Consider the following 55,944-nt stretch of genomic DNA (forward strand, 5'->3'; position numbering starts at 1 on the left):
TTGGAGCAGGCTAAATCTTTGGTTGAGTATTTAGAAACGGATCAGCAAGAAAAAGCTGATGCGTTGATTGCTGAAATTCAAAACCCAATCAATTCTGAGTTGTTTGCTGAAATAGGTAAGTTAACGCGTCAACTTCATGACTCATTAACTAACTTCCAGTTAGATTCCCGTTTAAATGATTTAGCGACGGCAGATATCCCTGATGCTAAAGAACGATTAAATTATGTCATTACTCGTACTGAAGAAGCCGCAAACAAAACGATGGATGCGGTTGAGTCTATTTTCCCTGTTGTTGATAATATTGCTGATCAAGTTCGTGCAGTTAACCCCGCTTGGACTAAACTGATGAATAATGAAATAGACTTAAAAGAATTTAAGAGTCTATGCGGTGATATTGATACACTGTTGGTCACAACGGGTAAAGAAACAGCCCATATACATAGTTTAATGACTGATGTTTTGATGGCACAGGACTTTCAAGACTTAACAGGGCAAGTTATTCGTAAGGTAATCGACTTAGTACGTGAAGTAGAAGACAGCCTTATCAATATGTTAACAGCCTTTGGTATTTCTGCGGAACAAGCAAAAGCAGAATCAACACCTAAGATGGGCGACAACCTTGTTGAAGGGCCAATTGTTAATTCAGAAAGTAGAGATGATGTTGTTGAAGATCAGGACGATGTAGACGATCTTTTATCAAGTCTAGGTTTTTAATAGGAGTTACGGATGTCTTTTGAAGCAGATGAAGAAATTCTACAAGACTTTTTAGTTGAAGCGGGTGAGATACTTGAATTGCTTTCAGAGCAATTAGTTGAACTTGAAAATGATGTTGATAATGCTGATTTACTTAATGCAATTTTTCGTGGTTTTCACACAGTAAAAGGTGGTGCAGGCTTTCTTTCGTTAACTGAATTGGTTGACGTGTGTCATTTTGCTGAAAATATATTTGATTTACTTCGAAATGGTCAACGCTCTGTAACAGCTGAGTTGATGGATACTATTTTATCTGCGCTTGATACCGTTAATGACATGTTTGCCTTAGTGCAAAATAGAGAGCCATTAGTGGCAGCAGAGCCTGAGCTTTTAGCTGAACTTCATCGTTTGAGTGTTCCGCAAGGTGAGGAAATTGAAGACTTACCAGAGCAATTAACTGCTGAACCGGCTCCTGAACCTGAAGTGCAAGTTGAAGAACCAGTTAATGAAGAGTCTAGCTCAACTGATGAAATGAGTGAAGATGAGTTTGAACGTTTGCTTGATGAGCTACACGGTAGCGGCACTCCAAGTGCTGTTGAAACGCCAATTACTACTGAAACCCCACAAGTTGAAGAATCAACAAATAGTGATGAAATATCAGATGATGAATTTGAATCTTTACTTGATGAACTTCATGGGCAAGGAGCTTTTTCTTCAGACACAGGAAATGCTTCCCCAGCATTAAATACTGCTTCAGATGAAATTAATGATGATGAATTTGAAAGTCTGTTAGATGAATTACATGGTAAGGGTCAAGCACCAAAAGCAGCAGATACAACGCCTGCTGAACCTGAAACACCAGTAGCGTCAACGCCTAAAGCTAAACCTACACCTGCTAAAGCTCCCGCTGCAAAAGCAAAACCCGCAGCTAAAGCAGCTAGTAAGCCAGCTAAAGCATCAGCAAAAGCGGCTCAACCTTCAACGCCACAAGGTGAAACCACGGTAAGGGTTGATACTAAACGCCTTGATAAAATCATGAATATGGTTGGGGAGTTAGTATTAGTTCGAAATCGATTAACTAGCTTAGGGCTTACTTCTGATGATGAAGATTTAAATAAGGCTGTTTCTAATTTAGATGCGGTAACTACCGATTTACAAGGTGCTGTGATGAAAACTCGCATGCAACCTATTAAGAAAGTTTTTGGTCGATTTCCTCGTGTAGTACGTGATTTAGCGCGTAGTTTAAACAAAGATATTAAATTAGTACTGGAAGGTGAAGATACCGATTTAGATAAAAACCTTGTAGAAGCGTTGGCTGATCCACTTGTGCATTTAGTGCGTAACTCAGTTGACCATGGTGTTGAAGAGCCTGATAAACGTGAAGCAATGGGAAAACCGCGTCAAGGTACAGTTATACTATCTGCTTCACAAGAGGGTGACCATATCCTGTTAACCATTAAAGATGATGGCGCGGGTATGGATGCAGAAAAGCTTAAGAATATTGCCATAGAACGTGGTGTTCTTGATGCTGATGCTGCGGCAAAAATGCCTGATAAAGAAGCCTTTAGCCTAATCTTTGCGCCAGGTTTTTCTACTAAAACTGAAATATCTGAAGTGTCAGGCCGTGGTGTTGGTATGGATGTGGTGAAAACTAAAATCACCCAACTAAATGGTACTGTTAATATCGACTCTGAAATGGGTATAGGTACGGTATTAGAAATTAAAGTGCCGTTAACTCTCGCAATTTTACCTACACTTATGGTAGTAGTAGGAGAGCAAACCTTTGCATTACCGCTTGCTTCAGTAAATGAAATTTTCCATCTTGATTTAACCAATACTAATAGCGTTGATGGTCAGCTAACGATTATTGTTCGTGAAAAAGCGATACCATTATTTTATTTAGATCAGTGGTTGGTAAGAGATTATGAAGATAAACCTCGTGACAAAGGACACGTGGTCATTGTCCAGTTAGGAAATCAACAAATAGCCTTTGTAGTTGATCGATTAATTGGCCAAGAAGAAGTAGTTATCAAACCACTCGATCGGCTCTTACACGGTACGCCTGGTATGGCTGGTGCAACTATTACCAGTGATGGTGGTATCGCGCTGATTTTAGATATTGCGAATTTATTAAAATTTTATGCAAAAAAATCACCGATAAATAAAAAATTGCGCTCATAGCTGAAATTGATTAAGTAGAGGATATAAATGGCCTATAAGGTGCTTGTTGTTGATGATTCAAGTTTTTTTAGACGACGAGTCACGGATATTTTAAATAAAGATCCACAGCTAGAAGTGATTGATGTAGCAGTAAATGGGCAAGAAGCTATAGAAAAAGTGCTTTCCTTAAAGCCTGACGTGGTTACCATGGATATTGAAATGCCAGTATTAAATGGTATTGCAGCGGTAAAAAAAATCATGGCTCAATCACCTACCGCAATTTTAATGTTTTCTTCTTTAACCCACCAAGGTGCTACTTCAACTATAGAAGCTCTCGAAGCAGGTGCTTTAGACTTTTTACCTAAAAAGTTTAGTGAAATTGCACAAAATAGTGATGAAGCTGGTAGCTTGTTGCGTCAACGTGTTGTTCAACTTGCTAGAAAGCGCACGTTTAGCAAAAGTAGCTTGTCAACAAGTCGAATTTCAAGCACAAGAGCTTCAACAGCGCAAACTCCCCTTACTACACGTAAATCTCAAGCTTCTCTGTCAAAGACAGTTAAAGAGTCTAGTGACAATAAACAGCAAGCTAGTTTTAAAAAAGCTTCGGGTAAAAGTTATAAATTATTGGCGATTGGCACCTCAACTGGAGGGCCTGTTGCACTACAGAAAATTTTAACTCAATTTCCTGCAAATTTTCCTTTGCCTATTATTATGATTCAACATATGCCTGCTACCTTTACGCAAGCATTTGCAAATCGTTTGAACACGTTGTGCAAAATTAACGTTAAGGAAGCAAATGATGGTGATGTGCTAAAACCTGGTTGTGCTTATTTAGCGCCTGGTGGTCGTCAAATGATTATTAGTGGTACAGAAAATGCAGCTAAAATCAAAATAATTGATGATAATTCAGCAAAAATAACCTTTAAACCTAGTGTTGATGTAAGTTTTGGCTCGGCAGCAAAAATTTATAGTGGCTCTGTTCTAGGTGTTATCTTAACCGGTATGGGTGCTGATGGTAGAGAGGGATCACGAATGTTAAAAACAAAAGGTGCAACAATTTGGGCTCAAGATGAGCAAACTAGTGTCGTTTACGGTATGCCTCAGGCAGTGCATGCAGCGGGTATTTCTCAGTTATCATTACCACTAGAAGATATTGCTACGGCTATTTTAAAGGAAGTTCAACATGGATAAGCTGAGTATTGCAGGCTTATTTGTTGCAATACTAGCTATCTATTTAGGGTTTATTTTAGATGGCGGCTCAGTTGCTAGCTTATTTGAGTTACCTGCCTTTGTTATTGTCTTTGGTGGCACGATTGGAGCTGTTATGTTGCAGTCTTCAAGTGTTCAATTCTTTCATGCTTTATCTTTATTAAAATGGGTGTTCTCACCGCCAAATTATGATATCGACCAAGGAATTGATAATATCGTTTCATGGGCTGAAAAGGCGCGTGAGTCGGGCTATCTAGTATTAGAAGATATTGCTTTAGATGAAGAAGAGCCTTTTACTCAAAAGGGCCTGAACTTATTAGTTGATGGTGTTGAAGTTGAGAACTTAAGGGTTTCTCTAGAGCTAGATCTTGATATTTTCCGAGAACACAACTTACGTTCAGCGAGTATTTTTGAATCAATGGGAGGCTATAGTCCGACCATTGGTATTTTAGGTGCTGTGCTTGGATTGATTCATGCAATGAATAACCTTACTGAGCCATCACTACTTGGGCAAGGAATTGCCACTGCCTTTATTGCCACAATTTATGGTGTTGGTTTTGCTAACCTAATATATATTCCGGTAGCGAATAAAATTAGAGCCATTATTCATCAACAAACCATGTATCGTGAAATGATTTCTGAAGGCTTAAATTCAATTGCTCAAGGAGAAAACCCACACGCCATTGAAAATAAGTTATCTGCTTTTAGGCTCACACAATGAATCGATACCGCAAAGAGCGCCATCAAGTAGAGCAAGATAATGTCCATCGTTGGCTTATTTCATATGCTGACTATATGACTTTGCTTTTTGCTTTATTTGTTGTGCTTTATGCTATGGCAATGGTGAATGAAGAACCTTTTGAAACCATTACTGAATCAGTAGGTCGTGTTTTTCAAGCCAATGATGAATTGCCGAAAAATCGCGGTCATGGTGACGATATCCTAAACGTAAATTCTAGCAAAACAAATAAAAAGCTTTATGGTAATGGTATTTTAGAGGTTGCAGGACCCCAACCCTTGGAAGGTGAGAAAACCTTATCAAATATTTCAGATTCGCAAGTAGGTACTAATTTAACGTCTTTAGAAGATGAGCTTCATACCGCATTGTATGAATTAGTTGAGTCAGGCTACGCACAATTGCAAATAGATGGTGATTGGCTAGAAATAGAATTAAATAGCGGTTTATTATTTCCCAGCGGCTCTTCTTCTGCAACCAAGGCCGCAAATGATATCTTAGCAGTTATTTACGATGTTCTTGGTGATGTCACTAACTTTGTACGTGTCAGAGGCTATACTGATAATCAGGCGATTAATACTGAAATTTTTTCCTCTAATTGGGAGTTGTCTGTTTATAGAGCAACATCAATACTTCGAATATTGGAAGAGCAAGGGATGAACCCTGCTAGAATGGCGATAGAAGGATATGGCGAATATTATCCTAGTGCCGATAACGCTACCGCTAGTGGCCGAGCTAAAAATAGAAAGGTAGTAGTTGCTATTTCTAAATATGGTTTAGAAAAATCTAACTTACTTAACGCACCTACGATCAGCGTAAAAGATGTTGAAAAGATAACAGAAGTAGCAGGTACAGATGAGCAAAATGGTGAAGTTAAAATTATTCGTTTACCTAATGGTGGTATTCGGATAACAACACGTAATGAAGCTGAATCATCAGAACAAGGGAATAGCGCTGTTGACGATAATGAAAATAATTAACAAAATTAATATCTTGCCTATATAATATTATAAAGCAACGAGTTAGTTTTATTTTAAATAATAGGAATGTGTCTTGGAAGTTTGGACGGTAGCAAATCAAAAAGGTGGTGTTGGTAAAACAACCACAACTATTGCTTTAGCGGGCTTGTTAGCTGAATGTGGCAAAAAAGTGCTGCTGGTTGATACCGACCCTCATGCTTCTTTGAGTTATTATTTTGGCATTGAGTCTGAAGATTTAGAGCTCAGTGTTTATGATCTGTTTGTACAGGTTTCATCAAAAGAGCAAATATTACAAAGCTTGTGTCCGACAAAATATGAAAATATTGATATTTTGCCAGCAACCATGGGGCTTGCAACGCTTGATCGTTCGCTAGGCGCTAAGGGCGGTATGGGGCTAGTATTAAAAAAAGCCATGCAAAAACTTGCTGAGAATTATGATTACGCCTTAATGGATTGTCCTCCGGTGTTAGGTGTGTTGATGGTGAATGCCTTAGCAGCTTCTAACCGAATTATTGTACCAGTTCAAACTGAGTTTTTAGCGTTAAAAGGCTTGGACAGAATGATTAAAACTATGGATATAATGCAAGGTGAGCAAGAAGAGCCTTTCGAATATACTATAGTTCCTACTATGTTTGATAAACGAACAAAAGCGTCACTTTCAGCATATCAGCAATTACAAGATGCCTATAAAGAGAGGGTATGGCCAGGTGTTATTCCCATCGATACTAATTTTAGGAATGCGAGTATTGCTCAAAAAGTGCCTTCGCACTTTGCTTCAAACTCGCGAGGCGTTTTTGCTTATAAAAGTTTATTAGATTATTTAATGAAATTACCCAATAGAAGTAGCAGATAAATGGCAAAATCACTGGCTGCAAGCAACAAAGTTATGAAAAGTTATCTGTCAGAGTTACTGACAGAGGAAAGTGCTGAGCAAGAAAAAGAAGCGATTAGCTTACCTAATAAAAAAACTGAAGTGGTTGAAAACAGCCGCCTAGAAGCGTTACTACAAAATGTAAATGCAGAACTTGATATTGCGCCATCAGAAGTAGAAGTTAAACGAGAGGTTACTACTCCTAATATTGTAGAGCCTATTACAGAGGATCTTAACCAAGAAGAAACAGCCTTAATTACACAAAAAAGTAGCGGCGATGATTTTATTGCTAAAACACCTAAAAGTTATCGGCAAGGTGATTTTCAAGCACTTTTTTTTGATGTGGCTGGGTTAATTATTGCTGTACCGTTAATTGAACTTGGTGGTATTCATAAAGTGTCTAAAACAACCCCTTTAATGGGGAAACCAGACTGGTTCAAAGGTGTTATGCTTTATCGTGAAGATAAAATCAATGTAGTTGATACTGCAATGTGGGTAATGCCTGAAAAATGTAACGATACTTTAAAAAATTCGCTAAACTATCAATATATTATCATGCTAAGTGATAGTGGCTGGGGCTTGATGGCAGAAAACTTAGTTGATACGGTAGTCTTAAAACAAGATGAAGTGAAATGGTTAGACAATTCAACCAAGCGACCTTGGTTGGCCGGCTTAGTAAAAGATAAAATGTGTGCCTTATTGGATGTAAATGCATTAACAGTATTACTCAATGAAGGTAGCGGAATTAATCAACTTGATTAATACTATGATTAGATAAACAATTAATTGATAAAATTAAATATAAGAGGCAAGTGGTATGTCTGAAGAAAGACGCAGTACTAGTGAGAAGATAGATGCAAATGATGAAGTGCTTCAATGGGTAACATTTAAGTTAGAAAATGAAGTATACGGCATTAACGTTATGCAAGTTCAAGAAGTCTTGAGATATAGTGAAATTGCACCTGTGCCTGGAGCGCCACTTTATGTTTTAGGTATTATTAATTTACGTGGTAATGTGGTAACTGTTATTGATACTCGCTCTCGCTTTGGTCTAGAGCCATGTGATGTTACAGATAATACTCGCGTTGTGGTTATTGAATCAGAAAAACAAGTCATTGGCATATTAGTTGATAGTGTCGCTGAAGTTGTGTACTTAAAAGCTTCTGAAATTGATGATGCACCGAACGTAGGTAATGAAGAAAGTGCACAATTTATTCAAGGTGTTTCTAACCGCGATGGTGAATTACTGATTTTAGTCGATTTAGATAAGTTATTATCTGACGACGAATGGGATGAATTGAAGCAATTCTAAACCTATAGCATAACCATTGAGTTACTAATTTCTATGTCTATTTTGGCTGTACCTGTTATTGCTGTGCTTGCGTTAGTGTTAAGTTTACTATGTTGTATACTTATTTGGCTTTTATCAACTCGATATAAAATGAAAGTTGCCGTCGTAGAAACTCAATCTCAGGCAACTGAATTATTGCTTGCTCGCCTTCAATCTGCCAATGAACAATTAATGCATGAAACACATAATGCTTTAGCTAAACATGAGGAAACAGCGCTAGAAAATGCTCAAGTTTCTAAACAGCTGGAGCATAGAATTAAAACCCTCCAATCTCAACTGACAGAGCAGCAAACTACAATAGAACAATTACAGGTTGCACAAGGTGAAGATAAGTTCTATGCCCGTGCCATTAAGTTAGCCAAAAAAGGCGCTAACCTTGATGAAATTGTTAGTGAGTGTGAATTGCCTTATGCTGAAGCTGAAATGTTATTGTCTGTTTATCAACGAAAAAGTTAGTTAAGTAAAACTGATAAGCTAGAGCGTTAATAGATTCATTTTATTTCGCTTTAAGTAGCTTAATAATCTCAGAAACCAATTTCAGGTTAAGTTAATTATATGTTAAACTGCGCTGCTTAGTTTTCACTATCAAATCAAGTTTTTATTTATCGCTTATGGCAAGGACTTAGGCCTGTGAACTTTTCAGTATCTCTTATTTCTCGTTTTTTTATACTCATCTCGTTTGTTGTGTTAAGTGGTTGCTCTTCAACTCCTACGACTGATGAAGGTGTTAGTGACCCTCGAGATCCACTGGAAGCGATTAACCGTCCTTTTTGGACTTTTACATGGGATTACGCAGATAAGTACGTCGCTAAACCTGCCTCTGAACTTTACACTACTTATACGCCGCCATTTTTACGTACAGGCCTTTATAATATGGCGCTTAACTTAAATGAACCATCCAGTGTTATCAATAATTTGTTACAGCTTAAATTTACTGCCGCTGCTAAAGGAACGGGTCGTTTCGTCTTGAATTCAACCATAGGTTTATTTGGTTTTTATGATCCTGCCAGTGATTTTGATTGGTCAGGTGAACAAGAAGAATTTGGTGAAGTGTTAGGTAGTTATGGTGTGGGTGATGGCCCATATATTGTGATACCAGGGCTTGGACCAAGCTCTGTTAGAGAAGAAGTAGGGGATTATATTGATGGTTTGTATTGGCCACTTGCCGTCATTGATTTTTGGCCAAATATTGCCCGTTTAAGTGTACTTGCGTTAGAAAAAAGAGCTGCTATTCGTGATCAAGAGCAACTTGTGCTTGAATCTGAAGATCCTTATGAATTTATCAAAAATGCTTATTTTCAAAATATGAACTATCGTTTATACGATGGTAACCCTCCTATTGTCATTGACGAAGACGAAGAAGATGAAATTGATGCATTACTCGATGAATTTGATGATCTGGATGAATGATTGCAATAAAACCCTACACATAAAACATAAACGAGTACCTATATTGAATACAATTTGTTAGAATTGCGTCAATTTTTTATTCAACCCACTATATTGGAAATTATTAGATGAATATCATTGAAGGTTCATTTGAAGCTAAAGGCAAAAAATTTGCTGTTGTTGTATCACGTTTTAACCACTTTATAGTTGATAGCTTATTAGAAGGTGCTATTGATGCCTTAAAACGTCATGGTAGTGTTGCTGATGAAGATATTACTGTAGTTCGTGTTCCTGGTGCTTATGAATTGCCATTAGCGGCAAAAAAATTAGCGGCTAAAGGTAATTTTGATGCCATTATTGCTATCGGTGCTGTTATCCGTGGTGGTACACCACATTTCGATTTCGTAGCTGGTGAGTGTAACAAAGGTTTAGCACAAGTATGTTTAGAATCTGAGATTCCTGTTTCTTTTGGTGTTATTACTACTGATTCTATTGAACAAGCTATCGAACGTGCAGGTACTAAAGCAGGTAATAAAGGCGCAGAAGCAGCTCTTGGTGCGCTAGAAATGGTTAACGTTCTTAGTCAAATTTAGGAAATATATTTTGAAGCCTTCACCAAGAAGAAAAGCACGTGAATTAGCTGTTCAAGCGGTTTATTCATGGCAAATTAGCCAAAATTCAGTAGCAGATGTTGAAGTTAACTTTATTACTGATAATGCTAAACGTCGTTTTGATATTGAATATTTTCAGTTATTACTACGTGGTGTTACTGACAATGTTAATGAATTAGATTTAGCTATAGCGCCACATGTTGCTCGACCTATCGACGAAATAGATCAAGTTGAAAAGGCTATTTTGCGCGTTGCTGTTTTTGAGTTAAGTGACTGTCAAGATGTGCCATACAAAGTTGTTATCAATGAAGCAATAGAGCTAGCAAAGTCATTTGCAGCTGATGATAGCCATAAATTTGTTAACGGTGTTTTAGACAAAGTTGTTAAATTAGTGCGTTCAGAAAGTTAAATTGCTTCTAGTTATTGTTTAGCTAACTGTTGATAAGAATTAAGTCCCTACTATGAAAGAGTTCGAGTTAATAAAGCATTTCTTTACTGAACAAGCAGTGAAACGTAAAGATGTTGTGCTTGGTATTGGTGATGACTGCGCTGTAATTGCCAGTACCGAAAATCAAAATATTGTTGTGACAACAGACACCTTAGTGGCAGGGGTACATTTTCCATTAGACACACCCGCTCATGCTATAGGGCATAAAGCGGTGGCAGTTAATTTATCGGATATTGCAGCAATGGGAGCTAAGCCCAGTTGGTTATCTTTGGCTATTACAATGCCGAAAGTTGACGATGCATGGTTAAGTGATTTTTGTGCTGGTGTATTCGAGTTATGTGAATATTATAACGTTCAGCTTATTGGTGGTGATACAACCCAAGGCCCGCTAAGTATCACTATTACCGCTCAAGGCTTAACACCTGAAGGTAGTTACTTATCTAGAGCAGGCGCTAAAGCTGGGGATTGGATATATGTTACTGGTGAAATTGGTGATGCAGCTTTAGCATTGCAACAAATTAATCAGCAGGTAACCTTAGAGCCTGAGTTTATTAAACCAATCAGAGACAAGCTTGATTACCCTAAACCTCGTGTGTTAGCAGGTCAAGTCATTAGAGAATATGCTTCGGCAGCTATTGATATTTCTGATGGTCTAATTGCTGATTTAGGACATATTTGTCAAGCATCTAATGTTGGCGCTAACATAGTGCTTGATGCAATTCCGCTTTCAACAATATTGCGTGATTCTTTATTATTTGATGATGCAGTAAATATTGCTTTAACGGGTGGGGATGACTATGAGTTATTGTTTACCGTTTCTGAAGATAACAAAGTAGGTGTTGAAACAGCGTTATCTCAAGCAAATACACCCGTAGTTTGTATTGGGCAAGTTAATGCTTCTCAAACCATTTCAACGACATTAAACAATGAGCCCGTGCCGATTCAAAGTGCTGGTTTTGAGCATTTTTCTGCTACATAGCTATGAATAAAAACACCGCGAATGTCAATTTCACTTTAAGTAATCCAGTACAGTTTCTAGCGTTAGGCTTTGGCAGCGGTTTAGCACCTAAAGCGCCAGGTACTTTTGGTACATTAGCTGCTATACCCGTTTATTTACTGCTTGCTATGTTAGCACCATTAACATACTTATTAGCGGTTATTTTAATGACTATTATTGGTTTTTACTTATGTGAAAAAACCGCAGAAGATGTTGGTGTTCATGATCATCCTGCAATCGTTTGGGATGAGTTTGTTGGCTTTTTTATTACCATGTTTATGGTACCAGTAAGTTGGCAGTCGGTTTTAGTCGGTTTTATCCTGTTTCGAGTATTTGATATTTTGAAGCCTTGGCCTATTTCTTTTATCGATAAAAAAGTTAAAGGCGGTGTTGGTATAATGATCGATGATGTTTTAGCTGGACTCTTTGCTTTAGTTATCATGCAGTTAATTTTTTAATTACAACTTCTCACCATTTATTGACTTCAATCAATAGCATTTCTCATACTTTTAGGCTAATTTAAAACTGAGCTGTAGAAAAAGTTTTGCTTAACAGCTTGTTTTTTTATTTTTCTGCCCTCAGCTCTACTATAGGCTATGAAAATAGTTGAGCTAAAAGTTATTAGCACCCCTTGTTAATAATTCGTTAGAAAAAATAGTTAAAAGGAATCCTTATGAAAATAAATCTTTCTGGTCATCATGTCGAAATCACAGATTCAATTAGAGAACATATAGAGGAAAAATTTTCTAAAATTGCTAATCACTTCCCAACCTTAATATCGTTAGACATTATTATTTCTAAAGAACACAACCAACACCAGGTTGAATTAACAACTAATTATGAAGGCTCAAGAGTTTCAGCAAAAGCGTCTGATACTGTAATGTACCCAGCAATAGCTGGTGCAGCGAAAAAGTTAGATTCTGCGTTAAAGCATCGTAAAGGGCAATTAAAAGCGAACCTACATAGTAAGCCAGTTAGTAGTGCACCAGAAATAGCGCATGAAAAGATTCAAGAGATGAATTTGGCTTAACCAGTAACCAATATCCAATTTTTATCAAAAAGCTATGAATACTCTTCATAGCTTTTTTTTGCGTTTTAGAACAAATAAATACACTTTTGAATGCTTGCTGTGCAATAATTTAAAAAAGATTTGAATCTTATAAAAAGGAAGCTTTAATGACCAAGCGTAGAACTCAATTGGATAAAATTTTACATATTACTTTTTTGGGAGTATTTTCGTTACTTCTTTCGGCTTGTAGTGAACCAGAACAAGCAAAGCAGGCACCTGCTCCTGCTGTTTCAGTCTATAAAATTGCCACTGATGAAATTGGCAGACATAGAGAGTTTGTTGCCAGAACTGAAGCATATAAAGAAGCTAATTTACGCGCTCGTGTTGAAGGTGAACTTATTGAAAGGCACTTTAAAGAAGGTAGTGTTGTTAAGCAAGGACAGGTATTACTAAAAATAGATCCAGCAGCTTACGAAGCTTCTCTCGCTCAAGCTAAAGCAGATTTAGCCAGTAAACAATCTGGTGAAGAAAATGCAGAGCGCAATTTAAAACGAGCTAAAAACCTAATTAAAGATGGTTATATTTCCCAGTCAGATTTTGATCGATTAACCACGGAAGAGTCACAAGCAAAAGCGGCAGTAAAAGCTGCTGAAGCTGCATTAAAAAAAGCGGAATTAGATTTAAGCTATACAACCATTGAAGCGCCTTTTACCGGTAGCATAGGTAAAGTGAATTATAATATTGGCAATATTGTTGGCCCAACGAGTGATGCTTTAGCGACATTAACACTGACTGATCCTATATATGTGAGTTTTCAAGTTGAAGAAAATCTTTACCTAGATTATTTACAAACTGATCGACATGCTCAAAACCCTGGTGAGGTAAAAATCGATTTGTCGCTTCGTTTACCGAATAACAGTGATTATAGCGAAAAAGGTCAACTTGATTTTGCTGATACCAAGATTGAGCAAGGTATGGGAACGGTTGAGTTAAGAGCTATATTTCCGAACCCCAATGGCATTATTTTACCAGGCTTATTTGTTACCATAATTATAGAGAGTCAACAAAAAGAAGAGATGGCGCTTATTCCTCAAGCGGCTGTTCAAGCAAATCAACAAGGTAAGTTTGTGCTTGTAGTTGATGAAAACAATACCGTTAAACAACGCCATATCGTTTTAGGACGTAGAATAAATGCCATGTGGGTTGTCACTGAAGGTTTACAAGCAGGTGAGCAGGTAATTATTGAGGGTTTACAAAAGGTTAGACCAGGTGCAACAGTGAATCCTGTGCAAAAATCAGTTGATTCTTTAACTGGTGTTATTACTGCTTTAGGTCAAGCTGTACAGCCTAATTTGACTGAGAATAAATAATAAAGGACTTTTTATGATCAGTAAAACGTTTATACACCGCCCTAAATTTGCATTTGTTATTTCAATTGTAATTTCATTAGCAGGGCTTATTGCAATGGGCTTGTTGCCAGTCAACATGTACCCTGAAATCACTCCACCTCAGGTTAAAATTTCTGCTGTTTACCCAGGAGCTAGCGCACAAGTTGTTGAAGAGTCGGTAATTCGACCTATTGAAGAACAGGTTAATGGCGTTGAAGATATGATGTACATAGACTCTTCAGCCTCCAATAACGGTAGTGCTACGATTACTGTTTATTTTAAAGTCGGCACTGATGGAGATATTGCGCAAGTTAATGTGCAAAACCGAGTTTCTTTAGCAACAAGCTCACTTCCATCAGAAGTCACTCGACAAGGGGTGAATGTTAAGAAGCAATCCAGCTCAATGCTATTAGGGATTAACCTATACTCTGAGCAAGAAGGTATAGACCAATTATTCTTAAGTAACTACGCATCAAATTATTTAATAGAGCCATTGGGACGTATTAAAGGTGTCGCTTCAGCAGAAGTGATGGGCGAAATGACATATAGCATGCGTGTATGGTTAAACCCTGATCGTATGACCTCACTTAATGTAACGATTAGTGAAGTAGAGCAAGCCTTAAACGAACAAAATATGATTGTTGCTGCGGGTAAGTTAGGTGCCAGCCCAACGTTACCTAATCAGCAGTTTGAATATTCAATACAAGCTCAAGGACGATTAAAAACGCCTAAAGAATTTGGTGAAACCATTATTCGTGCTAACGAAAGAGGAAATTTTGTTCGTTTAAATGATATAGCTCGTATTGAGTTAGGTGCAGAAGATTATTCAACTCAAGCCAAATTAAATGGTGATGACACAGCTTTTGTTGTGATTTATCAATTACCTGATGCTAATGCGACTGAAGTAGCTGATTTAGTTAAGGCTGAGATGGAACAACTTGCAGAACGATTCCCCGATGGTTTGGAATATGTTGTGCCTTACGATACTACTAAATTTATTGACCGTTCAATTGAAGAAGTAAGAGTTACATTAATACAAGCCGTAGCACTTGTTATTTTAGTGGTGTTTTTATTCTTACAAAATTGGCGAGCGACCATCATACCAACATTGGCAATTCCAGTGTCACTCATCGGAACCTTTGCGTTTATGTTATTAATGGGATATTCCATTAATACTATAACTATGTTTGGTTTAGTACTTGCTATTGGTATTGTAGTTGATGATGCCATCATTGTTATTGAAAACGTAGAACGTATTTTAAAAGAAGAAAAATTACCCATTAAAGAAGCTGTAGAAAAAGCTATGAGCCAAGTGTCTGGGCCAATTGTTGCTACAACACTCGTGCTATTAGCAGTATTTGTACCCGTTGGCTTTATGCCGGGTATTACAGGTGAATTGTATAAACAGTTTTCCATGACAATCTCATTCGCGGTAATCATTTCATCCATTAATGCGTTAACGTTAAGCCCAGCTTTGTGTAGTGTTTTATTGTCTGAAAAAAATATGAAGCCCATTAAGTGGTTGATTCCTATCGAGACACTTATCATTAAATTGACAGGCGGCTATACGTCGGTTGTTCAATTTATAATGAAGCGTTTAGTTAGGGTCGGCATATTTGCGCTTATTTTATTTGCTGGTGCGGGTATGTTAACGACTTCAGTACCTACCGCTTTTTTACCGGATGAAGATCAAGGTTACCTTTTTGTTGATATGCAATTACCTGATGCAGCATCAGTTAATAGAACTGCAGAAGTGATGGAAAAATTAGTGCCTATTATTATTAACGATCCCGCTGTTGATGATTTCATTTCTGTAGGAGGATATTCATTATTAGGTGGTCCTGGTTCAAACAATGGTTTAGGCATTATTATCTTAAAAGATTGGGATGATAGGAAAACACCTGAACTTGGATTAAGGCAAGTTATTCCTCGCTTAATGGGGCAATTATGGTCTATGCCTGAAGCGCAAATTATGGTCTTTAATCCGCCGCCAATACCTGGTTTAGGTACAAGCTCAGGCTTTGAGTTTCAATTACAAGATAGTGAAGGGCGAGATCCTGCTTTATTGGCACAAGTACTTAATGGTTTTATTTATGATGCTAATCAGCGTGCAGAATTAAGCCGGGTATTTAGTACCTATAGAGCGAATGTTCCACAGTACTTTTTAGAAGTTGATAGGAATAAAGCAAAAGCACAAGGGGTTGCTTTGTCTGATATATTTATGACACTGCAAGCCCAACTTGGCTCTTTATATATTAATGATTTTAGCCAGTTTGGTCGAATTTATAAGGTAACCATTCAAGCACAAACTGAGTTTAGGAAAGACCCTTCTGATTTAAGTCATTATTATGTGCGCAATAAAGATAATGAAATGGTGCCACTAACCACTCTCGCTAAACTTACTCCAATCTTAGGGCCTACGACTATAAATCATTTCAACCTATACCGAAGTGCAAAAATTACGGGTCAAGCGGATGCGGGTTATTCTTCAGGGCAAGCCATTTCGGTAATGCAAGAGTTAGCAAGTAACTTACCACAAGGCTTTATTTACGAGTGGTCTGGTCAATCAAAACAAGAAATTGAAGCGGGTAATTTAGCACCTATTTTATTTGGCTTAGCAATTATATTTGTTTACCTGTTTTTGGTTGCTCAGTATGAAAGCTGGAGTATACCATTTTCAGTTATTGCTGCGGTTCCATTAGCTATTTTTGGAGCAATGTTGACGTTATACACTGTCGGTATGGCTAATAATATCTATGCGCAAGTTGGTCTTATATTACTCATAGGTATGTCCACTAAAACAGCCATTTTGATAGTGGAGTTTGCGATGGAAGAAAGAGCTTCTGGAAGCAGTATTTTTGACGCGGCAATTAACGCTGCAAAAATGCGTTTTAGAGCGGTATTAATGACAGCTCTTTCATTTGTCTTGGGTGTTTTACCTCTAGTGTTTGCTACTGGGGCAGGGGCAGGAAGTCGTGTATCTTTAGGTCTTACTGTGCTATCAGGAATGTTGGCAGCTACCATTTTTGGTACCTTATTAGTGCCTTATTTCTATTTGTTGGTGCAGCGCATGCGTGAGAAGCTAAAAGGGAACACAGAAACATCATAAAAGTTGTTTAGGGTTATCACAACTGATGTGAAAAAGGGCGATTTCTATCGCCCTTTTTTATTCATCGTATTCTGTTTTTATTGTGAGTTTTGTTTCTGAATTTTCGTTATTTTCTGCGGCTTGTTTTGCTCGTTCAGCTTTAGATACATATCTTGGTTTATTACTTTTATGTAACTTTGCATTGGCTTTTTTTTGTTTCTTTTTAAGTGTTTCGTTTATTTTCTTTTTTCTATTCATAATAGCGCTCTCAAGTTAGCAACATACAGTAAGTATTATTAATGGCAGATAAGGATAAATTACCGTTGGGCGTAAAGCGCTTTTAATATACTCAGCAATTAAACCAGTTAATGAAGGGCGATTGTTAGACCACTGACTATAATATTGAAAGGCAGATACTTCACGGCTTTCATTCTCGATTATCGCTTGTTCAATTACTTCAATATGATGACTTGCTCTGCTTTGAAAGGTTTTCCATATTCCTTCTTGTAGCCATAAAATAGTTAGTAAAGCTAAAGTAAAAAATGTTGAAATACTCAAAGCAATGGCCACTAAAGTTAAGGCTACAGCTAAGAGCTTTATCATTAACGCGAAGTGTTCGTATTTTTCATGGCTGTTATGCAGAACTTGCCATTCTTGGGCTAAGTGAGTGTCTATTTTTGAGGTCATATTACGTTAATATTAGGGATGAAGTGCATTTGCTGTTATTATGCGCGCAATTACTTTCCCATGAAAGTTTTTAATTTAATGGCTTTTCATCTTTAGGGGCAACCACCTTGCAATCATCTACTGATACAAAACACACTAACCTTGATTTTTCATCATTAACTTTACCTCAAGAGCTTTTGAAAAACTTAACTTCACTTGGCTATGAGCAAATGACGCCAATTCAAGCACAAAGTTTACCGCCAATGCTTGCGGGCAATGATGTTATTGCTCAAGGAAAAACAGGCTCAGGTAAAACGGCAGCCTTTGGTTTAGCTATGTTGGAAAAACTGCAAGTTAAACGTTTTCGTATTCAGTCTATGGTGTTATGTCCTACCAGAGAATTGGCTGATCAAGTCGCCAAAGAAATTAGAAAACTCGCCCGTGCCATTCATAACATTAAAGTTTTAACCTTATGTGGTGGCACACCGTTTGGCCCTCAAATTGGTTCATTGGAGCATGGTGCGCATATAATAGTTGGTACACCAGGGCGTATTGAAGAGCATGTTATTAAAGGTACATTAAAGCTTGATGACTTAAATTTATTAGTGCTTGATGAAGCCGATCGTATGCTAGAAATGGGCTTTGAAGCAGCCCTTGATAATATTATTGAGCGTACACCGTTAGATCGTCAAACCTTGCTTTTTAGCGCAACATTTCCAAAACAGATCAAGGTGATCAGCGAAAGTATTATGACAGATCCTGTCTTGGTAAAAGTGAGTACAAGCGAAGATAAAAGTAATATTAATCAACACTTTTATCACGTTGATGACAATGAAGAGCGCTTTGAGGCAACCCGTTTGTTATTGATGGCTAATCCGGCTGAATCAACAGTGATTTTTTGTAATACTAAAAAAGAGACACAAGCTGTATGCCAAGGTCTGCACAATGATGGATTTAGCGTTTTAGCATTACATGGTGATTTAGAGCAGCGTGACAGAGATCAAACCTTGCTAAGGTTTGCCAATAAAAGTGTCGCTATTTTAGTGGCTACAGATGTGGCTGCACGTGGTTTAGACATAGATGCCCTTGATGTCGTGATTAATTATCATATAGCGCACGACAGTGAAGTACACATTCACCGTATAGGCAGAACAGGTCGCGCAGGTAGTTCAGGGAAAGCTTTATCGCTTTTTAGTGATAAAGAAAGCTATAAAGTTGGCTTACTGGAAGATGAACTTGAACAAACTATTCAAGCTGAATTATTACCAGCAAGTGAAATACTTACTAAGCCAAGGCTACAAGCAAAAATGTCAACAATTCAAATTGATGGTGGTAAAAAGCAAAAAGTGCGCCCAGGAGATATTTTAGGTGCCTTAACCGCAAAAGGTAGCGCAGATATAAAGGGAGCTGACGTTGGCAAAATTAATGTGCTTGATAATAAAGCCTATGTTGCAGTTAATAAAAAAATACTTAAATTGGCATTGAAAAAACTCACCAATGGTAAAATGAAGGGTCGAAGTTTTAAAGTACGTCATTTGGCGGTTTAAAAATCCCAGACTTAAAAATAAAACACTACTATTTGGTTAATTTTACCAAAAAGTGACTTTAGTTTATTTTGATTACGGCGAGTGTTTTTTATCTTATTGAAATATATGGTAAATATAATTGGCATCGCTTTTGTAATACTTGTAGTTATTAACATGATTTATTAATGACTATTTCAATACAAGGGAAGCATCATGAACACAAAGCTAAATAAAAACACTTTTAAAAAATCACTTATAATGGCAACGTTAGCTGTTGGTTTATCGTCAGCAAGTGCTTTAGCACATAACTCATGCAATGTTGAGTTAGAAGCAGGAATGACGATAAATGAGACTACTATTGAGTTCTTCAATGAGAAAAATAAAGATACCCTCTATAAAATTTCTAATGATGAGCATTTAATCATTGACGGTGAGTCAATTGACTTAAATGCCGAGCAACAAGTTATAGTAACAAAATACTCTAAGCGTATTAAAGCCATGGTGCCTGAAGTAAGAAGTGTGGCTGTTGAAGGGGTTGACTTAGCTTTAGAAGGAGTGAATTTAGCGTTTAATGAGTTACTCGGTGAAGGCAACAGTGTTGGTGAAAATTTAACTCAAGAGCTATCGAGCATTCGAGATGAAGTGGAAGCTCGCTTCACCCTCGCTAATGGCTTTACCATTGGCGAAGATGGTTTAGAAGGTGAAGAACTCTTGGGTAAAGAGTTTGAGCAACGTATTGAATCAGCGGTAGAAAATGCAGTGATGAGCTCTTTAGGCAGTATCATGGTAGCCGTTGGACAAGAAATGATGTTCTCTGGTGGAGATTCAAACGCATTTGAAACACGCATGGAAAACTTTGGCGAAAGTATTGAAAAGGAAATGGAGTTTAGAAGTAAAGAAATTGAGCAAAAAGCGGAACAACTTTGTTTATCTGCAGTGAGTATCAATCAACTTGAAGAGCAGCTAAAATCAAACATTGAGCCTCTGAGCCATATTGATGTTATTTCAGCAAGCTATGATGAACACCGTGAGCAAGGTAGTGATAAAACGGCTATGTAACGGCCGCTACTGAGAATAAAACTTTAGGTAAAAATGTATCAACAGGCTGGAGAATGCTATCATTCGCTAGCCTTTTTAGTTTCTTGATTTCTATTTCATGCATGCTGTTCATAAACTCCACCAATTTCGCAAAAGTTTAAGTACCACCACTTATAAAGCACGTGGTCAGCGGGTGATACGTTGCCCGTTGTGTCAATTAGCAAAGCAGTTTTGTATCTGTGATATGGCGCCCAAAAAAGGAGATGTAAACACTAAAGCAGGATTTTTACTTTTAATGTACGACACTGAGGTGTTAAAACCCAGTAATACCGGTAAATTGATTGCGGATTTAATTCCTGATACTTTTGCGTTTTTATGGTCTAGAACGACGCCAAATAATGAGTTGCAGGCGGTGCTTGATGATGAACAATGGCAACCTTATGTTGTTTTTCCCAAAGAATATGCACAAGAAGGTCGCCAAGTAGAAACGGGAACGATTTCATGTCAAACAGGCAAGCGTCCTTTATTTATCATGCTCGATGGTAGTTGGCGTGAAGCAAAAAAAATGTTTCGCAAAAGCCCATATTTAGACAAGTTTCCCGTTGTAGCTTTCGATCCTAAGGTTTTTCCTGAGCAAGGTGATGATACAGTCACGTTTGATACTATCAGTGAACAAACACCAATAGGGGATAACTCGCGATATACCGTAAGAAAAACAACCTTAGCACATCAATTTTCAACGGCGGAGGTTGCGGCTAGGGTACTCGCTATGTCAGGTGAGCCAAACAATGCACATTTGTTAGATTTGTGGTTCGATGTTTTTAATTTTCAATATCAAAAAAGTGTATGCCAGCGCAGTAAAGGAAACCCTGATGCGATTGAAAATTATCAAAATTTTATTTGCAGAGTCAAATGAGTGACTTTAAGGAAAGGTAAAGTTTTATAAGCGCGACTAACTGATATCTAAGCTATTTAGCTAGTCGCACCTTATTAATTATTTCATAGTGATGGTTGTATGAATATCGGTACCATCAATATGATCAGGCTCAAACCAACGAGCTGTTACTGATTTAGTATAAGTCCAAAAACTAACAACCTGTTTTCCATTGGGTCCTAAATCTCCTAATTTTGAACCACGAGATCCCGTAAAGCTAAAGAAAGCAACGGGAACAGGAATAGGTACATTGATACCCACCTGACCGACATCAACTTCATTCTCAAATTTACGGGCATGCCAGCCTGATGAAGTGAAAATTGAGGTACCATTACCATTGGGGTTAGCATTTATAATCTCGATGGCATCATCTAAGGTTTCAGCTTCTAATACACATAATGCAGGGCCAAATATTTCTTGGGTGTATATGTCCATATCTGTTGTGACATTGGAGAATAAGGTGGGCCCAACAAAATTACCCTTTGGAAAACCCTCAACCTGACAATTTCTGCCATCAACTAATAATGTTGCTCCTTGTTCAACACCTGAGTCAAGTATGCTTAATATTCTTGCTTTAGCCTGCGGAGATACAACTGGCCCTAAATCAGCATCAAGCTGAGTACCTGGGCCAACTTTCATTTGTTTGGCGCGCTCAACTATTTCTGGCAACCATTGGCGAGTTTCACCGACTAAAATTGTGACGGGGTTTGCCATACAGCGCTGACCCGCAGCGCCAAATGCGGAGCCAAGTAAATCATTAATTGCTCTATCTTTATTGGCATCAGGCATAATAACCATGTGGTTTTTTGCCCCCATCATAGCTTGAGCACGTTTACCATGTTTACTTGCATGGTTGTATACATGGGTACCAACAGGAGTTGAGCCAATAAATGAAACAGCTTTTACAGTATCACTTTCTATCAATTGGTTAACAACGTCAGGGCCGCCATGGACAACATTTAACACTCCAGGTGGAATACCGGCTTTTAGCGCTAATTCAACTAAAAAAATAGTTGAAGAAGGATCTTGCTCTGAAGGCTTTAAAACAAAGGTATTGCCACAAGCTATTGCAGGTGGAAACATAAATGACGGTAGCATGAGCGGAAAGTTAAAAGCGGTAATACCCACACCAACCCCTAAAGGCTTGTTCAAGGTATAAGTATCTACGCCAGTAGCGGCATTATTAGCCATATCACCTAATTGTAAGCGGGTAATTGAGCAAGCATTTTCAATGGCTTCTAAAGCTCTTCCCACTTCACCGGTTGCATCGGGAAGAGTTTTTCCATGCTCTAAAGTCACTAACTCAGCAAGGGCTTGAGTGTGCTCCCTAACTAGTTGTTGGAAATTTAACATGATACGCATACGTTCGGTGAGTGAAACCTTCGACCATGTTTTAAACGCTTCTGAGGCATTAGCAACAGCAGCTTCAACTTCTGCTTTTGTTGCTATAGGTACACGAGCGACAACTTCCTGCGTTGCAGGATTTAAGACATCCAACCAAGTATCTGTGCTTGAACGAACCTTTTCACCATTGATGATCAATGGTACTTCTTTGATAGACATAGCGTGCCTTAACTAATATAGGAAATCTAATGACTATTAAAATAGACCTTAACGTATTGTTGAACAATAAGCATAAGTGCAACTCACTTTGCGTTTTTGCAATAAGTGTTGTGTATTGTTATAGTGGTGAGATGAATTGGGATGATATAAAAGTGTTTTTAGAAGTTGCACGTAGTATCCGTTTATCGACGGCTGCAAAGCGTTTAACTATGGACGCTTCAACACTATCAAGACGACTTCATAAACTTGAAGAAAGCCTGAAAACTAAACTTTTTGATCGTACTGTAGAAGGCCACGTGTTAACGGCTGATGGCAAGCAACTTCTGCAATATGCAAGAAAGATGGAACAGGAAGCATTTCAAGCCTTTAGCCATATCAAAGAGCAGAAAAAGCCAAATACGGGCCGAGTAAGAATAGGGGTTACTGAAGCTTTTGGTAGTTTCTTTATTGCACCTCATTTAGCCCAGCTCAAACAAAGCTACCCAGATATTCATATTGAATTAGTACACTTTGCTCGCGACGTTAAAATAAGCCGCAATGAAGCAGATATAGCTATTGCGGTTGAAAAACCTAAAAACACCTCAACAATCATACATAAGCTTTGCGACTATCAATTACAGCTCTATGGGCATGAATTGTATTTAAAAACCTTGGAACATAACGTTACTTTTGAGCGATTACCTGAATATCAATGGGTAAGTTATGTGGATAATCTTTTATTTACTGAGCAACTTTCTTATGTAAAAGACCTTAGTAAAGATATTTCGCCGAGTTTTCAAAGTACAAGCATTACCAGCCAATATAGTGCAATAAAAAGTGGTTTAGGGATTGGTATTTTACCTTGCTTTTTAGCTGAGCAAGATGCTAGCTTAGTAAGGTTGTGTGACGATGTAAAAATAGTACGTAGCTTCTATTTAATCGCTCACCCTGAATCTAAGCGATTGTCGCAAGTAGATACAGTTTGGCAATATTTGAAACAATTGACACAACAAAAAGCACATATTTTGATGCCATAATGATAATAAGAACAATAAAATTGATTATTATAAAATAAAGCATAGGTGAACATGGACAACTCAAATTCTACAAATCAATATGATCAAACAGAACAAGGTGCTCAAAAGTCAGTGCCTTGGTCTGTGATCGCTTTTATTATTTTCATAGTTGTTGCAATAGGTTTTGCATGGCAGTTTACAGGCACACAAGAAGAGCCCATGCCAGTTAAACAGCCTGAGTCTATAGTTGAACCTGTCATTGAAGAAGAGCCAGAAGTTATTGTTGAGCCTGTGATTGAAGAGCCTGTAGTAGAAGTTGTTGAGGTTGACGTTGAGGCTATAAAAGAGCCATTACCAGCGCTTGATGAAAGCGATGAATGGTTAAAAATAAAATTGCCTGAAATTACTTGGCGCAAAGAACTACTCAATTTAGTGATTGATGAAGATATGATCAGACGCTTTGTTGTTTTTACTGATAATTTTGCTCAAGGAACCGTTGCTTATGAGCATAGTCCTTTTATTCAGCCTAAGGATAAGTTTTCTCCTGATCAATCCACCATCAATATTGAAAACAATCAAGAAACTTGGCAATGGAACGAAGATGCCACCAAACGCTTTAGTTTATATATTGACTTAATACGCTCAATAGAAAGTGAAAGTTTAGTACAGTGGTATTTTGAAATTAAACCTTTGATTGATGAAGCCTATGCAGAGCTTGGCTATGGCGAAGAGAATTTTACTAATACTTTACAAGATGCAATTACACGCGTGTTAGACATGGAACTGCCCGAGAAAAGCTCAATGGCACTTACGAGACCTAGCGTTATGTATCATTTTGAAAACTCTAAATTAGAAGCTTTACCAGAAAGTGATAAGCTGTTGTTAAGATTAGGAAAAGATAATCTGCTAGTATTGAAGTCCCTTTTATTAGAATTACATGAAAAACTAGCACAACAAGAAAATGGTGTTAATTAGTGACAATAAAGAAAACCGATTTACCTGCTATTCATTACTGTACACCCACTGCTAGAGGAAACCTTTCCAGTAAATTAGGATTATTAATACTTAATAGTCTTGGCTGGAAAGTTAAAGGTGAACTCCCCAAAACACCTAAGTTTGTTGCTGCTGTAGCTCCCCACACCTCTAACTGGGATTTTGTCGTGGCAATTTCTGTTATGTTAGCGATGAATCTACGTGTTCGTTTCATGGGAAAGAAAACGATTTTTATCTGGCCTTTTAGATCTATTCTTTATAGCTGGGGCGGCATACCAATAGATCGTAATGCTAAAAATGGTGTTGTCGAACAAATGGTTCAGCAATTTGAAGCTAACGATAAACTCATATTAGGTATTGCACCTGAAGGAACCCGTCGTAAAACTCAAGAATGGAAAAAGGGCTTTTTATATATAGCCTCCCAAGCGAATGTACCTGTTGTACCCGTAAGCTTAGACTTTGCTGAAAAAGAACTTAGGTTTCACCCAGCAAGAGAAATTAGTGGTGATATAGAGCTTGAATTAGCTAACATCAAAAAGTGCTTTGCTAATATTTGCGCAAAAAACCCTCAAGCAGTATAACCGCGCTTGAAAAACATGAACTAGTACTTGCATATAAGTTCCCCTTTAGCGATAATTCGCGCCGTTATTGGTTTTTACAGCACATTTCTTATACGCTTGTATTTCCTCTATATTATGGTGACCCTTTTGGTCCCCTCGCAATGATACTCTGTGAACTCGGCCAGGTCCGGAAGGAAGCAACCGCAGCAGACGACTCATGTGCCGAGGTGTGGCTATTAGGGTTGCCACCCAATCTTAATTTATCAATGACTTACACTCTTTTTAGCTGTTTTGCTACATGGGGTGCTACATGCTCGCTACTAATATTCCTTATTTATATTGCCGAAATGGTATTTATTACTATCGTAATCAATCCGTATGGAAATCCTTAAAAACACGTTGTAAAAAAGAAGCTTTTAGAAAGCTAGCTTTTGTTATGTTTGGTAATTGTTTAGCAACCACTAATGAAAAAGGTGTGAAATTCCAACTATAAAAAGCTAAGTAGTAATAGTAAACCTATAACTACCGAACCAAATAATAGGTATTTTCCAAAGGTAGAATTATCTTGGAGAGTTTCTTGATGCTGCGCTTTTAATTGAGCTAACTGTGACTCATTTAACTCAGAGCAGTGAATGCATTTATTGCTTGTTTCAGGTGTATATAACTCACATCTATCACAGCGCTTTTGCTTAGGCTGCATTGCTCTCCAAGCTAGGCTTGAACCTACTGACATGACAAACTCCTTCTACATAAAATGCCCCGTTCAGGGCTTTTAAATTGTTGGCTATAATAACGAACGTAGTGAGGCGAACCAATGTTTAAACGTCTCTCACTGCGGTGGCTTGTTAGGCAAACTGTACGCCCAACTACGTTGTTCTATTCAATAAATAACAGCTGTTCCTAAGAAACTTTACAGACTGCTTAAGCTTTACCTAGGCAAGATAGTGTGATGTTTAAAATTGATAGCCAACCTGTAACATACCGCCCATAGCCATACCATCATTTTCATTTCCAGCGATAATAGTAAAACCTAAATTAAAGCCTGATTTATCTATACCACGAAAAAAATAATGATATCCTAACCCAGCTCCGTATATAGCTTCATGATCAAAATTAGCGTATTCGCTTCCAACAATACCAACATAAAGGCTTGTGCCATGTTTTGGGGTTTGAAAATCAAAAATATCAGTTTTTACCCAACCAACACCGACCCCACAGGTTTCGCCGTAAATAGAGGAATAACTAACGCAACCAACAGAAACATATTTTAAATCAGTTTTGGATTGTATGCCTGTATTAACACCAATACCGCTATAAAAGCTTCCAGTGCCTATGCCAAAAGTAAAGTTGTCGTTTGCTAATATTTGAGGAGATACAAGGATAGTTAAAGGTAATAATAATTTTGTGATTGTTTTCAAAAGGTATCCTTACTTTATTTAGATTTTTTAAACCAACGCCCTTTTAACAGGCTAAAAATTGTTTGCTAAAATTTTTGAGGAACGAAAAAAGTAAACCGTTTTTTCTCCCTATTTAAAAGTTTTTATGTGCATTTACTGGTTACAAGAACAGTTTTTTTGCTCATTCTCGTCAACCCATTCATAATACTCGCCGAATGAACCACACTCTCTTTAAACTTGTCTACACATTGCGGAACCATAACCAACATCAGAATCTGATATTTTAGTCATTACAGAGCTCAATACTCTGTTAGATAATTCATGCTTGGCTTTCGATGCAGAACAACCAGAGATAAATATTAATAAAAATACACACACTACTTTCATGCAGCCTCCTTTGCCCATTATCGGCTTGTTATATGGGATTACTTATTGCAAGCACAAGCCTTTTTACCATTTTTTTGATACCACTCTTGGTAATTACCATTGGAACAGGTCCGTTTTACATTAGGACAACTTGCGGAATTGTAACTTATATCAGTGTTGGTGGCTTTTTCAAAACTTTTCTCAAATATGACATCAGCGATTTGATGGCTAATAGGTTGAGATGAGCAACCAGACATAAAGACAATAATTAGGACAGACAAATACTTCATGCGTTCTCCATTTGCATACCAAGGCCCCAATAAGAAGGGGATAAAATTGTTTGCTAAAATGTGTAGCGAAGCGAAACCGAGCAAACTGTAAGCAGTCTCGCTTAAATGGCTTGTATGGATTTTTATGATGAAACTAGCTAGATTTTCCCTTAATAAAACCAATTACAAAATCAGGAAGACGATCCAATACTTTGCCTGGGATATAACCAAGAAAGCAGACTGGCGATACTAATAACACAAAGAAAGCACCAAATAGCCTAACATCAAGAGCAAGACTATTGTCTGTAAATAAAGGCGACAGCACCCCTGCTACAAATAGACATGATACTAATAGGCCCAGCACCCTAAAAGTTGTATTCATTTTGATATTTACTTCCATATTAAAGATATCCTCCAGTTTGAATAAAACATAACAGTATATTATTGATATTTCTCAGTTAAGTCCGTTTCCATAAAGTTAATTTATCATTATTTAATACTTCATAATATCAAAGAATTATAAAGGCTAAAATTTAAAGGGCTGATTTTATTTGTAAATCACAGTAGCTATTAAATCTATATTTATCAAGAGTTAAATTGTTTTCGAGAGAGTTAATATTGTTTATTAGTATTTACTGAGACTTCTCTGTAATTACCGTACAATGTTTGAACCTAGTAAGCATTTCAAGACACAAATTAATACGCATGATACGTTTATAATATTACTCAGTATATTAATCTTGATAGAAAACCATAACCACTCGCAATGCGGAGATTTTTCTTTGAATTTACGTCAAATTATAACAAGCTCACTCTTTGTTTTATCTTTATCTTCATTTGCTGCAACACAAGATGAAATTAATCATTTACTAAATTATGTTGAAAATACTGAGTGTCAATATGAGCGTAATGGCTCTATGCACACTGGCGTTGAAGCAGTAAAGCATATTAAGAAAAAGTATGATTATTATTCAGATGATATCGAAACCACCGAAGATTTTATTAAATACTCGGCAACGAAAAGTAAAATATCTGGAAAGTATTACCAAATGCATTGTGCTGGTAAAAAAACTATGAAAACCCAAGATTGGTTGCTAGCAGAATTATCTAACTATCGCCAAACAGAAAAATAATGCTAAAGCCTGTTAAAAAACTAAATGTCAATTTTGTCACTTTGCGATAGTCTAGAAATTCGATATTTTGATAGAAAATAAGTAATTGATAGAAAAATAAGTAATTGATAGGAGAGTCATGATGGTTAATATTGAAACGATTACAACTTTTTTGGGTTGGTGTTCCGTGATAAATATTGGTTTTCTACTCTATGCTTTTATTTTTATTACTGTGTTTAAAGGCTTTGTAATAAAAGTGCATAGCAAGTTGATGAGTGTTGAAGCAGATGAGTTACCTAAGTTATATTTTCAATATATAGCGCTGTATAAAATTGCGATTATTGTGTTTAATATTGTCCCATATTTCTCCTTAAAGTTAATGGTTTAGTTGGTTTATTAATTGACAACGGTGGCTAAGCACTATGCTTGTTCACTTAATTGGTTGCTTTATATTGCTAACATTTGAATAAATTTCAATGTGCATTGATAACGTTTTATTTTTAAGGTAGTGGTTTTTAAGCTAAGTGCCACCACCTTAATTTCTTAAAAGTTTTTAATCACTGAACTTATTTATAATCACCAAAAGAGCCAGCAGGCCCCGGAAATACAACCGGAGATTCAAAGCCATCTTTTGAAACACTACTGACTCCGAAAAAGTAGTTATCTATGACAATATTTTTTAGTGTAAAGGTTGAAACATTACCCACATATTGACTACGAGTCCATGTTGGCTCAGTCGTCAAACGCCAGTGAATTCGGTATCCTGCAAGGTTGTCAGCCATTTTTCCTGTTGGTTTCTTCCACGTCAGCGTCGTTGAGGGTTTTACTGCGCCACTGATATTAACTGACGCTGGAGGCGGTGGAGCCCATGCTAAAGAGGCGAGTGTTACGGCGTTTAAGGAAGTCAATTTTGCATTAAATTGAAAATCAACACCTGACAATACATCACCATACTCACGGCCATTTTCTGTCCGTAAATCTTGATGTTGTCTGTCATAATGCTCATTGGTTTCCATGATGCGTACAGCAGGGTAGCCCACTTTGTTAAAAGGGCGGTGATGGCCACCTCGAGCAAATCTATCTAGACGGTAAATCATCATAATGTCTAAATTAGGAATGTAATCATCGGCAATTTTATCGATATAACGGGCAAGGTTTCTTGAAGGGGAGTCAACCTCTCCACCAGTAAAGCGTCTAAGGCGGGCTTCTTCAGGTGTTTCTACATAGCGAACACCTTCTGAAAACACACGTGCGGTAGTGTTATTTATCACGCCATTGATACCTGAAATATTGCCAATCATGTCATTGTTTATCACCGCTTCAACACGCCATTTTTCTTTGATGGCATTTTCCGCCATAATTTTTCCGCCGAATAAACCTTGCTCTTCGCCCGATAAGGCTGCATAAACGAGGGTACTGTCAAATTGGTGTTTCGATAATACACGAGCAGCTTCGATGACACCGGCAACACCTGAAGCATTATCATTAGCGCCAGGTGAAATACTGGTGAAATCTAGAGGGTCGGTAACTCGCGAGTCGATATCGCCACTCATAACCACGTATCTATTGGGGTCTTTTACGCCCCGTTGAATAGCAATGACATTAACCACTTCTGTCGGATTTGGAATGCGCTTCTCGCCAGAGAATGTTTGCGTTTGATATATAACTTCTAAACAACCACCACATTGGTTTGATATTTTATCAAACTCAGCTTTAATCCATCGTCTTGCTGCGCCGATGCCTTGGGTTGCTGATTTTGTTTCTGATAGTGTATGTCGAGTGCCAAAGCTTACTAATTTACTGACATCTTGTTTGATTCTCTTTGCATCAACACTTGCTTGAATGGCTCTTAAAATAGGTTGCTCATTAGGAGGAACAATTGAAGGTTGTGCTTGGCTCGGAGAACTTAGCAAGGAAAAAAGTAATAATAAAAGTGCAATGTTTACTGGCGAAGAAAGAAATTGTTTTTTGTTTATTGGCATATTCATCTTGCTCTTTAGTTGTTTATATTAAGGAGTTATATTTCTGATTTATAAAATGTTACTCATTGAGCTAGCGCATTTTTCATATAGAACTGCATGACACTCACTCAATATAGAAAGGGCAATACTTTCAGGTAATGTGCCGCCAATATCTAAGCCTGATGGGCCTGCGAATTTAAAAGGTAAGTGGTTTGTTTGAATATTCGCTTCTTTAATGACTTGCTCACGTCTATGTACTGGCCCCAATAAAGCTAAATATTGTAGTTTACTTGTTGCTAAGGAAGAAAGCGCTTGAGCATCGATTAATACATTATGACTCATGAGTATTGCAGCATTGACGCCTTTTTCTCTGATAAAGGCGCTTAATACGTCAGGCTTACCTTTAACGATATGATTAACATTCGAAAAATATTCTTTTCGAGCGTTGGCAGGGCGCGGATCCCATAATGACACTTGCCAGCCCAGCTGTTTAGCCATGTTAACTAATGGATAAGCATCAAGACCACCACCCACTACAAGAATGTGTGGTTCTGGTACTATCGGAATTGCTAGCCATTGTTGTACTTCAGTTAATGCGCTATTTTTAGGTGGCTGAACAAGAGAGGCTACTTGAGCAATATCGTTAATGGTTTCTTTTTCAAAGAATGCTTGTTTGTCAGTTAGATCACTTTCAGTTTTATCTTTCAATATAGCTTGGTAATAGTAACCTGATATTCGCTGCTTAAGGGCTTCATGTACTTGAGTTAATGCGAGATAATTATTTTCGCTATTCACTTGTTGCAGCGTAATGTAAACAGTGCCACCACAACCTATTCCTAAATGAAAAGAGAGATCATCCTCATCAGATGCATCGTAGCACAGTAATAATACCTGCCCAGTCTGCATCACTTTACGGGCATTAGTCGCAATGTCAGATTCTAAGCACCCACCGCTTAACATACCAAGTTGATCCCCTTGGCTGCTAAATAACATCATTGCCCCTGACTTTCTATAACAGGGGCCCTGAGTGTCGTAGATTGTAGCTAAAACCCAATCAAACTTATCTTTGTTTGGGTACCACTTAGTTAATAAGTGCGATAAATGATTACTTATAGTCATTAAAATTCGTTATATCGCCAGCGGTTTAAACGGTAAGTCTCTATAGCGTTTACCTGAAGCGGCAAAAACAGCATTACTTAATGCGGGTGCAAAAGGGGCTACACCTGGTTCACCTAGCCCTGTAGGGCTTTCATTTGACTCAATGATATGTACTCTTACATTTGGCATATCACTAATACGCATGACAGGGTAGTCATGAAAGTTAGAGTTCACCACAGCGCCGTCTTTAAAGGTAATTTCAGTGCTTAACGCCAATGACATTCCCATCACCACGGCACCTTCCATTTGTGCTGTAGCACCATCTACATTAAGTACTTGTCCACAATCTATAACGCTATCAACATTTAATACCTTAATATCATCTCCGTTAACTTCAACATGTACCGCCATAGCGACAAAGCTTTGAAAGCTGTAATGTACTGCTAAACCAATACCTTGGTTTTTAGGTAAGTTGTCACGTTGATGCCAAGCAGACTTTTCAGCGGCTAAGGCTAAAACGGCTTTTGCGCGTTTGATTTGTGCTTGCTGCTCTTTGTTATGGTTATTATCGTAAAGTTGATTTACAAAAGATAAATGGTCTTTTCCGGCTTTATAGGCAAGTTCATCAGCAAAAGTACTAAAAGCGAAACCATAAAATATGGCGTATACCGCGCGATACCAACCTATACGGGTATGTGCTATTGCATCACCCGATTCAACGCGACAGTTGTCAACACCAAATAAATGGTTGGTTACATCATTAAGGTTATTTTTAGACGCTCGAACCAGTGAAGGGTTAAATAAAGATGATATGGACGGAAATGCCGCTCTGTGTAGCCAGCCAGTTACATTACCTTGTTCGTCCATTGATGCTTCAATATGCTGAGCATTAATAGAGTGGTAGTAGCCTGTACGCATATCTTCTTCTCGTGACCAAATAAGCTGGATAGGTACGCCAGTTTTTTGGGAGATAACGGCTGTTTCATGAACATAATCACATTTGAATTTACGGCCAAATGCACCACCAGCCATGGCAACATGGACAACAATCTCTTTTGGGTCGCGTTTTAAATATTGTCCTAAAACCTTCTGGATATCAGCAGGGCTTTGTGTTGAAGCCCATACTTCACAGGAGTCTTTTTGTACCCATACTACGCTAGCATTTGGCTCCATAGGTGCATGGCAAAGATGTCCGCCGGTATAGGTAGCACTAATTTTGTGTTTGGCGTTGCTAAAGGCTAGGTTAATATCGCCTCGCTCAGCGGCTAATGTTGCTGGTTTTTCAACATTCGCGACCAGTTGTTGTTTATAGGATTTAGTGTTGTAGCTAGCATTTTTCCCCAATTCCCATTCAACTTTTAATTTTTTAACGGCTTGTTGAGCTGTCCATGAATTGTTGGCAACAACAGCAACCCCACCTATTGAACCGAATGGGACATCAAAGCGCGGAATTTCTATCACGTCACTAACGCCTTTCATGTTCATAGCATCAGTTTTATCAAGACTTTTTAGTTTTCCGCCAAGTACCGGACAATGCACGATTGCGGCATATTTTAAATTAGGTAGTTTGGTATCAACACCGTAAATTCGTTTACCCACAACAACTTCACCTTGATCATGTCTCGGTAGTTTTGTGCCAATATAGTTGAAGTCGCTTTTACTTTTTAAGCTAACCTGCTCTGGAAGCGGTATGTTTTTAGCGATAGATACTAGGTCACCATAGCCGAGTTTTTGTTGATTAAGTTTATTAATCACAAAATGAGATTGTGCAACGCAGTTGTCAGGAGAGGTTTGCCAAACTTTTGCAGCAGCGGCAATTAATACCGCTTTCGCTTTTGCGCCAGCTTGTCGCATGGGCTCATACATAACACGAATACTTGCTGAGCCACCAGTATTTTGAGGGCCGTATTTTTCATCAGCATCGCCTTGCTTAACAGTAACTCGTTGCCAATCAGCTTCCATTTCATCGGCAACAGCTGCAGGTAAGGCTGTACTGATACCTTGTCCCATTTCACATCTACCGCAATAAATAGTTGTATCGCCATTTTCAGCTAAGTGGATAAACGCGTTAAGCTCAGTTTCAGTGCTTTCAATGATGCCTTTTTCAACAAGAGCGTTGGCAGGTAGAGCAACGGAAATCATTAATCCACCAGTGGCAACGCTTGCACCTTTTAAGAAGTTGCGACGACTTATCGTTGAGGTACTCATGTTAAGCCTCCTTACTTAATAGGTCAGCAGCTTCAGAAATGGCTTTTTTAATTCGTTGGTAGGTACCGCAGCGGCAGATGTTACCTTGCATGGCGGTATCTATTTCTTCGTCAGTAGGCGCTGCATTAACGGCTAATAAACTAGCCGCATTCATTATTTGCCCTGCTTGGCAATAGCCACACTGGGGAACGTTATTATTTAGCCATGCTTGTTGCAATGGATGGTCGCCATGTTCAGATAAGCCTTCTATGGTGGTGATTTTTTGATCGGCTACACTACTGACTGGTGTAACGCATGAACGTATCGCTTGCCCGTTAACATGTACAGTGCATGCGCCACACAAGCCACTGCCACAACCAAATTTGGTGCCAGTAAAGGCTAATCTATCACGAAGAAACCAGAGTAATGGCATATCACCATCTACATCTATTTTATGTGTTTTACCATTAATGATTATTGACTTATCCATATGCACCACCTAATTTTTTATTGTTTCAAGGTTAGTTGATTCTTTATTTTTATACAAAAGCGATGGGGTAAAGCCCCCAATTATTACGTTAAAATGAATTTATTTTTATTGAGAAAAAGTTAGTCAGCACTCAATCGTTGATTCGCGTCTAATAAGTTTAGGTAAATAGCGATTTTCTTTGGGCGCTGATGGCTCACTTGATAATAAACTTAATGACAACATAGCCGCATCTTCAGCCATTTTTACGATGGGATAACTTAATGTAGTTAACTTAGGGCGTGAGTATTGAGAAAGTAAAACATCATCAAAACCTATTATCGAAACATCTCTTGGCACGCGATATCCGTTATCCTCTAATGTCGAAATTGCGCCTATTGCCATCGCATCATTATAAACAAAAATAGAGGTAAATCGTTTACCTGATGAGATGAGTTTTTGTGCTGCTTCTTCGCCACCTTGTTGGTTAGGCTCACCATAAACAATCAGATCTTTTTCGATAAATAATTGCTGAGAAGATAGTTCATCAATAAAGCCTTGTAAGCGTAATTTAGGATCTTCAATTGTGTATTGGCTACTGATACAAGCAATAGCTTGATGCTTTAGCGCTAACAGGTGGCGAGCGGCAATTTTTCCACCTTCTTCATTATCTAACCAGATACATCGGTGGGCATACTTTTTGATGTGACGATTGATTAATATTAGCCCCGGGATGGCGTCACATAATGCGGTTAATTCGTCATCAGGTATTTTTTTACTGTGTATTATTATTGACCGACATTGTCTTTCTTTTAAAACTTGAATCGCTTGCTTTTCAGCTTCAGCATCTACAGCGCTAGTACTGATAAGGATTTGCATTCTTTTTTGTTTTGCTATGTTGTTTACACCATGAGCGAGTGAAGCAAAAAAGGGATCTGAGACATCTGGGATAATTACACCTATAGTTGTACTAGTATTTGTTACTAACGCTCTCGCATTCTCATTGGGTGTATAGCCCATATCATCCATGATTTTTTGAACTTTTTGTCGGGTTTTTATACCCACTTTTGGTCCATTATTAATCACTCTTGATACGGTTGCTACCGAGACATTGGCAACTTTAGCGATGTCTTTAATTGTCGTCATAAAGAAATAGTCAGCGTAAATTGTTTTGTGATTGTGCATTAAAAGATAGCGGTATATCAAGCATTATATTGTCAATTAAATTTAACTTGCAATAATTAGGGTAAACGTTTACCCTTTTATTGATTTTTTACTCATTAACTAAAGTGAGCTGAACTAGTATGATTGAATTTGATCCAACTGAGCACCCACATCGTCGTTATAATCCATTAATACAAGAGTGGGTTTTAGTTTCTCCCCATCGCGCCAAAAGACCATGGCAAGGGCAAGAAGAGTCAGCCGATACCACTAAAAAGGCAGATTATGACGAAAGTTGTTATTTATGTAAGGGAAATACCCGTATTAATGGTGAAGTTAACCCTGACTATACGGGCACTTTTGTTTTTACTAATGACTTTGCAGCTTTAAATGAGCAAACGCCAGACTTTGAGCAAAACGACCCTCTATTTAAATTAAAAGCTGAGCAAGGCGAAAGCCGTGTTATTTGTTTTTCACCTGATCATGGTCGTTCTATTCCTGAGTTGTCTTTAATTGAAGTCACTGAGGTGGTTGATACATGGCAACAACAAAGCCAAGAGTTAGGCGAAAAGTATCATTGGGTGCAAGTATTTGAAAACAAAGGGGCGGTCATGGGCTGCTCAAATCCGCATCCACACGGACAAATTTGGGCTCAAAATCATTTACCTACTTTAGTTGAAAAGAAACAACGCAGTTTTACTCAGTACCAACAAGCGCATCAATCTAGTTTGTTATTGGATTATGTAAAGCGTGAAGAGAAAGAGCAAACGCGAGTAGTGGTTGAAAATGATGACTGGCTTGTCTGTGTGCCATTTTGGGCGGCTTGGCCGTTTGAAACGCTTTTATTACCTAAGTTTGCTGTTTCTCGTATGACTGAGCTAACAACTGAGCAAAAGATTTCACTCGCTGATATTTTGAAAAAGATCACAGCAAAATATGACAACTTATTTCAATGCTCATTTCCTTATTCTATGGGTTGGCATGGCGCACCTTATGATGGTGAAGAGCATAACGAGTGGCAATTACATGCTCATTTCTTCCCGCCGCTATTAAGATCAGCAACAGTGAAAAAGTTTATGGTGGGGTATGAAATGATGGCTGAAGCTCAGCGAGATTTAACGGCTGAACAAGCTGCTGAGCGATTAGCAGCATTGTCAGAAATTCATTATTCAAAGCAACTAGCCAAGTAGAGGTAGGGTGATGGAATTAATTAATAAAGTAAATACAGGCTTTGAACAAGCCTACTCTCAGACTGCAGATTTTGTTGTAAAAGCGCCAGGGCGCGTTAATTTAATTGGAGAACATACCGATTATAATGACGGTTTTGTGCTTCCTTGTGCTATTGATTACGCAACTTTAGTGGCTGTGTCTGCTAGAAATGATGATTTAGTCAATGTAATTGCATTAGATTACAACAATGAACAAGACCAATTTTCATTAAACGAACCGTTGAGCTTTATTGAAGATAAAATGTGGGCAAATTATGTGCGTGGCGTTGTATCTGAACTACAAAAGCGTAACCACGCCTTAAAAGGCTGTAATTTAGCCATAACAGGTAATGTACCTCAAGGAGCTGGATTAAGCTCATCTGCGGCTTTAGAAGTTGGTATAGCTTATGCGTTTGATCAACGTTGCGACTTAAGCATTAGTAAGCAAGAAATCGCACTAATTAGCCAAGCGGCAGAGAATAACTTTGTTGGTTGTGCTTGCGGAATTATGGACCAATTAATATCAGCATGTGGCGAAGATAAAAAAGCACTAGGTATAGACTGTCGTAGCTTGTCTTTGACGAATGTTTCTATCCCTGATGGCATGACCATATTAATGATTAATTCGAATGTTAAGCGAGGCTTAGTTGATAGCGAATATAACTTACGTCGCGAACAATGTGAGCAAGCGGCTGACTTCTTTGATGTGAGTCATCTTCGTGATGTTTCTGTTGAGTTATTTGAAAGTAAAAAGCAGCAGTTAGATCCCCTTGTCGCAAAGCGTGCAGAACATATCGTTTATGAAAACCAACGTACATTAGATGCTATGCAAGCCTTTAATCAAGGCGATGTTTCCGCTATTAGTCAACTGATGGCAGGTAGTCATGAGTCGATGAAATCTCTTTTTGAAATAACCACCTCTCAGATTGATTTTCTGGTTAATATTATTGCTAAAGTACTTGGCAATAAAGGTGGTGTACGTATGACTGGAGGTGGTTTTGGTGGCTGTATTGTCGCTTTAGTACCTGATAATTTAGTCGCTGATGTGATAGCTACTGTTGAACAAGCATATGAAGTTGAAACTGGCCTGAAAGAGTCAATTTATATCAGTCAACCCGTTAAAGGTGTTTCAGTGTTATAGTGGTTTACAAGATAATGCCTTACAAGGCTAGGAGAGATTAATGAATAAAATTCTAGTAACTGGTGGCGCCGGCTATATAGGCAGCCATACAGTTTTAGCATTATTAAATAATAATTATGAAGTTGTTGTTGTTGATAATTTAAGTAACGCTTCAGAAGAATCACTTAAGCGCGTAGAGCAGTTATCAGGGAAGTCTGTCACTTTTGTAAAAGCTGATATTCGTGATAAGAAAGCATTAAGTGATATTTTCAGTCAAGAAAATATTGCTGCGGTTATTCATTTTGCTGGTTTGAAAGCGGTGGGAGAGTCTGTACAAAAACCATTAGCTTATTACCAAAATAATGTTGAAGGTACGCTTACCTTAGTTGAAGTGATGAAAGCGTATAATACTAATAAGCTTGTATTTAGTTCATCTGCCACTGTTTATGGTGAAACCAATGAACCGCCGTACATTGAAACGCAGCCACTTGGTAACCCAACAAGTCCTTATGGCAAAACTAAAGCCATGGTTGAGCAAATATTAATGGATGTATCAATAAGTGATGCAGACATTAAAATTGCGAATTTACGTTATTTTAATCCTATCGGCGCCGATGTTAGCGGAAAGATAGGTGAAGATCCTAATGGTATTCCAAATAACTTAATGCCTTTTGTTGCGCAAGTAGCTGTTGGAAAGCGTGATAAATTATCAATATTTGGCGATGATTACCCAACGAAAGATGGCACTTGTTTACGTGATTATATTCATGTCACAGACTTAGCTGAAGGGCACCTTGATGCATTGAATTGGTTATTCAAACAAGAAAAAGGTTGTTGTGAAGCTTTTAATTTGGGCACTGGTGAGCCATTATCTGTGCTTGACATTGTGCAAGGCTTTGAGCAGTATTCTGGTCAGAAAATTGCGTATGAAATTGCCCCTCGACGTAGCGGTGATTTGGCTGCGTTTTGGGCAAATAGTGATAAAGCAGTGAATGAATTAAATTGGCAAGCCAGCAAAAACCTGAAAGATATGATGGTTGATACTTGGCGCTGGCAATCTGAAAACCCAAATGGATATCAAAAGTAAATAACATGAGTGAATTAGCATCTGTTACGTTAACAAACAGCCATGGTATGGTTGTTGAAGTTCTTAATTTTGGCGCACGTATTAAGTCAGTATTATTTCCTGTAAAGGGCAAGCTAACACAAATGGTTGTTGGCTATGATAGTGCAGAAGAGTATTTAACAGATGCCTTTTACTTGGGGGCTACTTGTGGTCGAGTATGTAACCGCATTGAAAAGGCAAGTTTTGAGTTAGAAGGGCAAACATTTTCAATTACTCAAAATGAAGGTGAAAACTGTTTACACGGTGGCGTTGATAATTTTTCATACCGTTATTGGCAGGTTGAAAATACGTCATCATCAAGTGTTACTTTATCATTATTGTCTGAAGATTTAGATCAGGGGTTTCCGGGGAATTTAGCACTTTCAGTGACTTACTATTTGACTGAAAATAATGAAATCAGAATTGACTATCAAGCGACTACGGATGCTGCAACTCCCGTTAATTTAACCAACCATGCTTATTTTTCATTAGGTGAAGAAAATGGTGAGTTATTAAGTTTGCAACTTAATGCAGATAAAGTACTTGAGCGAAAGCCCAATGCCTTGCCAAGTGGCAAGCTATTAGCGGTAGCAGAAACTGATTTTGATTTTAGCACTTTGGCTAATATTGGTCAGAGGCAGCAAGCTACAAAAGATCAATCACTTATCGAGATGAAAGGTTTTGATCATTGCTTTGCTTTAAATACTGTGGGTTTAGATAAACCAAGTGCGGTACTGGTTTCTGAAAATAATCACGTTAAAATGACTTTGTTTACAGATCAAGAGTCTGTGCAATTTTATACAGGTGCTTATTTAGCTGATTCATTTAATCCCTATCAGGGAGTTTGTTTAGAAGCGCAAAATTATACCAATGCGGTAAATATTAAGCATTTTCCAAACAGTGTATTACTACCTAACGAGTCATATCAAAAAACGATTATTTATCACTTTGAAGCTTTTACTGGCGAATAAGTAAGACAATAGCGACTGTGAATGACTAGCAACCTAGTTGTTTCGCTATTTTTTCAGCGGTCCCTTTTACCGATTGTATTAATTTTGCTCTTGTTTCTTCATTATCTAGTGTTGAGGTTAGTGAAGAAACTGTTAGTACTGCAATAACCGCACCTTCTGGTTGTCCTATGATAGCAGCGCAGTCAGTTACCCCATCGGTTAGCTCGCTTTGCCTAAAACAATGACCATCAGATAAAATCTTTTCAAGCTCTTGCTCAAGGTTATTTTTAGCTTTTTCACTCATGCTAGCGTAACGTTCGCTACGTTCATATATCAACTGTTTAACAGCTTCATTACTATTGGCAAGTAACACTAACCCTGAGGTGGTGCTAACAGTTGGAAATAAAGTGCCTTCTGCAATAGAAAGGGAAACTGGTGTATGACTTTTAGCATGAACGATAACCATCACCTTACTCTGATAAAGAATGCTCAGGTGCGATGCATAACCTGATTGTGCAGAGAAATCCTCCATAATTGGAATAGCGGTTTGACGCAGTTGATCTACCGGGGAAATCTTTCTTGAAAGACTATAAAGCTTTAGTGAAACGCTATATTTTCCTGAAACTTCATCACGTATTAAGTAACCTCTACTTTCTAAACCAATTAATACCCGATAAATTTCATTGGCTGAACGTTCAATTCCTTGTGCTATTTCAGTTTGTGATAATGGCATCGCTTTTGAAGCGAGGTATTCTAGAATATCTAGACCCTTATCCAGAGCAGGTACTGCGTATTTATTGATTTTATCCGTACTCATGTTTTTCCTAAAATTATTTTGAGCTGTTGAAAGTAGGAGAATGCTTATCGACAGAATATTTGTGATTTTATTAAATCATAGCTTGCTTTATGTTTAAACGAATTTAAGTTTAGGTTAGCTTTTAATGACTAAATGTTTTAACGATATTAAATTACGGGTAAAAAAAAGCCAGCTAAGTCGCTGGCTTTTTTAAAATGACATAGAATTATTAACAATTAAATTTTCTACTTAACACTGTTTAATCAAAAAAGATAAAAAAGTTTTAAGCTTATGCCTAGTTGAAAATAATTTATTAGCTGCTAACGCGAGCGTTTGCAGCATCAATCAATGGTTGCGATCCAGTTTGCAACGCAGCTAAATTAGCAGAAACAACTTTCTTAGGTAATTTAGAAATCATCAAAGAACCTGTTTCTACCGAGCCGCTTGTTGATGCAAACTCTAATAAGTTTTTACCATTACACTGAATACCGTCGAAGATACGACGAATTTTTAATTTATTCGTCTTTAAAAATGAACGCATGCGTTTCTTGTCATCGGCAGCCACATACTCACATATACTTTGAGCAATGTTCGCAGCTTGTGCCTGAGGTGTCGATACAACAGACGTTAAAGTTAAAACAGTGATAGTAGAAGCTATTAATAATTTTTTCATTTTAGTAACCTTTTAAATAATGGATTAATAAAAGAAAAAACCACGGGATGTACCTATTAACGAGGTGACTCCGCTGCCGTAGATTTTCCAAAATTAGAAAACCCCTTAGGCCGGTGGTTTTGCGTAATACGTTTTCGCGTATCTTGCCTTTTCTTTGTCATTAATAAGTATCGCTAAACTTTTTAAAAATTGCAACTATTTTATAGGTAATTGTTTTATATTGTAAAAAAATGTAATTGTCAGGCTGTTTTTTTAGAATTTCATCTCAGGAATTTCACCTTTAACAACTAATTCACCTTGCGTTAACTTAACTATTTCTTCAACACTTACATTAGGAGCTCTCTCTAGTAAGTGAAACTTTCCGTCTTTGATTTCAATAAAGGCTAAATCAGTTAACACTTTTTTAATACAGCCTTTGCCCGTTAAGGGTAAGGAGCAATTATTTAACAGCTTTGACACGCCATGTTTTGAAGCGTGAGTCATAGTGACAATGATATTATCGGCACCAGCGACTAAATCCATTGCGCCCCCCATACCTTTGATCAATTTTCCGGGGATCATGTAGGAAGCAATATTGCCATGGATATCCACTTCAAAGGCACCCAGTACCGTTAAGTCAACATGGCCGCCACGAATCATGGCAAAGGATTCTGCAGAATCAAAAATAGAAGCGCCCTTAGCCATGGTAACCGTTTGCTTTCCAGCATTAATTAAATCAGCATCAACTTCTTCTTCAGTAGGGAATTCTCCCATACCAAGTAAACCATTTTCTGATTGCAGCATGACCTCCATACCATCAGGCACATAATTAGCAACGAGGGTAGGGATGCCAATACCTAAGTTGACGTAGTAACCGTCTTGTAATTCTTGCGCAACACGTTGGGCGATTTGTTCTCTTGATAAGGCCATTATTTATCTCCTTGTGCTGATGACGGGCGAGTAGTTCGTTGTTCTACTCGTTTCTCAAAGTTACCTTGAATTAAACGATTGACGTAAATGCCCGGTGTGTGAATTTGGTCGGGATCTAACTCGCCAGGTTCAACAATTTCTTCAACTTCAACAACGGTAATCTTGCCAGCAGTTGCTGCCATTGGGTTGAAGTTTCTAGCTGTTTTTCTAAATATTAAATTACCGAATCTATCTGCTTTCCATGCTTTGACTATGGCAAAATCACCGACAATAGATTCTTCTAAAATATAGTCGCGACCATTAAATTGACGCTCTTCTTTACCCTCTGCAACAGGTGTTCCATAGCCTGTGGCAGTGAAAAATGCGGGTATGCCAGCGCCGCCTGCGCGCATTTTTTCTGCAAGTGTTCCTTGCGGAGTTAATTCAACGTCAAGCTCTCCAGCCATCATTTGTCGCTCAAATTCTGCATTTTCACCGACATAAGAAGCAATAATTTTTTTGATTTGGCGGTTAGGTAATAAAATACCTAAACCAAAATCATCAACGCCACAATTGTTAGAAACAACAGTTAGGCCTTTTGTTCCTTTACGCTTAATTTCACTGATTAAATTTTCAGGAATACCGCATAAGCCAAAACCACCTGCGATAACAGTCATATTATCAGTAAGACCAGCCATAGCCTCTTCATAACTTGATACTACTTTGTCAAAACCTGCCATTTTCCTCTCCTAAGCGTTTGTATTTACCTTGTTCAAATCATTATTGCGATGAATTATTTGCTAGATATGCCCTTGATACTTTCGACATAGGGCTTTTATTTAACGTGTTGCTTATAAACCAGCCTGCGGCAAGTAATTGTTCAAAATTAATAGCTGTCTTAATGCCTAAGCCGTTGAGCATATACACAACATCTTCAGTTGCCACATTACCCGATGCTCCTTTAGCATAGGGGCAGCCACCTAAACCGGCAATAGCACTATCGACTACCCTAATCCCCATATGTAATGCTGCATAAATGTTAGTCAAGGCTTGTCCATAAGTGTCATGAAAATGAACAGCCAGCTTTTCTATGGGGACACGATCGCTTACAGCGCTTATCATTTGATTGACTTTAATTGGCGTACCTACACCTATGGTGTCGCCTAATGATATTTCATAGCAGCCCATGTCAAATAATGTTTCTGCAACTTCGGCTACTTGCTCTGGCTTTATGTCACCTTCATACGGGCAGCCTAAGGTACAAGACACATAACCTCTAACCTTGATATTGGCTTTTTTAGCTGCCGCCATGATAGGAGCAAAACGTTCAAGGCTTTCACTGATAGAGCAGTTTATATTCTTTTGACTAAAGCTTTCTGAGGCGGCTCCAAAAATAGCCACTTCATTAACATTGGCGGCCATTGCTCCTTCAAAACCTTGCATGTTGGGCGTTAATGCTGCGTAAGTAACACCGGCTTTACGGTTGAGTTTTTGAAATACTTCAAGGGAAGTTGCCATTTGTGGTACCCATTTAGGTGAGACAAAACTGCCACTTTCAATATAGTTTATTCCTGCATCAGCGAGTTTTTCTATCAAACTGATTTTATCTTGGGCGCTTATGGCCGTCTTTTCATTCTGTAGACCATCTCTTGGGCCTACTTCAACAATTTTGACTTGCTTAGGTAATTTACTGTTCATCTAATCGCTCTTTTATGAGTCATCATTGGCGGTGAAGCTGAGCAATTCTGCGCCGCCATCAACCATGTCGCCAGCCTGAAAAAATACCTCATTAACACAGCCATCGCTCGGCGCTTTAATCGTGTGTTCCATCTTCATTGCTTCAATTATCACTAAAGGTTGTTCCTTAGTAACAGTATCGCCGGCTTTAATTAGTACACTAACCATGGTGCCATTCATGGGAGCTGTTAACCCGCCATGACTTTCATCTTGAGTGTGCTGGCCGTGATCGGGCAAAACATGGTCAAATATGAAAACTCCCTTTGCTGTAAATAAGCTGAGGCTATTATCATTTTTATTAATCGTTAGCTGGCTTCTGTGACCATTAATATTAACAATCATAGTATGTTTGTTGAGTGAGCCTTGGCAGCTAAAGTGTTCGTTATTTACTGTGATGAGGTAAATTTCTTCATTATTTTGGCGTTTTTGCTCAACTTCAACTGGGTATTGAGTTTCATTATGAGCAAGTATTAAAGTGTGGCGATGCGCTTCATTTAAACGCCATCCATCAGCATGATACCAAGGTGAATTTGGATCATTACTTTGCAGGGCTTTTTCTTGTGCTTTCTGCTTGGTTGCTAACACCAAGTACAAGGCTGCTATTGCTAATTCATCCTGTAATGATTGCTCGGTATTATGAAAAATAATATCGCTATTTTTTTCGATAAAACCAGTATCAATATCTTCGTCGATAAAAGGTTTGGAAGTGGCTAAATTGTAGAGAAAATCAATATTTGTTGTTACCCCGTTAATGCGATATTCACTTAAGGCTTTAGCTAACCGCTTTAAGGCTTTGCTACGTGTTTCATCCCACACTATTAATTTAGCAATCATAGGGTCGTAATAGACACTGACTTCGTCACCTTGGCGAACGCCTGAGTCGATACGTACATGCTCACTTTCATCAGGTGTTTGTAATAGTGTTAATTTGCCCGTCGCTGGTAAAAAGTCATTATTGGTATCTTCTGCGTAAATACGTGCTTCAAAGGCATGACCGTTAAGGTTTAGCTGCTCTTGAGTTTTAGGTAGTGCTTCACCAGCGGCCACGCGCAACTGCCATTCAACTAAATCTTGATCACTGATCATTTCAGTAACAGGATGTTCTACTTGTAAGCGGGTGTTCATTTCCATAAAGTAAAAAGAGCCGTCAACATCTAATAAAAATTCAACGGTGCCAGCGCCTTGATAGCCAATTGCTTGGGCTGATTTGATCGCTGATTCACCCATTGCTTTACGCAGTGTTTCATTCATGCCAAAAGCAGGAGCTTCTTCAATTACTTTTTGGTGACGGCGCTGAACAGAACAGTCGCGTTCAAACAGATAAACAGCTTGTTGATGATTATCACAAAATACTTGAATTTCTACATGGCGTGGCTGAGTCAAATATTTCTCAACAAGCATAGTGTCGTCACCAAAGGATGACATTGCTTCGCGTTTTGCAGCAGCCAAGCCTTGTTCAAATTCATCTTCACGCCAAACTTGGCGCATGCCTTTACCACCACCGCCTGCAGTCGCTTTGAGTAATACAGGATAACCCATTTCATCGGCAGCTTGTTTTAGGGTACTGCTTGATTGATCTTCACCATGGTAGCCGGGCACTAAAGGAACATTGGCTTTTTCCATAATGTTTTTGGCCGCAGACTTTGAACCCATCGCTTCAATCGCAGCAACTGGTGGACCAATAAAAGTAATATTTTCTGCCGCACATGCACGGCAAAAGTCGGCATTTTCTGATAAGAAACCATAACCGGGGTGAATAGCTTGAGCATTCGTTTTTATTGCAGCAGCAATAACCTTGTCAGCTTGTAAGTAACTTTCACGTGAAGGAGAAGGGCCAATGTAAACTGCTTCGTCAGCCATATGAACATGTAACGCTTCTTTGTCGGCATCTGAATAAACAGCAACAGTTGATACACCCATTCTTTTAGCTGTTTTTATTATGCGGCAGGCTATTTCACCACGATTCGCAATTAATATCTTATTAAACATGTTTTTTCCTTCAATAACGTTGAGTTATCGTTTTACTTTTGCCAATTTGGCGTACGCTTTTCAAAAAAGGCTGTTAAGCCTTCCTGACCTTCTTGTGACACACGTATACTCGCAATACGTTCACTGGTATTAGTTAATAAATTTTCATCTATCGTTTGCCAAGCAACGTCTTGGCAAAGTTTTTTTGCTTGTCTACGTGCTTGTGTACCATTCTCTAATAGCTGTTTAATGATTTCGTTTACTTTCTCTGTCAACTGCTCCGTGGTGGTAATTTCATCAACTAAACCTAGTTGTTGAGCTTTTTTGCAACAAAAGCGCTCTGCGGTTTGAAAGTAGCGGCGACTCGCTTTCATTCCTATAGTGTTTATCACATAAGGACTGATTGTGGCGGGTATCAAACCTAACTTCACTTCACTTAAACAAAAGCTTGCTTGGTTACTTGCAATGACAATATCGCAACAACTTGCTAAACCGACAGCGCCACCAAAAGACGCTCCTTGAATTTTTGCTATCGTGGTTTGTGGCAGAAAATTTAATGCTTTTAGCATTTGTGCCAAGGCATTCGCATCTTTTAAATTTTCTTGATACGAGTAATTTGCCATACGTTTCATCCAAGCGAGATCGGCACCTGCACTAAAGCTTTTTCCTGTCGAGGCAAGTACCATTATACTAATGTCATCACGCTGGCTAATCTCATTAAAAAGGCAGGTGAGTTGTTTGATGATGTCATCATCAAAAGCATTATGTTTACTTGGGTTATTCAAAGTAACCGTGGCTACACCATGCTCGTTGACTTCAAATAAAACTTTGTCGTTTCGTGTCTTCATATGTTTATGTTCAAACTTTTATAGGTGATTTATGTCGGTGTTCTTAAAGGTACTTACATTCTAAAAATGCCAAACTTGGTTTCTTTAATCGGCTTGTTTAATGACGCTGAAATTGCTAAGCCTAATACTTGTCGAGTATCGGCTGGGTCAATAATGCCGTCATCCCATAAGCGGGCAGAAGCATAATATGGGTGCCCTTGATGTTCATAGTTATCAATAATAGGCTGTTTGAAATTTTGCTCTTCTGTATCACTCCAGCTTTCACCCTGTTTTGCTTTTTTATCGCGCGTAACTTGAGCCATTACACCGGCAGCTTGTTCACCACCCATCACTGAAATTCTTGCATTAGGCCACATAAATAAGAAGCGGGGATCGTAAGCTCGACCACACATACCATAATTTCCAGCACCAAAACTACCACCAATTAATAGTGTGAATTTTGGCACTTGTGCTGTGGCAACTGCGGTTACCATTTTTGCGCCATGTTTTGCTATGCCACTAGACTCATACTGTTTACCCACCATAAAACCTGTGATGTTTTGTAAAAATACCAAGGGAATTTTTCGTTGTGCACATAGTTGAATAAAATGCGCACCTTTTTCAGCTGACTCACCAAATAGCACGCCGTTATTGGCAACAATGCCGACAGGGTAACCAAAAATATGGGCAAAGCCACACACTAGGGTGTTGCCATAAAGTGCTTTAAATTCTTCAAATTCGCTGCCATCAACAATGCGGGCAATGACTTCACGTACGTCATAAGGTTGGCGAGTATCTTTGGGGATAATGCCGTAAATTTCTTCACAGGCATATTTGGGTTCAATCACTGGCTGAAAATTAATGGTGACGGGTTTAACTCTATTTAGGTTTTTAACTGCAGAGCGCGCTATTTCAAGGGCATGGTGATCATTTTGTGCGTAATGGTCGGTAACTCCCGAAGTTCGACAGTGCACGTCGGCACCACCTAAATCTTCGGCACTGACAACTTCACCTGTGGCTGCTTTAACTAAAGGTGGACCAGCTAAGAAAATAGTACCTTGCTCTTTCACAATAATTGATTCATCAGCCATTGCTGGCACATAGGCGCCACCTGCAGTACAAGAGCCCATCACTATAGCTATCTGTGGAATGTTATTAGCTGACATGTTTGCTTGATTAAAGAAAATTCGACCAAAGTGCTCTTTATCTGGAAAGACATCATCTTGATTAGGTAAATTAGCGCCGCCAGAATCGACTAAGTAGATACAAGGTAAGTTATTTTCTTTTGCAATGGCTTGGGCTCTAAGGTGTTTTTTAACCGTTAGGGGGTAATAAGTGCCACCTTTTACAGTTGCATCATTGGCAACAATGATACATTCTTGACCACTAACACGACCAATGCCGGTAATGATACCTGCACTAGGCACATAGTCTTCATAAACCTTATAGCCAGCAAATTGTGAGAGCTCTAAAAAAGCTGAACCATCATCTATTAATGCGTTTATCCTGTCGCGTGGTAATAACTTTCCTCGACTGATATGACGAGCACGTGACTGTTCTCCTCCACCGAGTTTTATCTCAGCAAGCTTTTTATGCAAGTCATTAACTTGTGTTTGCATATGGACCGCATTTTCTAAAAATTCTTGGCTGCGGGTATTAATATTACTGATTATTTTAGCCACGATATTAACCTTTAATCTCAATAGTCTCTGTGTAAAACATAAGTTGTGTAGTTGCTCAATACTTAGGTTTAGTTACGCATTTAGCTATGTATTTCATTATGTATTTAGTTATGCAGATTCATTAAATAATTCACGACCAATCAACATTCTTCTAATTTCAGAAGTACCTGCGCCAATCTCATATAATTTCGCATCGCGCAGTAAACGACCAGCAGGGAACTCGTTTATATAACCATTACCGCCAAGCAGTTGAATGGTATCAAGTGCCATTTTTGTCGCTAATTCAGCCGCATAAAGAATAACGGCCGCAGAATCTTTACGAGTTGTTTCACCACGGTCACAGGCAGCAGCAACCATATAAGCGTATGATTTAGCAGCATTCATTTGAGTGTACATGTCCGCGACTTTACCTTGCACTAATTGAAATTCACCGATAGATTGACCAAACTGCTTTCTGTCATGAACATAAGGTACTACTAAATCCATGCAGGCATCCATAATGCCTAGTGAACCACCAGATAAGACCACGCGCTCATAATCTAAGCCAGACATTAATACGCGTACGCCTTTTCCTTCTTCTCCTAAAATATTTTCAGCAGGTACTTCGCAATTTTGAAACACTAATTCACAAGTATTCGAACCACGCATACCAAGCTTGTCTAGTTTTTGGTGGCGGGAAAACCCAGGGTAATCACGTTCAACAATAAAAGCGGTAATGCCTTTTGAGCCTGCTTGAGTATCTGTTTTTGCATAGATGACAAAAACATCGGCATCAGGGCCATTCGTTATCCACATTTTATTGCCATTAAGAATGTATTTATCGCCTTTTTTATCCGCTCTAAGTTTCATACTAACCACATCTGAGCCTGCGTTAGGTTCACTCATGGCTAAAGCACCAACGTGCTCACCAGTACAAAGTTTAGGTAAGTATTTTAATTTTTGTTCATGACTGCCATTTTTGCGTAATTGGTTTAAACAAAGGTTTGACATGGCGCCATAACTTAACCCTACAGAAGCAGAAGCGCGTGAAATTTCTTGCATAGCGACAATATGCTCTAGATAGCCTAAGCCTGAGCCGCCATACTCTTCTTCAACAGTCATGCCCAGTAAACCCATATCACCAAATTTTCGCCATAAGTCACTCGGAAATTCATTATCGATATCTATTTGCTCGGCACGAGGTGCAATTTCATCACGGGCAAAGGCGTTAACTTGGCTGCGGATCATATCGACAGTTTCGCCTAGATTAAAATTAAGAGAGCTAAATGATGAAATCATGGTTTTTCCTTTCTTTTACAGTGATTAGCCGTATTAGTTTGTGGCTAAGCATTTTGGGTTTTATGTATACGGTTGATACGGTTTATTTATTAAGTTTTGATAGTACGTTCTGGCAATTTTCCTCTAAATCATTAAGCTCAATGAGTACAGCATTAATGTCATCTAGCTGCTGCGTTAAGTCATTTCTTTTCAGGGCAATTAACTCCAACATGCTAGTAAGCTGTGTAGCACTTGATTTATCGGCATCATAAAGCTCAAACAAACGGCCTGTTTCAGCAAGTGAAAACCCTAAACGTTTACCACGCAATATTAATTTTAATCTCACTCTATCTCTTTGATTATAAATACGAGTTTGGCCGTTACGTGTTGGCGAAATTAATCCCTGATCTTCATAAAATCGAATACTACGTGTTGTAATGTCGAACTCTTTTGATAACTCACCAATAGAGTAACTTGCTGTGCTTGATTGTTTTAATTGAGTCATTTTTAACTGTTAACTTGCTTTGCTAAGGAAAATTAGTAAACTAACTTTAGTTGAAGTTTACGTAAACGTAAAGTGTTTTTGTGGTGACTTTTAAACAAAATGTTAAATGCTGGTCTAAATTAAAAGCACATTCAAATAAAGCACGATCAGTTAAAGCATAGTTAAAAGTCGTACCGACGAGCACTTTTTGGAATTATTTCTATAATTGCTAATTATGACTGCTGTAACTAACTCATTACAGCCGAGTAAAGAAGATAAAATATTAGTTTTAGGTTTACGTTGGCGTAAACGTTAATTTTGATGTTAATGTAAGTTAACCTCATTACATAGTTATTATTAAAGAATTATCAGATCCTTTTTTAGGAGAGTTTTATGTTAAATACGGATCCTATTGTTATTGTTTCTGCCGTTAGAACCCCTATGGGAGGCTTTAATGGTTGTCTAGCAAGTGTTACTGCGACAGAGCTTGGTGCTGCAGCGATTCAATCTGCACTAACACAAGCTGATTTAGCGAAAGATCAAATTGATGAAGTTATCATGGGCTGTGTTTTACCCGCAGGCCTAAAGCAGGCTCCTGCAAGGCAAGCTGCTATAACAGCTGGATTAGCGCTGCCCACGGTTTGCACCACGATTAATAAAGTGTGTGGTTCTGGAATGAAAGCAGCCATGCAAGCTCATGACGCTTTAAGTGCAGGCTCAATTGAAGTCGCTGTTGCAGGTGGTATGGAAAGTATGAGTAATGCACCGTACATTTTACCAAAAGCAAGGACAGGTATGCGTATGGGACATGGCCAAGTACTGGATCATATGATGCTTGATGGTCTTGAGAATGCCTATGATGGTATTTCAATGGGCTGCTTCGCGCAAGAAACAGCTGACGAAGTCGGTTTTAGCCGAGAGCAGATGGATGAATTTGCTATTCGCTCTTTATCGCGTGCTAATGCGGCTATTGAGTCAGGTGCTTTTAGTAATGAAATAACACCTGTGACAGTGAGAACTAGACGTAGTGAAGTCGTAATAGATATCGACGAACAACCAGGAAATGCTCGCCCTGATAAAATTCCTTCATTAAGAGCGGCGTTTAAAAAAGAAGGTACTATTACGGCAGCCAATTCAAGCTCAATTTCTGATGGTGCTGCTGCACTAGTGATGATGAAACTGTCTACTGCGAATGCGCGTGGCTTAACACCTTTGTGTAAAGTTGTCGCCCATGCTAGCCATGCGCAAAAACCAGAAGAGTTTACCGTAGCTCCGGTCGGTGCAATGAATAAGTTGTTAGAAAAAGCTGGTTGGGATGCTCAGGAGGTTGATTTATATGAAATCAATGAAGCCTTTGCCATGGTTACCATGTTGGCAATTAAAAACCTCAATCTCGATATAAATAAAGTCAATATCAATGGGGGGGCTTGTGCACTTGGTCATCCATTAGGTGCTAGTGGAGCCCGTATTATGGTAACGCTTATTCATGCGTTAAAAAATAAAGGCTTAGCTGATGGTAGTAAGCCAAAAGGTGTTGCTTCTTTATGTATTGGTGGTGGCGAAGCTACTGCGATTGCATTAGAGCTTATGTAAGAATTGGGAAGTACCATGAATTTTGATTTAACTGAAGATCAACAAATGTTTGCTGATACCGCTAAGCAGTTTAGTGACAGTGAATTACAACCAAACGCTGCTAAGTGGGATCAAGAACATATCTTCCCAAAAGAGGTTATTACTAAAGCAGGTGAGTTAGGATTTTGTGCTTTATATACACCAGAAGATGCTGGTGGCCTAGAATTAAGCCGTTTAGATTCATCTATTATCTTTGAGCAGTTAGCTATGGGGTGTACTACAACCACGGCAATGATGACTATTCATAATATGGCAACGTGGATGATTGCAACGTGGGGAAAAGCCTCTTTAAAAGCAGCTTGGTGCCCCTCGTTAGTGTCAGGAGAGAAACTCGCATCATACTGTTTAACTGAACCTGGATCAGGATCTGATGCTGCTTCCTTAACCACTTCAGCAAGACAAGAAGGTGAAAACTATATTATCAATGGCTCAAAAGTGTTTATTTCAGGTGCTGGCGCTACCGATGTTTTGGTCGTGATGGTTCGTACAGGTGAGGCTGGACCAAAAGGCATCTCTGCTATTGCTATTCCTGCGAATTCCGAAGGTGTCATTTATGGTAAGCCTGAAGAAAAACTAGGTTGGAATGCACAACCTACCAGACAAATAACCTTTGATAACGTGAAAGTACCCGTTGAAAATTTGTTAGGTAATGAAGGTGAAGGTTTTTCAATGGCGATGAAGGGCCTTGATGGTGGCCGCATCAATATTGCTACTTGCTCTATTGGAACAGCGCAACAAGCTCTAAATGTTGCTATGTCGTATATGCAAGAGCGCGAACAGTTCGGTAAACCTATTGCTGCTTTTCAAGGGCTGCAATTTAAACTAGCTGATATGGCGACTGAATTAGTTGCTGCTCGCCAGTTAGTGCGCTTAGCGGCTTATAAATTGGATCAAAATGATCCTGAAAAAACCGCTTATTGTGCTATGGCAAAACGTTTTGCTACTGATATTGGTTTTCAGGTTTGTGATGCTGCCCTGCAAATTCATGGTGGTTATGGCTACATTAAAGAGTATCCACTTGAACGCCATTTTAGGGATGTTCGAGTACACCAAATTCTTGAAGGTACTAATGAAATAATGCGAGTAATAATTGCTCGCCGCTTGCTAACAGAAAGTGCAGGTCAGCTATTGTAAATGTTTATGAAAATTTCTGAGCAGCATGATTAGATAGGATATTGATATGACGACAGTAGTAACTTTCCAAGAGCTTGATTGTAAAAATGGTAAAAAACTGGCGATTGCCACGTTAAACTCGCCGCGCTCATTAAATGCATTAAGTAGTGACATGATTACCTTGTTGTACCCAAAATTAAAAGCGTGGCAAAGCCAGGCTAATATCGCTGCTGTTTTCTTACAGGGGACTGGCGATAAGGCCTTTTGTGCCGGTGGTGATATTGTGCATATGTATAATGAAATGCAAGCAAATCAAGGTGAGTATTCAGCCGGTATCGAAGCCTATTTCACTCAAGAGTATCAACTTGATTATCTTATTCATACCTATAGCAAGCCTTTTATTGTGTGGGGCAGTGGTATTGTTATGGGAGGAGGTCTTGGCCTGATGGTCGGGGCGAGTCATCGCATTGTTACCGAAAGTTCACGCATCGCAATGCCGGAAATTAGTATTGGCCTATACCCTGACGTTGGCGCTAGTTATTTTTTAAATCGAATGCCTGAAAACTGTGGGTTATTTTTAGGGCTAACAGGTGCTTCCATAAATGCTAATGATGCAATGTATTGCCAGTTAGCTGATTATTTTGTGCAAAATGATGCAAAAAATAATTTAATTGAGCAGTTAATACTTGTTGATTGGCAAGACTCAAACGAGCAAAACAATGAACAGCTCTCTATTGTGCTTGCTAAGTTTGAGCAAGCGGCTAAACCTGAGTTACCAAAGGCTAAACTAATAGAACATAAAGCATTAATAGCGCAAGTGACCAACTTTGATGAATTAAAGACTATTGTTAAAGCAATCGAAACCGCTGAATGTGAAGACAAATGGTTTAAGCGGGCACAACAATCTCTAAAACTGGGTAGCCCGTTAAGTGCGTCATTAGCCTATAAACAACTTCAATTTTCAAAAAAGTTGTCGTTAGCTGACTGTTTTCGTCTGGAGTTAAGTTTATCAGTGAAGTCAGGAAAGTATGGCGAATTTGTTGAGGGAGTTAGAGCTTTACTTATTGATAAAGATAACTCGCCTCAATGGCATTTTGATTCAGTTGAAGCGGTTGATGAGCAAACGCTGGAGTGGTTTTTTGAATCAAAATGGTTAGCAAAAGAGCACCCATTAGCTTTGTTAGGGCAGTAAAAAGTGCTTTAACCGTTAGAGACAGTTTTCTTATTAATAAGAAGGAATAAACAATGGCAAATATTGCGTTTATAGGCTTGGGCAACATGGGATGCCCAATGGCATTAAATTTACTGAAAGCAGGGCATAAAGTTTGTGTGTTTGATTTATCTGAGTCAGCCATATCTAAGGTTGTTAAGGAAGGCGCGAATAGTAAATCGACAGCCATCGAATGTGTCGAAGGTGCAGATTATATTATTACTATGCTACCAGCAGGAAAACATGTTGATGAAGTCTATCTATCATCAGTGAATGGTTTGGTAAATCATATCTCTCAAGGCAGTATCGTTATTGATTCTTCAACTATTGATGCAGCAACATCCCGTAAAGTTGCTTCAGCACTCGCTAAAAAAGGCATTGAATTTGTTGATGCTCCTGTTTCTGGTGGCGTTGGTGGAGCAGTTGCAGGTACCTTAAGTTTTATGGTGGGTGGCAGTGATAATGAGTTTAAAAAAATAGAGCCCATTTTATCAACCATGGGGAAAAATATTTTCCACGCTGGTGAGCATGGTGCAGGGCAAATAGCAAAAGTTTGTAATAACATGCTGTTATCTGTGTTAATGGTTGGCACTAGTGAAGCTTTACAACTTGGCCTAGCAAATGGTTTAGATCCAAAAGTCTTGTCTAATATCATGAGTAAAAGCTCTGGTAGCAACTGGACTTTAGATGTGTATAACCCGTGCCCAGGTGTGATGGAAAATGTCCCTTCATCAAATAATTATCAAGGTGGTTTCATGGTGGATCTGATGGCAAAAGATTTAGGCCTTGCTATGGATACCTCAATTGATAGTAAGTCATCTACACCGATGGGAGCTTTAGCACGAAGTTTATATGCAATGCATGCAGCATCAGGCAATGGTGAAAAAGACTTTTCAAGTATTTTTAATTTGTTCAATCACAAAACGAGCTAATAATGTGTTTAGTTTTTCAACGAGTAATTTAATAAGAAACTCAATAAGAAAGTTAATGAGATAATTAAAGGGAATGGTATGGATTTAAACAACAAAACAATTGTGATCACTGGTGGCGGTCAAGGCTTGGGCCGAACTATGGCTATTAACTTGGCTAAAAGTGGCGCTAACATCGCATTAATTGACTTAAATATAGATCTATTAGAAGAAACCGTTTCGCTAATAGAGAAAGAGGGCGTAAAGGGGAAACTTTATCTTGCAAATGTTAGTGATGAACAACAAGTAGAAGCGACTTTTAAGCAAATAAATTATGATTTCAATGGTATTGATGGACTAATTAATAACGCAGGGATATTACGCGATGGTATGTTTGTTAAAGCAAAGGACGGTGTAGTTAATCAAAAAATGTCTTTAGCACAATTTCAATCAGTGATTGACGTTAACCTTACTGGCGTCTTTTTATGTGGCCGAGAAGCCGCGGTTCACATGATTGAATCAGGTAAGCAAGGCGTTATCATTAACATGTCATCTATCGCACGAGGTGGCAATATGGGACAAACAAACTACTCTGCTGCAAAGGCAGGAGTGGTGGCAATGACAACAACTTGGGCGAGAGAGTTAGGACGCCATGGAATTCGAGTTGGTGCTATTGCACCAGGTGTTATTCGTACCGCAATGACAGAAGCAATGAAACCTGAAATGCGTGATAGACTTGAAAACATGAAACCTGTAGGTCGATTAGGCGAAGCTGAAGAAATAGCCCATACCGCAAAATATATTTTCGAAAATGACTTTTTTACAGGTCGAGTCGTTGAAATTGATGGCGGTTTGTCAATGTAACCTAACCTTTCTATAGATATTATAAGTTTTATTGACCAAGAGTTGTTTAATATATGTAAAAATTGAGCAAGCTTTGAACACTTAGACTAATATAAACAAATAACGTGTAAAAAAGTTATTTTTACTGTTGACCTGAAAGCAGAACTCTATACAATGCGCATCCAGTTTCAAGGACTTGAGACAAAAAGCACAACCAACGGAATGTTTTAACAAGTTATCTTGGATGATTTGTTCACTGTGCGATAAGTTAACGTTTAAAAATAAAATTAATTTTTATCAAATAATCGTTGACATAAAAAA

The 55,944-nt window shown here is 38.4% G+C and carries 57 protein-coding genes, 1 other RNA gene and 1 riboswitch (1 of these 59 running past the window's edge); of the genes, 36 read left to right on the top strand and 22 right to left on the bottom strand.

Features of this window, described 5'->3' with window-relative positions:
• The 17 genes from AC27GZ_RS14755 to AC27GZ_RS14835 all read left to right on the top strand — a co-directional run.
• Positions 1–714 carry the 3' portion of a protein phosphatase CheZ gene (locus AC27GZ_RS14755; protein ID WP_487096120.1) on the top strand. The gene continues 30 nt to the left of window position 1, outside the view, so only the last 714 of its 744 coding nucleotides appear in the window; the start codon falls outside the window, past its left edge; it ends in the stop codon at positions 712–714.
• A gap of 12 nt (positions 715–726) precedes the next feature.
• Positions 727–2,874 carry a chemotaxis protein CheA gene (locus AC27GZ_RS14760; RefSeq protein ID WP_487096121.1) on the top strand — a complete coding sequence of 716 codons (2,148 nt, stop codon included), beginning with the start codon at positions 727–729 and terminating at the stop codon, positions 2,872–2,874.
• 27 nt (positions 2,875–2,901) lie between these two features.
• Positions 2,902–4,044 carry a protein-glutamate methylesterase/protein-glutamine glutaminase gene (locus tag AC27GZ_RS14765; RefSeq protein ID WP_487096122.1) on the top strand — a complete coding sequence of 381 codons (1,143 nt, stop codon included), beginning with the start codon at positions 2,902–2,904 and terminating at the stop codon, positions 4,042–4,044.
• A complete protein-coding gene (locus AC27GZ_RS14770; protein WP_487096123.1) occupies positions 4,037–4,783 on the top strand; it encodes a flagellar motor protein in 747 nt (248 codons plus the stop codon). Before AC27GZ_RS14765 ends, AC27GZ_RS14770 begins: the two co-directional genes overlap by 8 nt.
• Positions 4,780–5,778 (top strand): flagellar motor protein MotB, encoded by a 999-nt coding sequence (locus tag AC27GZ_RS14775; protein ID WP_487096124.1) that lies wholly within the window; start codon positions 4,780–4,782, stop codon positions 5,776–5,778. Before AC27GZ_RS14770 ends, AC27GZ_RS14775 begins: the two co-directional genes overlap by 4 nt.
• Before the next feature lie 73 nt (positions 5,779–5,851).
• Positions 5,852–6,631: a ParA family protein gene (locus AC27GZ_RS14780; protein WP_487096125.1), complete on the top strand. Its 780-nt coding sequence runs from the start codon at positions 5,852–5,854 to the stop codon at positions 6,629–6,631.
• Positions 6,632–7,411 (top strand): chemotaxis protein CheW, encoded by a 780-nt coding sequence (locus AC27GZ_RS14785; RefSeq protein WP_487096126.1) that lies wholly within the window; start codon positions 6,632–6,634, stop codon positions 7,409–7,411. It abuts the gene before it with no gap.
• A gap of 55 nt (positions 7,412–7,466) precedes the next feature.
• Positions 7,467–7,961: a chemotaxis protein CheW gene (locus AC27GZ_RS14790; protein WP_487096127.1), complete on the top strand. Its 495-nt coding sequence runs from the start codon at positions 7,467–7,469 to the stop codon at positions 7,959–7,961.
• A gap of 33 nt (positions 7,962–7,994) precedes the next feature.
• Positions 7,995–8,456: a DUF2802 domain-containing protein gene (locus AC27GZ_RS14795; protein WP_487096128.1), complete on the top strand. Its 462-nt coding sequence runs from the start codon at positions 7,995–7,997 to the stop codon at positions 8,454–8,456.
• Between the two features lie 174 nt (positions 8,457–8,630).
• The gene (locus tag AC27GZ_RS14800) at positions 8,631–9,410 is read left to right on the top strand and encodes an MlaA family lipoprotein (protein ID WP_487096129.1); all 780 of its coding nucleotides are present in this window, start codon (positions 8,631–8,633) and stop codon (positions 9,408–9,410) included.
• Positions 9,411–9,517: 107 nt separating this feature from the next.
• Positions 9,518–9,982 carry a 6,7-dimethyl-8-ribityllumazine synthase gene (gene ribH, locus AC27GZ_RS14805; RefSeq protein WP_487096130.1) on the top strand — a complete coding sequence of 155 codons (465 nt, stop codon included), beginning with the start codon at positions 9,518–9,520 and terminating at the stop codon, positions 9,980–9,982.
• A 10-nt stretch (positions 9,983–9,992) separates the two neighbouring features.
• The gene (gene nusB, locus AC27GZ_RS14810; RefSeq protein ID WP_487096131.1) at positions 9,993–10,409 is read left to right on the top strand and encodes a transcription antitermination factor NusB; all 417 of its coding nucleotides are present in this window, start codon (positions 9,993–9,995) and stop codon (positions 10,407–10,409) included.
• A gap of 52 nt (positions 10,410–10,461) precedes the next feature.
• A complete protein-coding gene (gene thiL / locus AC27GZ_RS14815) occupies positions 10,462–11,427 on the top strand; it encodes a thiamine-phosphate kinase (protein ID WP_487096132.1) in 966 nt (321 codons plus the stop codon).
• 2 nt (positions 11,428–11,429) lie between these two features.
• Positions 11,430–11,903 carry a phosphatidylglycerophosphatase A family protein gene (locus tag AC27GZ_RS14820; RefSeq protein WP_487096133.1) on the top strand — a complete coding sequence of 158 codons (474 nt, stop codon included), beginning with the start codon at positions 11,430–11,432 and terminating at the stop codon, positions 11,901–11,903.
• 215 nt (positions 11,904–12,118) lie between these two features.
• Positions 12,119–12,475 carry a ribosome hibernation-promoting factor, HPF/YfiA family gene (hpf, locus tag AC27GZ_RS14825; protein ID WP_487096134.1) on the top strand — a complete coding sequence of 119 codons (357 nt, stop codon included), beginning with the start codon at positions 12,119–12,121 and terminating at the stop codon, positions 12,473–12,475.
• A gap of 146 nt (positions 12,476–12,621) precedes the next feature.
• The gene (locus AC27GZ_RS14830) at positions 12,622–13,824 is read left to right on the top strand and encodes an efflux RND transporter periplasmic adaptor subunit (protein ID WP_487096135.1); all 1,203 of its coding nucleotides are present in this window, start codon (positions 12,622–12,624) and stop codon (positions 13,822–13,824) included.
• A gap of 13 nt (positions 13,825–13,837) precedes the next feature.
• Positions 13,838–16,951: an efflux RND transporter permease subunit gene (locus tag AC27GZ_RS14835; protein WP_487096136.1), complete on the top strand. Its 3,114-nt coding sequence runs from the start codon at positions 13,838–13,840 to the stop codon at positions 16,949–16,951.
• A gap of 57 nt (positions 16,952–17,008) precedes the next feature.
• On the opposite strand, the gene AC27GZ_RS14840 is transcribed toward AC27GZ_RS14835, so the two are convergent.
• Both AC27GZ_RS14840 and AC27GZ_RS14845 read right to left on the bottom strand, forming a co-directional pair.
• The gene (locus AC27GZ_RS14840; RefSeq protein ID WP_487096137.1) at positions 17,009–17,188 is read right to left on the bottom strand and encodes a DUF2986 domain-containing protein; all 180 of its coding nucleotides are present in this window, start codon (positions 17,186–17,188) and stop codon (positions 17,009–17,011) included.
• Positions 17,189–17,203: 15 nt separating this feature from the next.
• A complete protein-coding gene (locus AC27GZ_RS14845) occupies positions 17,204–17,617 on the bottom strand; it encodes a hypothetical protein (RefSeq protein ID WP_487096138.1) in 414 nt (137 codons plus the stop codon).
• Positions 17,618–17,724: 107 nt separating this feature from the next.
• Between AC27GZ_RS14845 and dbpA the strand changes: the two genes are divergently transcribed.
• From dbpA to AC27GZ_RS14860, 3 genes are all read left to right on the top strand, one after another.
• Positions 17,725–19,143, top strand: a complete 1,419-nt coding sequence (gene dbpA / locus AC27GZ_RS14850) for an ATP-dependent RNA helicase DbpA (RefSeq protein ID WP_487096139.1) — start codon at positions 17,725–17,727, stop codon at positions 19,141–19,143.
• A gap of 192 nt (positions 19,144–19,335) precedes the next feature.
• Positions 19,336–20,181: a DUF2884 family protein gene (locus AC27GZ_RS14855; protein ID WP_487096140.1), complete on the top strand. Its 846-nt coding sequence runs from the start codon at positions 19,336–19,338 to the stop codon at positions 20,179–20,181.
• Positions 20,182–20,278: 97 nt separating this feature from the next.
• Positions 20,279–21,076 (top strand): tRNA-uridine aminocarboxypropyltransferase, encoded by a 798-nt coding sequence (locus AC27GZ_RS14860; RefSeq protein ID WP_487096141.1) that lies wholly within the window; start codon positions 20,279–20,281, stop codon positions 21,074–21,076.
• A 78-nt stretch (positions 21,077–21,154) separates the two neighbouring features.
• Here the strand turns inward: AC27GZ_RS14860 and AC27GZ_RS14865 are convergent, their stop codons facing one another.
• Positions 21,155–22,657: a CoA-acylating methylmalonate-semialdehyde dehydrogenase gene (locus AC27GZ_RS14865; RefSeq protein ID WP_487096142.1), complete on the bottom strand. Its 1,503-nt coding sequence runs from the start codon at positions 22,655–22,657 to the stop codon at positions 21,155–21,157.
• A 29-nt stretch (positions 22,658–22,686) separates the two neighbouring features.
• On the opposite strand from AC27GZ_RS14865, the gene AC27GZ_RS14870 reads away from it, so the two are divergent.
• From AC27GZ_RS14870 to AC27GZ_RS14890, 5 genes are all read left to right on the top strand, one after another.
• Entirely contained in the window at positions 22,687–23,673 is a 987-nt protein-coding gene (locus AC27GZ_RS14870; protein WP_487096143.1) for a LysR family transcriptional regulator, read from the top strand.
• A 51-nt stretch (positions 23,674–23,724) separates the two neighbouring features.
• On the top strand, positions 23,725–24,627 hold the full coding sequence (locus tag AC27GZ_RS14875; protein ID WP_487096144.1) for a DUF3014 domain-containing protein: 903 nt from the start codon (positions 23,725–23,727) through the stop codon (positions 24,625–24,627).
• Positions 24,627–25,226, top strand: coding sequence for a lysophospholipid acyltransferase family protein (locus AC27GZ_RS14880; RefSeq protein ID WP_487096145.1), 600 nt, complete (start codon positions 24,627–24,629; stop codon positions 25,224–25,226). Before AC27GZ_RS14875 ends, AC27GZ_RS14880 begins: the two co-directional genes overlap by 1 nt.
• A gap of 124 nt (positions 25,227–25,350) precedes the next feature.
• Positions 25,351–25,447: signal recognition particle sRNA small type (ffs, locus tag AC27GZ_RS14885), an RNA gene on the top strand.
• Between the two features lie 68 nt (positions 25,448–25,515).
• Positions 25,516–25,698: a hypothetical protein gene (locus tag AC27GZ_RS14890; RefSeq protein ID WP_487096146.1), complete on the top strand. Its 183-nt coding sequence runs from the start codon at positions 25,516–25,518 to the stop codon at positions 25,696–25,698.
• On the opposite strand, the gene AC27GZ_RS14895 is transcribed toward AC27GZ_RS14890, so the two are convergent.
• The 4 genes from AC27GZ_RS14895 to AC27GZ_RS14910 form a co-directional block, all read right to left on the bottom strand.
• Positions 25,693–25,938, bottom strand: a complete 246-nt coding sequence (locus AC27GZ_RS14895) for a hypothetical protein (RefSeq protein ID WP_487096147.1) — start codon at positions 25,936–25,938, stop codon at positions 25,693–25,695. The two genes, AC27GZ_RS14890 and AC27GZ_RS14895, sit on opposite strands and share 6 nt — an antisense overlap.
• Positions 25,939–26,158: 220 nt before the next feature.
• Positions 26,159–26,623 carry a hypothetical protein gene (locus AC27GZ_RS14900; RefSeq protein WP_487096148.1) on the bottom strand — a complete coding sequence of 155 codons (465 nt, stop codon included), beginning with the start codon at positions 26,621–26,623 and terminating at the stop codon, positions 26,159–26,161.
• Positions 26,624–26,833: 210 nt separating this feature from the next.
• Positions 26,834–26,989, bottom strand: a complete 156-nt coding sequence (locus AC27GZ_RS14905; RefSeq protein ID WP_487096149.1) for a hypothetical protein — start codon at positions 26,987–26,989, stop codon at positions 26,834–26,836.
• Between the two features lie 402 nt (positions 26,990–27,391).
• Entirely contained in the window at positions 27,392–27,637 is a 246-nt protein-coding gene (locus tag AC27GZ_RS14910; protein WP_487096150.1) for a hypothetical protein, read from the bottom strand.
• 382 nt (positions 27,638–28,019) lie between these two features.
• Here AC27GZ_RS14910 and AC27GZ_RS14915 point away from each other — a divergent pair, with 382 nt between their 5' ends.
• Both AC27GZ_RS14915 and AC27GZ_RS14920 read left to right on the top strand, forming a co-directional pair.
• Positions 28,020–28,370: a DUF5329 family protein gene (locus AC27GZ_RS14915; protein ID WP_487096151.1), complete on the top strand. Its 351-nt coding sequence runs from the start codon at positions 28,020–28,022 to the stop codon at positions 28,368–28,370.
• A 118-nt stretch (positions 28,371–28,488) separates the two neighbouring features.
• Positions 28,489–28,737: a DUF6868 family protein gene (locus AC27GZ_RS14920; RefSeq protein ID WP_487096152.1), complete on the top strand. Its 249-nt coding sequence runs from the start codon at positions 28,489–28,491 to the stop codon at positions 28,735–28,737.
• Between the two features lie 178 nt (positions 28,738–28,915).
• Here the strand turns inward: AC27GZ_RS14920 and AC27GZ_RS14925 are convergent, their stop codons facing one another.
• From AC27GZ_RS14925 to AC27GZ_RS14945, 5 genes are all read right to left on the bottom strand, one after another.
• On the bottom strand, positions 28,916–30,331 hold the full coding sequence (locus tag AC27GZ_RS14925) for a M28 family peptidase (protein ID WP_487096185.1): 1,416 nt from the start codon (positions 30,329–30,331) through the stop codon (positions 28,916–28,918).
• A 48-nt stretch (positions 30,332–30,379) separates the two neighbouring features.
• Positions 30,380–31,429: an XdhC family protein gene (locus tag AC27GZ_RS14930; protein WP_487096153.1), complete on the bottom strand. Its 1,050-nt coding sequence runs from the start codon at positions 31,427–31,429 to the stop codon at positions 30,380–30,382.
• Between the two features lie 9 nt (positions 31,430–31,438).
• Positions 31,439–33,616 (bottom strand): xanthine dehydrogenase family protein molybdopterin-binding subunit, encoded by a 2,178-nt coding sequence (locus AC27GZ_RS14935; RefSeq protein WP_487096154.1) that lies wholly within the window; start codon positions 33,614–33,616, stop codon positions 31,439–31,441.
• Position 33,617: 1 nt separating this feature from the next.
• Complete coding sequence (locus tag AC27GZ_RS14940; RefSeq protein WP_487096155.1) at positions 33,618–34,085, bottom strand: (2Fe-2S)-binding protein; 468 nt, start codon at positions 34,083–34,085, stop codon at positions 33,618–33,620.
• A gap of 123 nt (positions 34,086–34,208) precedes the next feature.
• Complete coding sequence (locus tag AC27GZ_RS14945; protein WP_487096156.1) at positions 34,209–35,207, bottom strand: LacI family DNA-binding transcriptional regulator; 999 nt, start codon at positions 35,205–35,207, stop codon at positions 34,209–34,211.
• A 158-nt stretch (positions 35,208–35,365) separates the two neighbouring features.
• Here AC27GZ_RS14945 and AC27GZ_RS14950 point away from each other — a divergent pair, with 158 nt between their 5' ends.
• The 4 genes from AC27GZ_RS14950 to AC27GZ_RS14965 are packed head-to-tail and all read left to right on the top strand — an operon-like array spanning position 35,366 to position 39,626.
• Positions 35,366–36,412, top strand: a complete 1,047-nt coding sequence (locus AC27GZ_RS14950; protein ID WP_487096157.1) for a UDP-glucose--hexose-1-phosphate uridylyltransferase — start codon at positions 35,366–35,368, stop codon at positions 36,410–36,412.
• Between the two features lie 10 nt (positions 36,413–36,422).
• Positions 36,423–37,571 carry a galactokinase gene (galK, locus tag AC27GZ_RS14955; protein WP_487096158.1) on the top strand — a complete coding sequence of 383 codons (1,149 nt, stop codon included), beginning with the start codon at positions 36,423–36,425 and terminating at the stop codon, positions 37,569–37,571.
• A 40-nt stretch (positions 37,572–37,611) separates the two neighbouring features.
• Positions 37,612–38,637 carry a UDP-glucose 4-epimerase GalE gene (gene galE, locus AC27GZ_RS14960; protein ID WP_487096159.1) on the top strand — a complete coding sequence of 342 codons (1,026 nt, stop codon included), beginning with the start codon at positions 37,612–37,614 and terminating at the stop codon, positions 38,635–38,637.
• A gap of 5 nt (positions 38,638–38,642) precedes the next feature.
• Positions 38,643–39,626 carry an aldose epimerase family protein gene (locus AC27GZ_RS14965; RefSeq protein ID WP_487096160.1) on the top strand — a complete coding sequence of 328 codons (984 nt, stop codon included), beginning with the start codon at positions 38,643–38,645 and terminating at the stop codon, positions 39,624–39,626.
• Between the two features lie 25 nt (positions 39,627–39,651).
• On the opposite strand, the gene AC27GZ_RS14970 is transcribed toward AC27GZ_RS14965, so the two are convergent.
• The 10 genes from AC27GZ_RS14970 to AC27GZ_RS15015 form a co-directional block, all read right to left on the bottom strand.
• Positions 39,652–40,422, bottom strand: coding sequence for an IclR family transcriptional regulator (locus AC27GZ_RS14970; RefSeq protein ID WP_487096161.1), 771 nt, complete (start codon positions 40,420–40,422; stop codon positions 39,652–39,654).
• 292 nt (positions 40,423–40,714) lie between these two features.
• Positions 40,715–41,074 carry a DUF3718 domain-containing protein gene (locus tag AC27GZ_RS14975; RefSeq protein WP_487096162.1) on the bottom strand — a complete coding sequence of 120 codons (360 nt, stop codon included), beginning with the start codon at positions 41,072–41,074 and terminating at the stop codon, positions 40,715–40,717.
• Between the two features lie 60 nt (positions 41,075–41,134).
• Positions 41,135–41,232, bottom strand: a riboswitch (cyclic di-GMP riboswitch).
• 94 nt (positions 41,233–41,326) lie between these two features.
• Positions 41,327–41,983 carry a 3-oxoacid CoA-transferase subunit B gene (locus AC27GZ_RS14980; protein ID WP_487096163.1) on the bottom strand — a complete coding sequence of 219 codons (657 nt, stop codon included), beginning with the start codon at positions 41,981–41,983 and terminating at the stop codon, positions 41,327–41,329.
• Positions 41,983–42,702 (bottom strand): CoA transferase subunit A, encoded by a 720-nt coding sequence (locus tag AC27GZ_RS14985; RefSeq protein WP_487096164.1) that lies wholly within the window; start codon positions 42,700–42,702, stop codon positions 41,983–41,985. The genes AC27GZ_RS14980 and AC27GZ_RS14985 overlap by 1 nt, the downstream gene beginning before the upstream one ends.
• 40 nt (positions 42,703–42,742) lie before the next feature.
• Entirely contained in the window at positions 42,743–43,660 is a 918-nt protein-coding gene (locus AC27GZ_RS14990; protein ID WP_487096165.1) for a hydroxymethylglutaryl-CoA lyase, read from the bottom strand.
• Between the two features lie 12 nt (positions 43,661–43,672).
• On the bottom strand, positions 43,673–45,688 hold the full coding sequence (locus tag AC27GZ_RS14995) for an acetyl/propionyl/methylcrotonyl-CoA carboxylase subunit alpha (RefSeq protein WP_487096166.1): 2,016 nt from the start codon (positions 45,686–45,688) through the stop codon (positions 43,673–43,675).
• 32 nt (positions 45,689–45,720) lie between these two features.
• Positions 45,721–46,515: an enoyl-CoA hydratase/isomerase family protein gene (locus AC27GZ_RS15000; RefSeq protein ID WP_487096167.1), complete on the bottom strand. Its 795-nt coding sequence runs from the start codon at positions 46,513–46,515 to the stop codon at positions 45,721–45,723.
• 53 nt (positions 46,516–46,568) lie between these two features.
• A complete protein-coding gene (locus tag AC27GZ_RS15005) occupies positions 46,569–48,176 on the bottom strand; it encodes a carboxyl transferase domain-containing protein (RefSeq protein WP_487096168.1) in 1,608 nt (535 codons plus the stop codon).
• 108 nt (positions 48,177–48,284) lie between these two features.
• Positions 48,285–49,454 (bottom strand): isovaleryl-CoA dehydrogenase, encoded by a 1,170-nt coding sequence (locus AC27GZ_RS15010; protein ID WP_487096169.1) that lies wholly within the window; start codon positions 49,452–49,454, stop codon positions 48,285–48,287.
• Positions 49,455–49,536: 82 nt separating this feature from the next.
• Positions 49,537–49,938 (bottom strand): MerR family transcriptional regulator, encoded by a 402-nt coding sequence (locus AC27GZ_RS15015; protein ID WP_487096170.1) that lies wholly within the window; start codon positions 49,936–49,938, stop codon positions 49,537–49,539.
• 372 nt (positions 49,939–50,310) lie between these two features.
• Between AC27GZ_RS15015 and AC27GZ_RS15020 the strand changes: the two genes are divergently transcribed.
• The 5 genes from AC27GZ_RS15020 (at position 50,311) to AC27GZ_RS15040 (ending at position 55,644) form a co-directional block, all read left to right on the top strand.
• A complete protein-coding gene (locus AC27GZ_RS15020) occupies positions 50,311–51,510 on the top strand; it encodes an acetyl-CoA C-acyltransferase (RefSeq protein WP_487096171.1) in 1,200 nt (399 codons plus the stop codon).
• A gap of 15 nt (positions 51,511–51,525) precedes the next feature.
• Positions 51,526–52,683 carry an acyl-CoA dehydrogenase family protein gene (locus AC27GZ_RS15025; protein ID WP_487096172.1) on the top strand — a complete coding sequence of 386 codons (1,158 nt, stop codon included), beginning with the start codon at positions 51,526–51,528 and terminating at the stop codon, positions 52,681–52,683.
• Positions 52,684–52,729: 46 nt separating this feature from the next.
• Entirely contained in the window at positions 52,730–53,854 is a 1,125-nt protein-coding gene (locus AC27GZ_RS15030) for an enoyl-CoA hydratase/isomerase family protein (RefSeq protein ID WP_487096173.1), read from the top strand.
• A gap of 53 nt (positions 53,855–53,907) precedes the next feature.
• Positions 53,908–54,804, top strand: a complete 897-nt coding sequence (mmsB, locus tag AC27GZ_RS15035; RefSeq protein WP_487096174.1) for a 3-hydroxyisobutyrate dehydrogenase — start codon at positions 53,908–53,910, stop codon at positions 54,802–54,804.
• Between the two features lie 78 nt (positions 54,805–54,882).
• Positions 54,883–55,644, top strand: coding sequence for an SDR family oxidoreductase (locus AC27GZ_RS15040; RefSeq protein ID WP_487096175.1), 762 nt, complete (start codon positions 54,883–54,885; stop codon positions 55,642–55,644).
• Positions 55,645–55,944: the final 300 nt, after the last annotated feature.

The sequence above is a fragment of the Colwellia sp. SU-HH00943 genome (assembly GCF_057546125.1).

Coding starts and splice junctions, on each gene's coding strand:
- AC27GZ_RS14840 (WP_487096137.1), bottom strand. CDS start 17,188: ATGAATAGAAAAAAGAAAATAAACGAAACACTTAAAAAGAAACAAAAA.
- AC27GZ_RS14910 (WP_487096150.1), bottom strand. CDS start 27,637: ATGGAAGTAAATATCAAAATGAATACAACTTTTAGGGTGCTGGGCCTA.
- AC27GZ_RS14935 (WP_487096154.1), bottom strand. CDS start 33,616: ATGAGTACCTCAACGATAAGTCGTCGCAACTTCTTAAAAGGTGCAAGC.
- AC27GZ_RS14855 (WP_487096140.1), top strand. CDS start 19,336: ATGAACACAAAGCTAAATAAAAACACTTTTAAAAAATCACTTATAATG.
- AC27GZ_RS14975 (WP_487096162.1), bottom strand. CDS start 41,074: ATGAAAAAATTATTAATAGCTTCTACTATCACTGTTTTAACTTTAACG.
- AC27GZ_RS14945 (WP_487096156.1), bottom strand. CDS start 35,207: ATGACGACAATTAAAGACATCGCTAAAGTTGCCAATGTCTCGGTAGCA.
- galK (WP_487096158.1), top strand. CDS start 36,423: ATGGAATTAATTAATAAAGTAAATACAGGCTTTGAACAAGCCTACTCT.
- AC27GZ_RS14930 (WP_487096153.1), bottom strand. CDS start 31,429: ATGACTATAAGTAATCATTTATCGCACTTATTAACTAAGTGGTACCCA.
- AC27GZ_RS15040 (WP_487096175.1), top strand. CDS start 54,883: ATGGATTTAAACAACAAAACAATTGTGATCACTGGTGGCGGTCAAGGC.
- AC27GZ_RS14760 (WP_487096121.1), top strand. CDS start 727: ATGTCTTTTGAAGCAGATGAAGAAATTCTACAAGACTTTTTAGTTGAA.
- ribH (WP_487096130.1), top strand. CDS start 9,518: ATGAATATCATTGAAGGTTCATTTGAAGCTAAAGGCAAAAAATTTGCT.
- AC27GZ_RS14870 (WP_487096143.1), top strand. CDS start 22,687: ATGACTATTAAAATAGACCTTAACGTATTGTTGAACAATAAGCATAAG.
- AC27GZ_RS14985 (WP_487096164.1), bottom strand. CDS start 42,702: ATGGCAGGTTTTGACAAAGTAGTATCAAGTTATGAAGAGGCTATGGCT.
- AC27GZ_RS14785 (WP_487096126.1), top strand. CDS start 6,632: ATGGCAAAATCACTGGCTGCAAGCAACAAAGTTATGAAAAGTTATCTG.
- AC27GZ_RS15010 (WP_487096169.1), bottom strand. CDS start 49,454: ATGATTTCATCATTTAGCTCTCTTAATTTTAATCTAGGCGAAACTGTC.
- AC27GZ_RS15000 (WP_487096167.1), bottom strand. CDS start 46,515: ATGAAGACACGAAACGACAAAGTTTTATTTGAAGTCAACGAGCATGGT.
- hpf (WP_487096134.1), top strand. CDS start 12,119: ATGAAAATAAATCTTTCTGGTCATCATGTCGAAATCACAGATTCAATT.
- AC27GZ_RS14995 (WP_487096166.1), bottom strand. CDS start 45,688: ATGTTTAATAAGATATTAATTGCGAATCGTGGTGAAATAGCCTGCCGC.
- AC27GZ_RS14775 (WP_487096124.1), top strand. CDS start 4,780: ATGAATCGATACCGCAAAGAGCGCCATCAAGTAGAGCAAGATAATGTC.
- AC27GZ_RS14875 (WP_487096144.1), top strand. CDS start 23,725: ATGGACAACTCAAATTCTACAAATCAATATGATCAAACAGAACAAGGT.
- AC27GZ_RS15015 (WP_487096170.1), bottom strand. CDS start 49,938: ATGACTCAATTAAAACAATCAAGCACAGCAAGTTACTCTATTGGTGAG.
- AC27GZ_RS14765 (WP_487096122.1), top strand. CDS start 2,902: ATGGCCTATAAGGTGCTTGTTGTTGATGATTCAAGTTTTTTTAGACGA.
- AC27GZ_RS14795 (WP_487096128.1), top strand. CDS start 7,995: ATGTCTATTTTGGCTGTACCTGTTATTGCTGTGCTTGCGTTAGTGTTA.
- AC27GZ_RS14860 (WP_487096141.1), top strand. CDS start 20,279: ATGCATGCTGTTCATAAACTCCACCAATTTCGCAAAAGTTTAAGTACC.
- AC27GZ_RS14845 (WP_487096138.1), bottom strand. CDS start 17,617: ATGACCTCAAAAATAGACACTCACTTAGCCCAAGAATGGCAAGTTCTG.
- AC27GZ_RS14790 (WP_487096127.1), top strand. CDS start 7,467: ATGTCTGAAGAAAGACGCAGTACTAGTGAGAAGATAGATGCAAATGAT.
- AC27GZ_RS14820 (WP_487096133.1), top strand. CDS start 11,430: ATGAATAAAAACACCGCGAATGTCAATTTCACTTTAAGTAATCCAGTA.
- AC27GZ_RS14965 (WP_487096160.1), top strand. CDS start 38,643: ATGAGTGAATTAGCATCTGTTACGTTAACAAACAGCCATGGTATGGTT.
- AC27GZ_RS14950 (WP_487096157.1), top strand. CDS start 35,366: ATGATTGAATTTGATCCAACTGAGCACCCACATCGTCGTTATAATCCA.
- AC27GZ_RS14830 (WP_487096135.1), top strand. CDS start 12,622: ATGACCAAGCGTAGAACTCAATTGGATAAAATTTTACATATTACTTTT.
- AC27GZ_RS14905 (WP_487096149.1), bottom strand. CDS start 26,989: ATGAAAGTAGTGTGTGTATTTTTATTAATATTTATCTCTGGTTGTTCT.
- AC27GZ_RS14890 (WP_487096146.1), top strand. CDS start 25,516: ATGCTCGCTACTAATATTCCTTATTTATATTGCCGAAATGGTATTTAT.
- mmsB (WP_487096174.1), top strand. CDS start 53,908: ATGGCAAATATTGCGTTTATAGGCTTGGGCAACATGGGATGCCCAATG.
- AC27GZ_RS14990 (WP_487096165.1), bottom strand. CDS start 43,660: ATGAACAGTAAATTACCTAAGCAAGTCAAAATTGTTGAAGTAGGCCCA.
- AC27GZ_RS15025 (WP_487096172.1), top strand. CDS start 51,526: ATGAATTTTGATTTAACTGAAGATCAACAAATGTTTGCTGATACCGCT.
- AC27GZ_RS14940 (WP_487096155.1), bottom strand. CDS start 34,085: ATGGATAAGTCAATAATCATTAATGGTAAAACACATAAAATAGATGTA.
- AC27GZ_RS14920 (WP_487096152.1), top strand. CDS start 28,489: ATGATGGTTAATATTGAAACGATTACAACTTTTTTGGGTTGGTGTTCC.
- AC27GZ_RS14925 (WP_487096185.1), bottom strand. CDS start 30,331: ATGCCAATAAACAAAAAACAATTTCTTTCTTCGCCAGTAAACATTGCA.
- AC27GZ_RS14980 (WP_487096163.1), bottom strand. CDS start 41,983: ATGGCCTTATCAAGAGAACAAATCGCCCAACGTGTTGCGCAAGAATTA.
- AC27GZ_RS14970 (WP_487096161.1), bottom strand. CDS start 40,422: ATGAGTACGGATAAAATCAATAAATACGCAGTACCTGCTCTGGATAAG.
- AC27GZ_RS14895 (WP_487096147.1), bottom strand. CDS start 25,938: ATGTCAGTAGGTTCAAGCCTAGCTTGGAGAGCAATGCAGCCTAAGCAA.
- AC27GZ_RS15020 (WP_487096171.1), top strand. CDS start 50,311: ATGTTAAATACGGATCCTATTGTTATTGTTTCTGCCGTTAGAACCCCT.
- galE (WP_487096159.1), top strand. CDS start 37,612: ATGAATAAAATTCTAGTAACTGGTGGCGCCGGCTATATAGGCAGCCAT.
- AC27GZ_RS14770 (WP_487096123.1), top strand. CDS start 4,037: ATGGATAAGCTGAGTATTGCAGGCTTATTTGTTGCAATACTAGCTATC.
- AC27GZ_RS14865 (WP_487096142.1), bottom strand. CDS start 22,657: ATGTCTATCAAAGAAGTACCATTGATCATCAATGGTGAAAAGGTTCGT.
- AC27GZ_RS14835 (WP_487096136.1), top strand. CDS start 13,838: ATGATCAGTAAAACGTTTATACACCGCCCTAAATTTGCATTTGTTATT.
- thiL (WP_487096132.1), top strand. CDS start 10,462: ATGAAAGAGTTCGAGTTAATAAAGCATTTCTTTACTGAACAAGCAGTG.
- AC27GZ_RS15030 (WP_487096173.1), top strand. CDS start 52,730: ATGACGACAGTAGTAACTTTCCAAGAGCTTGATTGTAAAAATGGTAAA.